At 72.9% G+C, this 57,121-nt stretch carries 51 protein-coding genes (2 of these 51 running past the window's edge); 17 read left to right on the forward strand and 34 right to left on the reverse strand.

The annotated features are described in order from the left end of the window. On the forward strand, positions 1–443 hold the 3' portion of the coding sequence (locus PYR91_RS02470; protein WP_279777366.1) for a neutral zinc metallopeptidase. Its footprint begins 352 nt before the window's first position; 443 of the gene's 795 nt are visible here — the last part of the coding sequence; its start codon lies beyond the left edge, outside the window; its stop codon occupies positions 441–443. Between the two features lie 51 nt (positions 444–494). Here PYR91_RS02470 and PYR91_RS02475 read toward each other — a convergent pair whose 3' ends face one another. The 10 genes from PYR91_RS02475 to PYR91_RS02520 all read right to left on the reverse strand — a co-directional run bounded on the left by PYR91_RS02475 (position 495) and on the right by PYR91_RS02520 (position 10,383). After that, a complete protein-coding gene (locus PYR91_RS02475) occupies positions 495–1,697 on the reverse strand; it encodes an ROK family transcriptional regulator (protein WP_279777389.1) in 1,203 nt (400 codons plus the stop codon). A 166-nt stretch (positions 1,698–1,863) separates the two neighbouring features. Beyond that, a complete protein-coding gene (locus tag PYR91_RS02480; protein ID WP_279777367.1) occupies positions 1,864–3,117 on the reverse strand; it encodes an ABC transporter permease in 1,254 nt (417 codons plus the stop codon). Continuing rightward, positions 3,114–3,890 (reverse strand): ATP-binding cassette domain-containing protein, encoded by a 777-nt coding sequence (locus PYR91_RS02485; RefSeq protein WP_279777098.1) that lies wholly within the window; start codon positions 3,888–3,890, stop codon positions 3,114–3,116. Before PYR91_RS02485 ends, PYR91_RS02480 begins: the two co-directional genes overlap by 4 nt. 93 nt (positions 3,891–3,983) lie before the next feature. Continuing rightward, entirely contained in the window at positions 3,984–5,102 is a 1,119-nt protein-coding gene (locus PYR91_RS02490; protein WP_279777099.1) for a substrate-binding domain-containing protein, read from the reverse strand. Positions 5,103–5,326: 224 nt separating this feature from the next. Further along, on the reverse strand, positions 5,327–5,995 hold the full coding sequence (locus PYR91_RS02495; RefSeq protein ID WP_347942812.1) for a TSUP family transporter: 669 nt from the start codon (positions 5,993–5,995) through the stop codon (positions 5,327–5,329). An 89-nt stretch (positions 5,996–6,084) separates the two neighbouring features. After that, entirely contained in the window at positions 6,085–6,285 is a 201-nt protein-coding gene (locus tag PYR91_RS02500) for a hypothetical protein (protein WP_279777101.1), read from the reverse strand. Between the two features lie 52 nt (positions 6,286–6,337). Beyond that, entirely contained in the window at positions 6,338–7,522 is a 1,185-nt protein-coding gene (locus PYR91_RS02505; protein ID WP_279777102.1) for a cytochrome P450, read from the reverse strand. 320 nt (positions 7,523–7,842) lie between these two features. After that, positions 7,843–8,652: a DNA-formamidopyrimidine glycosylase family protein gene (locus tag PYR91_RS02510; protein WP_279777103.1), complete on the reverse strand. Its 810-nt coding sequence runs from the start codon at positions 8,650–8,652 to the stop codon at positions 7,843–7,845. Between the two features lie 121 nt (positions 8,653–8,773). After that, complete coding sequence (locus PYR91_RS02515; RefSeq protein WP_279777104.1) at positions 8,774–9,436, reverse strand: response regulator transcription factor; 663 nt, start codon at positions 9,434–9,436, stop codon at positions 8,774–8,776. Then, positions 9,433–10,383, reverse strand: coding sequence for a HAMP domain-containing sensor histidine kinase (locus PYR91_RS02520; protein WP_279777390.1), 951 nt, complete (start codon positions 10,381–10,383; stop codon positions 9,433–9,435). The genes PYR91_RS02515 and PYR91_RS02520 overlap by 4 nt, the downstream gene beginning before the upstream one ends. Positions 10,384–10,919: 536 nt before the next feature. Here PYR91_RS02520 and PYR91_RS02525 point away from each other — a divergent pair. After that, on the forward strand, positions 10,920–12,164 hold the full coding sequence (locus tag PYR91_RS02525; RefSeq protein ID WP_279777105.1) for a cation:proton antiporter: 1,245 nt from the start codon (positions 10,920–10,922) through the stop codon (positions 12,162–12,164). A 9-nt stretch (positions 12,165–12,173) separates the two neighbouring features. On the opposite strand, the gene PYR91_RS02530 is transcribed toward PYR91_RS02525, so the two are convergent. Both PYR91_RS02530 and PYR91_RS02535 read right to left on the reverse strand, forming a co-directional pair. After that, the gene (locus tag PYR91_RS02530; RefSeq protein WP_279777106.1) at positions 12,174–14,981 is read right to left on the reverse strand and encodes an aconitate hydratase; all 2,808 of its coding nucleotides are present in this window, start codon (positions 14,979–14,981) and stop codon (positions 12,174–12,176) included. Positions 14,982–15,192: 211 nt separating this feature from the next. Then, entirely contained in the window at positions 15,193–15,921 is a 729-nt protein-coding gene (locus tag PYR91_RS02535; RefSeq protein WP_279777107.1) for a metal-dependent hydrolase, read from the reverse strand. Between the two features lie 398 nt (positions 15,922–16,319). Between PYR91_RS02535 and PYR91_RS02540 the strand changes: the two genes are divergently transcribed. The 3 genes from PYR91_RS02540 (at position 16,320) to PYR91_RS02550 (ending at position 18,550) form a co-directional block, all read left to right on the forward strand. Then, positions 16,320–17,054, forward strand: a complete 735-nt coding sequence (locus PYR91_RS02540; RefSeq protein ID WP_279777108.1) for a PadR family transcriptional regulator — start codon at positions 16,320–16,322, stop codon at positions 17,052–17,054. Positions 17,055–17,060: 6 nt separating this feature from the next. Beyond that, positions 17,061–17,642 carry a DUF1707 domain-containing protein gene (locus tag PYR91_RS02545; protein ID WP_279777109.1) on the forward strand — a complete coding sequence of 194 codons (582 nt, stop codon included), beginning with the start codon at positions 17,061–17,063 and terminating at the stop codon, positions 17,640–17,642. Positions 17,643–17,905: 263 nt separating this feature from the next. Further along, positions 17,906–18,550 (forward strand): DUF6879 family protein, encoded by a 645-nt coding sequence (locus tag PYR91_RS02550; RefSeq protein WP_279777110.1) that lies wholly within the window; start codon positions 17,906–17,908, stop codon positions 18,548–18,550. Between the two features lie 60 nt (positions 18,551–18,610). Here the strand turns inward: PYR91_RS02550 and PYR91_RS02555 are convergent, their stop codons facing one another. Then, positions 18,611–19,534: an LLM class F420-dependent oxidoreductase gene (locus tag PYR91_RS02555; protein ID WP_279777111.1), complete on the reverse strand. Its 924-nt coding sequence runs from the start codon at positions 19,532–19,534 to the stop codon at positions 18,611–18,613. A gap of 155 nt (positions 19,535–19,689) precedes the next feature. On the opposite strand from PYR91_RS02555, the gene ligD reads away from it, so the two are divergent. Beyond that, positions 19,690–20,685, forward strand: a complete 996-nt coding sequence (gene ligD / locus PYR91_RS02560; protein WP_279777112.1) for a non-homologous end-joining DNA ligase — start codon at positions 19,690–19,692, stop codon at positions 20,683–20,685. Here the strand turns inward: ligD and PYR91_RS02565 are convergent. Further along, entirely contained in the window at positions 20,645–20,836 is a 192-nt protein-coding gene (locus PYR91_RS02565; protein WP_279777113.1) for a transposase, read from the reverse strand. The two genes, ligD and PYR91_RS02565, sit on opposite strands and share 41 nt — an antisense overlap. Positions 20,837–20,950: 114 nt before the next feature. On the opposite strand from PYR91_RS02565, the gene PYR91_RS02570 reads away from it, so the two are divergent. Then, positions 20,951–21,532 (forward strand): putative glycolipid-binding domain-containing protein, encoded by a 582-nt coding sequence (locus tag PYR91_RS02570; RefSeq protein WP_279777114.1) that lies wholly within the window; start codon positions 20,951–20,953, stop codon positions 21,530–21,532. Between the two features lie 21 nt (positions 21,533–21,553). On the opposite strand, the gene PYR91_RS02575 is transcribed toward PYR91_RS02570, so the two are convergent. Both PYR91_RS02575 and PYR91_RS02580 read right to left on the reverse strand, forming a co-directional pair. Then, on the reverse strand, positions 21,554–22,828 hold the full coding sequence (locus PYR91_RS02575; protein WP_279777115.1) for a class I SAM-dependent RNA methyltransferase: 1,275 nt from the start codon (positions 22,826–22,828) through the stop codon (positions 21,554–21,556). A gap of 13 nt (positions 22,829–22,841) precedes the next feature. Beyond that, complete coding sequence (locus tag PYR91_RS02580; RefSeq protein WP_279777116.1) at positions 22,842–24,872, reverse strand: APC family permease; 2,031 nt, start codon at positions 24,870–24,872, stop codon at positions 22,842–22,844. A gap of 123 nt (positions 24,873–24,995) precedes the next feature. On the opposite strand from PYR91_RS02580, the gene PYR91_RS02585 reads away from it, so the two are divergent. Beyond that, positions 24,996–25,664: a TrkA family potassium uptake protein gene (locus PYR91_RS02585; RefSeq protein WP_279777117.1), complete on the forward strand. Its 669-nt coding sequence runs from the start codon at positions 24,996–24,998 to the stop codon at positions 25,662–25,664. Continuing rightward, positions 25,664–26,326 carry a TrkA family potassium uptake protein gene (locus PYR91_RS02590; protein WP_279777118.1) on the forward strand — a complete coding sequence of 221 codons (663 nt, stop codon included), beginning with the start codon at positions 25,664–25,666 and terminating at the stop codon, positions 26,324–26,326. The genes PYR91_RS02585 and PYR91_RS02590 overlap by 1 nt, the downstream gene beginning before the upstream one ends. Positions 26,327–26,627: 301 nt before the next feature. On the opposite strand, the gene PYR91_RS02595 is transcribed toward PYR91_RS02590, so the two are convergent. The 6 genes from PYR91_RS02595 to valS form a co-directional block, all read right to left on the reverse strand. Further along, positions 26,628–27,296 carry a DUF3159 domain-containing protein gene (locus tag PYR91_RS02595; RefSeq protein WP_279777391.1) on the reverse strand — a complete coding sequence of 223 codons (669 nt, stop codon included), beginning with the start codon at positions 27,294–27,296 and terminating at the stop codon, positions 26,628–26,630. A 164-nt stretch (positions 27,297–27,460) separates the two neighbouring features. Then, positions 27,461–27,850: an OB-fold nucleic acid binding domain-containing protein gene (locus PYR91_RS02600; protein WP_279777119.1), complete on the reverse strand. Its 390-nt coding sequence runs from the start codon at positions 27,848–27,850 to the stop codon at positions 27,461–27,463. Between the two features lie 49 nt (positions 27,851–27,899). Then, complete coding sequence (locus PYR91_RS02605; RefSeq protein WP_279777120.1) at positions 27,900–28,580, reverse strand: DUF3710 domain-containing protein; 681 nt, start codon at positions 28,578–28,580, stop codon at positions 27,900–27,902. Between the two features lie 11 nt (positions 28,581–28,591). Then, positions 28,592–29,026 (reverse strand): dUTP diphosphatase, encoded by a 435-nt coding sequence (dut, locus tag PYR91_RS02610; protein WP_279777121.1) that lies wholly within the window; start codon positions 29,024–29,026, stop codon positions 28,592–28,594. Between the two features lie 112 nt (positions 29,027–29,138). Next, the gene (locus tag PYR91_RS02615) at positions 29,139–30,389 is read right to left on the reverse strand and encodes an AI-2E family transporter (RefSeq protein ID WP_279777122.1); all 1,251 of its coding nucleotides are present in this window, start codon (positions 30,387–30,389) and stop codon (positions 29,139–29,141) included. Positions 30,390–30,547: 158 nt separating this feature from the next. After that, positions 30,548–33,085: a valine--tRNA ligase gene (gene valS, locus PYR91_RS02620; RefSeq protein WP_279777123.1), complete on the reverse strand. Its 2,538-nt coding sequence runs from the start codon at positions 33,083–33,085 to the stop codon at positions 30,548–30,550. A gap of 81 nt (positions 33,086–33,166) precedes the next feature. Between valS and PYR91_RS02625 the strand changes: the two genes are divergently transcribed. After that, positions 33,167–33,475, forward strand: a complete 309-nt coding sequence (locus PYR91_RS02625) for a DUF4235 domain-containing protein (protein WP_279777124.1) — start codon at positions 33,167–33,169, stop codon at positions 33,473–33,475. Between the two features lie 39 nt (positions 33,476–33,514). Here PYR91_RS02625 and PYR91_RS02630 read toward each other — a convergent pair whose 3' ends face one another. The 5 genes from PYR91_RS02630 to PYR91_RS02650 form a co-directional block, all read right to left on the reverse strand. Next, positions 33,515–34,894, reverse strand: coding sequence for a trehalose-6-phosphate synthase (locus PYR91_RS02630; protein ID WP_279777125.1), 1,380 nt, complete (start codon positions 34,892–34,894; stop codon positions 33,515–33,517). 241 nt (positions 34,895–35,135) lie between these two features. Continuing rightward, positions 35,136–35,945, reverse strand: a complete 810-nt coding sequence (locus PYR91_RS02635) for a hypothetical protein (protein WP_279777126.1) — start codon at positions 35,943–35,945, stop codon at positions 35,136–35,138. A 16-nt stretch (positions 35,946–35,961) separates the two neighbouring features. Continuing rightward, the gene (locus PYR91_RS02640; protein ID WP_279777127.1) at positions 35,962–36,261 is read right to left on the reverse strand and encodes a DUF4193 domain-containing protein; all 300 of its coding nucleotides are present in this window, start codon (positions 36,259–36,261) and stop codon (positions 35,962–35,964) included. Positions 36,262–36,537: 276 nt separating this feature from the next. Next, the gene (locus PYR91_RS02645) at positions 36,538–38,118 is read right to left on the reverse strand and encodes a HAMP domain-containing sensor histidine kinase (RefSeq protein WP_279777128.1); all 1,581 of its coding nucleotides are present in this window, start codon (positions 38,116–38,118) and stop codon (positions 36,538–36,540) included. Further along, complete coding sequence (locus tag PYR91_RS02650) at positions 38,115–38,768, reverse strand: response regulator transcription factor (RefSeq protein WP_279777129.1); 654 nt, start codon at positions 38,766–38,768, stop codon at positions 38,115–38,117. Before PYR91_RS02650 ends, PYR91_RS02645 begins: the two co-directional genes overlap by 4 nt. 364 nt (positions 38,769–39,132) lie before the next feature. On the opposite strand from PYR91_RS02650, the gene PYR91_RS02655 reads away from it, so the two are divergent. Further along, positions 39,133–39,297, forward strand: coding sequence for a hypothetical protein (locus PYR91_RS02655; RefSeq protein WP_279777130.1), 165 nt, complete (start codon positions 39,133–39,135; stop codon positions 39,295–39,297). A 72-nt stretch (positions 39,298–39,369) separates the two neighbouring features. Here the strand turns inward: PYR91_RS02655 and PYR91_RS02660 are convergent, their stop codons facing one another. Together PYR91_RS02660 and PYR91_RS02665 are read right to left on the reverse strand one after the other, a co-directional pair. Then, positions 39,370–40,170 carry an inositol monophosphatase family protein gene (locus tag PYR91_RS02660; RefSeq protein ID WP_279777131.1) on the reverse strand — a complete coding sequence of 267 codons (801 nt, stop codon included), beginning with the start codon at positions 40,168–40,170 and terminating at the stop codon, positions 39,370–39,372. Continuing rightward, positions 40,167–42,149: a S9 family peptidase gene (locus PYR91_RS02665; protein ID WP_279777132.1), complete on the reverse strand. Its 1,983-nt coding sequence runs from the start codon at positions 42,147–42,149 to the stop codon at positions 40,167–40,169. The genes PYR91_RS02660 and PYR91_RS02665 overlap by 4 nt, the downstream gene beginning before the upstream one ends. A gap of 73 nt (positions 42,150–42,222) precedes the next feature. Between PYR91_RS02665 and PYR91_RS02670 the strand changes: the two genes are divergently transcribed. Then, a complete protein-coding gene (locus PYR91_RS02670) occupies positions 42,223–43,185 on the forward strand; it encodes a ferrochelatase (RefSeq protein WP_279777133.1) in 963 nt (320 codons plus the stop codon). A 102-nt stretch (positions 43,186–43,287) separates the two neighbouring features. Here the strand turns inward: PYR91_RS02670 and PYR91_RS02675 are convergent, their stop codons facing one another. Then, positions 43,288–44,535 (reverse strand): lytic transglycosylase domain-containing protein, encoded by a 1,248-nt coding sequence (locus PYR91_RS02675; RefSeq protein WP_279777134.1) that lies wholly within the window; start codon positions 44,533–44,535, stop codon positions 43,288–43,290. Positions 44,536–44,738: 203 nt separating this feature from the next. Here PYR91_RS02675 and PYR91_RS02680 point away from each other — a divergent pair, with 203 nt between their 5' ends. Next, positions 44,739–45,911, forward strand: coding sequence for an MFS transporter (locus tag PYR91_RS02680; protein WP_279777135.1), 1,173 nt, complete (start codon positions 44,739–44,741; stop codon positions 45,909–45,911). A gap of 52 nt (positions 45,912–45,963) precedes the next feature. Continuing rightward, on the forward strand, positions 45,964–47,244 hold the full coding sequence (locus tag PYR91_RS02685; protein WP_279777136.1) for a D-arabinono-1,4-lactone oxidase: 1,281 nt from the start codon (positions 45,964–45,966) through the stop codon (positions 47,242–47,244). 101 nt (positions 47,245–47,345) lie between these two features. On the opposite strand, the gene PYR91_RS02690 is transcribed toward PYR91_RS02685, so the two are convergent. Further along, positions 47,346–48,158 (reverse strand): hypothetical protein, encoded by an 813-nt coding sequence (locus tag PYR91_RS02690; protein ID WP_279777137.1) that lies wholly within the window; start codon positions 48,156–48,158, stop codon positions 47,346–47,348. A 583-nt stretch (positions 48,159–48,741) separates the two neighbouring features. Between PYR91_RS02690 and sepH the strand changes: the two genes are divergently transcribed. Further along, entirely contained in the window at positions 48,742–51,345 is a 2,604-nt protein-coding gene (gene sepH / locus PYR91_RS02695) for a septation protein SepH (RefSeq protein WP_279777138.1), read from the forward strand. A 682-nt stretch (positions 51,346–52,027) separates the two neighbouring features. Here the strand turns inward: sepH and PYR91_RS02700 are convergent. Both PYR91_RS02700 and PYR91_RS02705 read right to left on the reverse strand, forming a co-directional pair. Next, complete coding sequence (locus PYR91_RS02700) at positions 52,028–53,560, reverse strand: PH domain-containing protein (RefSeq protein ID WP_279777139.1); 1,533 nt, start codon at positions 53,558–53,560, stop codon at positions 52,028–52,030. A gap of 578 nt (positions 53,561–54,138) precedes the next feature. Next, entirely contained in the window at positions 54,139–54,654 is a 516-nt protein-coding gene (locus PYR91_RS02705; protein WP_279777140.1) for a PH domain-containing protein, read from the reverse strand. A 414-nt stretch (positions 54,655–55,068) separates the two neighbouring features. Here PYR91_RS02705 and PYR91_RS02710 point away from each other — a divergent pair, with 414 nt between their 5' ends. Beyond that, positions 55,069–56,046: an ATP-binding cassette domain-containing protein gene (locus PYR91_RS02710; protein WP_279777141.1), complete on the forward strand. Its 978-nt coding sequence runs from the start codon at positions 55,069–55,071 to the stop codon at positions 56,044–56,046. After that, positions 56,043–56,867, forward strand: a complete 825-nt coding sequence (locus PYR91_RS02715; protein WP_279777142.1) for an ABC transporter permease — start codon at positions 56,043–56,045, stop codon at positions 56,865–56,867. Before PYR91_RS02710 ends, PYR91_RS02715 begins: the two co-directional genes overlap by 4 nt. Before the next feature lie 79 nt (positions 56,868–56,946). On the opposite strand, the gene PYR91_RS02720 is transcribed toward PYR91_RS02715, so the two are convergent. Beyond that, on the reverse strand, positions 56,947–57,121 hold the 3' portion of the coding sequence (locus PYR91_RS02720) for a BTAD domain-containing putative transcriptional regulator (RefSeq protein WP_279777143.1). Its footprint extends 3,101 nt past the window's final position; 175 of the gene's 3,276 nt are visible here — the last part of the coding sequence; the start codon falls outside the window, past its right edge; the stop codon is at positions 56,947–56,949.

Genomic DNA, 57,121 nt, shown 5'->3' on the forward strand with positions numbered 1-57,121 from the left:
AGGCGATCTACTGCAACACCGACCGGCGCATCGTGCTCATGCTCGACCGCGACGTGGTCGGCGATCCCGGCGACCTGTACCTGCTGGACGTGCTGGCCCACGAGTACGGCCACCACGTCCAGAACGTGGCGGGCATGTGGCGGGCGCTCGACAGGCTGCCCAGCCGGAACAAGGCGGAGTTCTACGAGCAGACGCGGCGCCACGAGCTGCAGGCCGAGTGCCTGGCCGGCGCCTTCATCGGCAGCGTCTGGCCCTCCCTGGACCGCGACGCCGGCGACTGGAAGGAACTGCTGGACGCCGACCGCCGCAGCGGCGACGAGTCGACGGGCGTCCGCGACCACGGCAAGGGCCGCAACATCGCCAACTGGCTGAACCGCGGCTTCAAGGCCGCCTCGCCCTCCGCCTGCAACACCTGGATCGCCGGCTCCTCGATGGTCGCCTGACCCCCGGCGGGCACCTCCCCACGACGGCGCGGGCCGCGGCGGGCGCCCCGGTCAGGCGCCGACCCGCGCCAGGGCGTCCAGCGGGTCGGCGAGCACCTGCGCGAAGGCCAGCTCGGCCGCGCCCACCAGGATGGTGTCGTCGCCGAGGGCGGGGGTGCGCAGGCGCAGCGACTCACGCGAGGCGCGCAGGACGTCCACGGCGATGCGGCTGCGCACCTGGGCCGCCGAGCCGAGGTAGATCTCGCGGAGGATCCCGCCGAAGATCACGACCTCGGGGTTGAAGACGTTGACCAGGTTGGCGACGCCGAGCCCCAGCCAGTCGCCCACCCGGTTGAGGGCCTGCTGGGCGAGGACGTCGCCGCGGTCTGCGGCGCCCACGACGGCGCGCACGGCGTCCCGCCCGGCCTGCGCGCTGAACCGGCCGGCGGCCTCCAGCAGCGCGCGCTCCCCCACCTCGGCCTCCAGGCACCCGCGTGACCCGCAGCCGCACGGCCGGCCCCCGGTGTTGACCACCATGTGGCCGATCTCACCGCCGTAGCCGCCGTGCCCGCCCAGCAACTGGCCGCCGGCGATGACGCCGCCGCCGATGCCGACGTCGCCGTGCAGGTAGATCAGGTCGCGGCAGCCGACCGCGACGCCCCGCGCCTGCTCGGCCAGCGCGCCCAGGTTGGCGTCGTTGCCGACGGCGACCGGCACGCCGAGCCCGAGCCGCTCCTTGAGCTCGGCGCCGAGCGGCACGTCGACGGCGCCCATGTTCGGGCTGTAGCGCACGACGCCGTCGGAGCTGCGCACGCCTCCGGCGATGGCCACCCCCACGCCGACGCACAGGGTGTCGGGCCGGGTCCTCGCCAGCATCCGGCGGGTGAAGGCGACCACCGCGCCCGCGACGTGGTCGAGGTCGAAGTCCTCACGCTCGCGGGTGGCCTCGTGGCGGTCCAGGACGACGCCGCCCAGGCCCACGCGGGCCGCGACCAGCCTGTCGACGCCGATGTCGAACGCCAGGACGTACACCCGCGCCGACTCCGGCCTGACCACCAGCGAGGGTCGGCCGACCCGGCCGGTCTCCCTGGGCAGCTCCTCGCGCACCAGGCCCGCCGCCGTCAAATCGGCGGTGAGCGCCATGATGGTGCTGCGGTTGAGCCCCATGCGGGTGGTCAGCTCGGCCCTGGACGTCGGCCCGCCCAAGTGCACGTGCCGCAGCAGGACTCCGAGGTTGTGGCGCCGGATCTCCTCCTGTGAGGGCCCCGCGCGCATCATGCTTGCTGCCTCTGCTTCCTCGTGCGGCCGGAAGGGGGGGTCTAGGGGCGAGGCAGGTGCCGCCGGCGCCGCCGGCGCGGCGCCGGTGCTCACGGGAACGTCGCCCACGTTCCCGGCGCGGAGCGTGCCGTCGCGTCCGGGCCGGTGCGGCCCGGACGCGCGGTCATCTCAACCCGGAGGCCGCCGCCCGCTTGCGGGACAGCGCGTCCACCCCCGCGGCCAGGAGCAGCACGCAGCCGGTGACGATGAACTTGACGCTGGCGCTGTAGCCCATCAGGCCCATGCCGTTGTTGATGACGGCGACCACGGCGCCGCCGAGCACGGCGTCGATCACCCGGCCCTTGCCGCCGAACAGGCTGGTGCCGCCGATGACGGCGGCGCCCACCGCGAAGAGCAGGACGTTGCTGCCACCGGTGTTGGGATCGACGGAGTTGTCGCGCGAGGCGGCGATGATGCCGCCGACCGCCGCCATGCTGGAGCAGATGACGAAGGCGCTGATGCGGATGCGGTCGACGCTGATGCCGGCGCGGCGCGCGGCCTCGGCGTTGCCGCCGACCGCGTAGATGTGCCGGCCGAAGGCCGTGCGGCGAAGGACGAACGTCCAGAACACCAGGAGCACCACGACGATCGGGACGACGATCGGGACGCCCGTCAGGGAGGCGAGCAGCGCGTTGCGGCTGCGCTCCAGGTTCAGGGCGTAGACCGCGAGCCCGGCGATGAGCGCGAGCGCGCCGACGCGGAAGGCGATGACCGCGGCGGGGTCGTAGGTGAGGCCGCGGCCCCTCCTGCGCTGCGCCCGGACGATCTGGATGGCCGCGTACACGGCCACGCCGACGGCGTAGAAGGCCCACCCGAGCGCCGGGGGAAGGTTCTTGTTCTCGATCGCCAGGATCGTCGCGTCGCGGATGGCGATGTTGGTGCCCTCGTTGACGAGGATCAGCACCAGGCCCTGGAAGCCGAGGAACGCCCCCAGGGTGACGACGAACGAGGGGATGCCGAGCTTGGCCACCAGGGTGCCGAGGACGGTGCCGATCACCGCGCCGGTGAGGATCGCGGCGAGCACGGCGACGTACCACGGCTGGCCCATGTTGGCGAGCGCGTTGGCGAGCACGGCCGCGCACACGCCGCTGGCGTAGCCGGCCGACAGGTCGATCTCACCGATCAGCAGCACGAACACCAGGCCCATGGCGATCACCGCGATGGCGGCGCCCTGGGTGAACAGGTTGGCGAAGTTGATCGAGGTGAGGAACGCGGGCCGCAGCGCCGCGAACACCGAGCACAGGACGACGAGCCCGAGCACCGCCGGGAGGGCGCCCATGTCACCGCCGCGCACCCGGTCCCAGTAGCCGCGGACGTTGCCGCCGATGCTGCTGGGGGCCGGCGCGGCGGGCTCCTTCTGGATCGTCGTGGTACTCATGCCGTGACTCCGTTGACGTTCTGGAGGCCGAGCTCCCCGCTGCGCCCCGAGGTGATGAGCTCGACGATCTGCGAGTGGGTGACGTCGGCCGTGCGCACCTGCGCGGCCATGCGTCCGAGGAAGAGCGCGGCGACGCGGTCGGAGACCGCGAAGACGTCGTTCATGTTGTGGGAGATGAGGACCACGGCGAGGCCGTTGTCGGCCAGGCGCCGCACCAGCTCCAGCACCTGGGCCGTCTGCGCGACGCCGAGCGCCGCGGTCGGCTCGTCCAGGATGACGACCTTGCTGTTCCACAGCACGGCCTTGGCGATGGCCACCGTCTGCCGCTGGCCGCCCGAGAGGCTGGACACCAGCTGGCGGATCGACTTGACGGTGCGGACCGACAGGCTGTCCAGCGTCTTGGCCGCCATCTCCTCCATCGTCGCCTCGTCCAGCACCAGGCCGCTGCGGCGCTCGCGCCCGAGGAACATGTTCTGGACGATGTCGAGGTTGTCGGCGAGGGCCAGGTCCTGATAGACGATCTCGATGCCCAGCGTGGCGGCCTCGCGAGGGCTGTTCACCGTCACGGGCTTGCCGTCGAACAGGTACTCGCCCCCGTCGATCGAGTAGATGCCGCCGAGACACTTGACCAGGGTGGACTTGCCTGCGCCGTTGTCACCGACGAGCGCGGTGACCTCCCCCGCGTGGGCGGAGAAGGCGACGTCGTGCAGAACCTGCACGGGACCGAAGCTCTTGTCGAGCCCGCGGACCTCCAGGACGGGTTGGGATGACACGTTGCTCCTCAGAGACTGACGGAACGGCCGCCGCGCCCCGCGGGGCGGGCCGTCGTGCGGGCCCGCCCCGGGGGCGGCTGCCGTTCCGGACCGCTACTGGACTCCGGCCTCGGTGCACTTCTCGGCGAAGTCGCCCTTGCACAGCTCATCCTTCGACACGTAACCGTCGGCGACGACGTCCTTCACGCTGTCGAAGAAGATCGCCTGCGGCTCCAGAAGGATGGAGGGGACGTCACGGCCGGTCTCGGTGTCCTTGACCGAACCGGTGGCCGCCGGCTTCTCCCCCTTCGACAGCGCGACCGCGAGCTCGGCGGCCGCGGTGGCCTCCTTCTTGACCGCCTTGTAGACCGTCATGCACTGGTCGCCGGCGAGGATGTTCTGCAGGCCCTGGACGCCGGCGTCCTGGCCGGTGACCGGCACCTTGCCGTTGAGGTTCTGCTTCTTCAGCACGGAGATCGCGGAGTTGCCGAGGGTGTCGTTGGCCGCGAGCACGCCGGCGATCTTCGCCTCGGAGGTCAGCATCTGCTCGAAGATGGTGCCCGCCTGCGCCGGGTCCCAGTCGGGGACGGCCTGCTCGGGGCCCTCGGAGTAGTCGCCGGCGTCGAACTTGGGCTTCAGGGCGCCCTGGTAGCCCTCCTTGAACTGTGTGGCGTTGTTGTCGGTCGGCGAGCCGTGAAGCTGGGCGATGATCGGCTTCTCGACCTTCTTGTCATCGAGGCACTTGATCAGGCCCTCACCCTGCAGGGCGCCGACCTTCACGTTGTCGAAGCTGACGTAGTACGAGGCGCTGCCGCCGAGCGTCAGGCGGTCGTAGTCGATGGTGGCCACACCCTGCGACTTGGCCTTGTCGAGGACGGCCTTGCCGGTGCCGCTGTCGAGGTTCACGATGACCAGCACCGTGGCGCCGTTCGTGATCATCTGGTCGGCGATGGTCTGGAAGGCGGTCTTGTCGTTCTGGGCGTTCTGGATGTCGTACTGCACGCCCGCGGCCTTGAAGGCCTCTTCGAGGTACTTGCGGTCCGCGGTCTCCCAGCGGGGCGACGACTTGCTGTCGGGAAGGATGACACCGATCTTGCCCGCCGCGGCGGCGGGGGCCGACGCCGAACCGCTGTTCTGGGGGGTGGCCGACTCGCCGGCGTCGCCCCCACAGGCGGTGAGTCCGAGAGAGAGCGCCGCAGCGGCGGCGGTCAGGCCGAGGATCCCCTTGCGCATGGATGCACCGGGTCCTTTCTACAGAGATGGCCACTGGAGGGTGGCGGTGGGGTCTGGGGGGTTACCGGCCGAGCTCTGACCGGCAGGAACGGCGGTCCACCGGGTCCACGGTTTGACCGTCACTTTGTATGTTGTTTGCGGCAACGTATTCCGTCCCGAGCCGGGACGGAAGACCTCAGGGGGTCAAAGTTTGTTGTCGCCGGTAACAATCGGGAAACGCGCCCTTAACCCTGCAGGCTCTGCCCTATCAGCACGAAGGCCGAGGCGGCGGCCACCACGAGGATCCCCGCCCGGACGCGGCCGCCGTCCAGAAAGCGGCGCAGCGGCCCCGAGACCGCGAAGCCGACGATCATGAACGGGACCAGCGCGGCGCCCGCGAGCAGCGCGCGGCCGGGCAGCTTGCCGACCAGGGCCAGAATCGCGAGCGACTGCCCGGCGGCCAGGAAGAAGTACAGGGCCAGGGTGGCGCGCACCTGCGGCCCCTTGGCGTGCTGGTAGACGATGCCCATGGGCGGCCCGCCGATGCCGGTCGCCGTCCCGGTGACGCCGGAGACGAACCCGGCCACCCCGAGGGTGGCGCCGTTGCGCGGCACGGCCACCGCCGACAGGGTGACCGCAACGGCCACCAGCACCATGACCCCGACCATGATTCCCAGCGTCTGGACGCTGACGTACACCACGACGACCGCCCCCACCGCGCTCCCGGGCAGCCTGCCCAGCAAAGCGAAGCCCAGCCCCCGCCAGTCGACCCCCCGCCACTCGGCGGCCAGCGTGAACAGCGGCAACGCGCAGTTGACCACCTGCACCGCCCCCGGCATCACCGTGGGGTCCACCATCGCGATCACCGGCGCCGCGACCAGCCCCAGCCCGAACCCCACCCCGCCCTGAACCACCGCCCCCACAAAAACCGCCAAACCCGCCACAAGCAACAGAAAAACCTCATTACCCATGCCAGGCACCGTAGAGGCCCCACCCAGGCGACTCAGCCCGGAGGGTCGGCGATCTCGATGATGTGCAGCGGGGCGTCCAGCATCTCGGAAGGCCGCCGCCACTCGGCGGGCTCGACCGTGAGGATGGGGCACACCGCGACGTCCGCTACGGCCGCGACATGCGCGTCCCACGGGTCGAGCCCCGTGCCGGCGACGACGCCGGCGAGAGCCACCGCCTGCGCGGCACCGCTCAACGGATGCCCCCGACTCGGCGAAGCGGAGGGGCACGGGTGTGCCCCGGGGTCGTCACCAGGCGACGGGGAGGTGGTGGACGCCGTAGATGGCCATGTTGGTGCGGGTCGGGATCTCTTGTGGAGGGACGGCCAGGCGGAGGGTCGGGAAGCGGGTGAGCAGGGCCGGGTAGGCCGTGCGCATCTCGGCGCGGGCGAGCTGCTGGCCCAGGCACTGGTGGATGCCGTGGCCGAAGGCCAGGTGGCCGGAGGTCTGGCGAGCCAGGTCGAGGGTCTCGGGCGACTCGAAGTGCTCGGGGTCGCGGTTGGCGGCGCCCAGGGAGATCGTCACCGACTCCCCCGCCTTCACCAGGTGGCCGGCCAGCTCGACGTCCTCGCGGGCGGCGCGCACCGGGCCCAGGTGGACGATGGTCAGGTAACGCAGCAGCTCCTCGACGGCGGCCGAGGCCAGGGACGGGTCGTCGCGCAGGGCGGCGAGCTGCCTGGGGTTGCGCAGCAGCGTGAAGGTGCCGAGGGCGAGCATGTTGGCGGTGGTCTCGTGCCCCGCGACCAGCAGGAGCATCGCCACGCCGGTGATCTCGTCCTTGGTGAGCTGGCGGGTCGCCACCAGCCCGCTGATCACGTCCTCGCCGGGCTCGGCCCGCTTGGCGACCACCAGCTCACCCAGGTAGCCCATCAGGTCGTCCATCGCCTCGCGCACCTGCGCGGGCGTCGAGTCCAGGTTGAGCATGACCGCCGAACGGCTCTGGAAGCGCTCGTGGCCGGAGTACGGGACGCCGAGCAGCTCGCAGATCACCAGCGAGGGCACCGGCAGCGCGAACTCCCGCACCAGGTCGGCCGGCGCCCCCGCGCGCTCCATCGCGTCCAGCCGGTCGAAGGTGATCCGCGCGATCCTCGGCTCCAGGCGCCTCATCCGGCGGACGGTGAACTGGCCGGTGAGCAGCTTGCGGAAGCGGGTGTGCTCGGGCGGGTCCTCCTGCAGGAAGAAGCCGGGCACCCTGGCCAGCACCTCCTGGGTGAGCCGCTGGCCGACCGGCGGGTGCAGCAGGTCGGGGTCGGTGCTGAAGCGGGGGTCGGCGAGCAGGGCCCGCGCGACGGTGTACCCGGTCACCAGCCAGCCGACGTGCCCGTCGGTGTAGAGCAACGGGCGGATGGGGCCTTCCTCACGCCACCGGCGCAGATCGTGCGGCGGATCGAACGGGGTCTCGCGATCGAGGGGAAGGGTAACGGGGCTTGACATCGCATGCGTCATCCTGCATTCCTCCCTTTCTTCACAAGACCCTACAAGCAGGGATAATTCGCTGAATTAAGAGAGTCATCGGGTGTCGTCAATTTTCGCCAATGCCCCGGAGACGGCTCGTCCGGCACCGGCCGGCGCCTCGGACCGTCGAAGGATTTCGTGCTCCGAGCAGGGACGGGACGGCGTGTAATGAATGGCTTGAGAGTTATCAGATGATTCGCTTACCCGCATCACGGGGCCGTGAGTCAGGCCGGGCGGTACGCGTACGACGAACGGCGTGAGGACCGGCCCGATATTCCGGCGCGGCCCCGCCGGGAGCGCTATTCAGGCTGGCATACCGGGCACCAGTAAAGGTTGCGGCCGACCAGCGGGGCCTGGCGGATCGCCGTCCCGCAGGCGTGGCAGGGCCGGTCGGCCCGGCGGTAGACGTAGACCTCGCCGCCGTGCCGGTCGACCCTGGGCGGGCGGCCCATCACCTCGGGCAGGTGCGGGGTGTGCACGGTGTCGATGCGGCCGGTCGCCGCCGCCGCGCGCATCAGCTCGACGAGGTCGGCCCAGAGCGCGTCCCAGCCCGGACGGCCGAGGCGCCGGCCGGGCGTACGGGGCCCCAGGCCGGCCCGGAACAGCGCCTCGGTCACGAAGATGAGCCCGGTGCCCGCCACCACCGACTGGTCGAGCAGCAGCGCGGCCAGCGGCGCCGAGCTGCGCCGGACGCGGGCGTACGCCGCCTCGGGGTCGGCGTCGTCGCGCAGCGGGTCGGGGCCCAGGCGGGCCCGCAGCGCGGCGGTCTCCTCCGGGGTGAGGATCTCGCAGGCGGCGGGGCCGCGCAGGTCGAGCCAGTGCGCCTCGCCGGTGAGACGCAGCCGGACCTGGCCCACCGGCGCCGGCGGCTCCCCCGCGCCGTCGGTGAACCTCCCGTAGAGGCCCAGGTGGACGTGCAGGGTGCGCTCACCCGCGTAGTGGTGCAGCAGGTGCTTGCCGTACGACTCGGTGCCCGAAAGGACGGACCCCGACAGCAGGGCCGCGCCCTCCGCGAAACGCCCCTGCGGGCTGGCCGCGATCACCTTGTCGCCGGCGAAGAGCTCCGCGTGCCGGGCGGCCAACCGGAAGATGACGTGTCCTTCGGGCATGGTGCCAACCTATCGGCAGCGCGACGGCGCCCACCCACGCCCGGACGGGGGCCGCCTCCTCGGCGGTGACGCGCCGCGACGCGTCCTCGCCCGGCCGCGCTCGGGCCGCGGGCCGGGGGCGTCAGGGCTCGATCAGGCCGACGCGGATCGCGTAGCGGGTGAGCTCCAGGCGGTCGCGCATGCCGAGCTTCTGCAACAGGTTGGCGCGGTGACGTTCGACCGTCTTGACGCTGATGAACAGCATGTCGGCGATCTCCTGGGAGCTGTGGCCCTCGGCGACGAGCTTGAGGATCTCCTCCTCGCGGTCGGTGATGGCCTTGACCGGCACGCCGCCCTCCCGGACTCGTTGGAGGTGGTCGCGGATGAGCGCGGTGACCGCGCCGGGGTACAGGAACGGCTCGCCGCGCATGGCCGCGCGGCAGGCCTCGACCAGGTCGCGGTCGGCCACGGACTTCAGGACGTACCCGGAGGCCCCGGCCGCCAGCGCCTCGAAGAAGTACTGCTCGTTGTCGTACATGGTCAGGATGAGGATGCGCAGGTCGGGCAGCAGGCGCGACAGCTCGCGCGCCGCCTGCAGGCCGGTGAGGCGCGGCATGGCGATGTCCAGGACGGCCAGGTCGGGCCGCTCGGCGCGGGCCATCTCGATGGCCTCGGCGCCGTCGCCGGCCTCGGCGACGACGGTCAGGTCGGGCTCGCCGTCCAGGATGAGGCGCACGCCCCGGCGCACCAGGGCGTGGTCGTCGGCCAGCAGGATGCGGGCGGGAGGCCCGCCTGGAACGGTCACCGGCTCCCGCCTCCCCCGGGGACGGCCAGCCTGACCTCGGTGCCGCCCTCCGGCGCAGGGCCGACGGTCAGCTCGGCTCCCACCAGCAGCGCGCGCTCGCGCATGCCGCTGATCCCGGCGCCTTCGGGAGCCCGGCCGATCCCCCGGCCGTCGTCGCGGACGCTCAGCTCCACCCCCGGGGGGCGGCGGCGCAGCGCCAGGTCCACCCGGCCCGCCTCCGCGTGCCGGGCGGCGTTGGTCAGGCTCTCCTGGGCTACCCGGTAGAGCACCAGCTCGGTCTCCTTGTCCAGCTGCGGCAGGTCGGCGTCCAGGTGGCGGCGGACGGCCAGGCCCGGGCGGGAGAACTCGGCGGTGAGCGCCTTGAGCGCGCTGCCCAGGCCGAGCTCCTCAAGGACGCCGGGGCGCAGGCGGCGCGCGATGCGGCGGATCTCGTCCAGGCTCGTCCGGGTGGTCTCCTGCACCTGGTGCAGCTCCTCTCGCACGCCGGGCGGGGCGTGGTCGGCCACCCGCTTGAGCTCTAGCAGGACGGCGGTCAGGGTCTGCCCGACCTCGTCGTGCAGTTCCTGGGCGACGCGGTGGCGCTCGCCCTCCTGCGCCGACAGCGCGCGTGCGCTGCTGGCGGCGCGCTCGGCCTCCAGGCGGTCGAGCATGGTGTTGAAGGTGGCGATCAGCTCGACCACCTCCCCGTGCCCGGCCGCCGTGGGGCGCCTGCCGGGCTTCAGCAGGTCGACGGTGGTCATCACGCGGGTGAGGCGCTGCAGGGGGGCCAGGCCCACCCGCAGCAGGGCGGCGTTGGCGGCGAGCATGGCGGCCAGCCCGGCCGCCAGCACCCCCGCCTCGGTGAGCAGGAGCGGGGTGGACACGGTCGCGGGCCCGAGCGCCAGCAGCGCGGCGGCGGCCACGAGCACGGCGGCGTTCAGCAGGAAGATCCGCCAGAACAGGGACACCGCGTACCGCCTCCTCAACGTGGCCTCCCCCCACTATCGCGCCTCGGTGTCGGATGGACGGCACCGGTCGCCCCACGGGTAGGGCCCGGCGACCGGTGCCGTGAGACCAGCCTGGACGGTGGGGGCCGGGCCGTCCATCGGTGCTGACACCCATTTCCCCGTGCGGCCTCCCCCGTCTACGGGGGTCGCCGCGGGCTCGAATGGGTGTCAGCACCGATGGCCCCCCGTGCGCGCCCCCGGACATCATTGATCGGGGACGGCGAGGCGACTGGTGACATCGGCGCGGGTCATGAGGGACGCGGGCCCGGCGGGAACGCCGGGCCGCGGACACCGCGACCGCGCGGGTCGTGCCCGGGCCGGGCCGCGCCGGGCGCGGCGGCGCGGAAAGCACGCCGGCCGCGGGCGGACGGCGCTCGCCGTCCCCCTGACAGCCCCCCCGTCACCGCTCACGCGGGCCCGGATCCGAAGATTGGACATGAGTCATCACCACACGTCTGAGCAGCCCAGCGTTCCGCGTCGGGGAGGGGTGGTGAGCCGTGGGGCACGCTGACACCCTGCTGGCCATGGGCGGGGCCTTCCTCGCCGCGGCCATTCTGGCCCGCCTCGGCAGCCGCATCGGGCTTCCGACGATTCCGCTGTTCATGCTCGCCGGCATCCTGCTGGGCCCGCACACGCCGGGGCTGGTCGTCGTCCGCGACCCGGCGGAGCTGGAGATGCTCTCCGCGCTCGGTCTCGTGCTCCTGCTGTTCTACCTGGGGCTGGAGTTCCATCTCGACGACCTGAAGAAGGGCGGCTCGCGCCTGCTGGCGGCGGGCGGGGTCTACCTCGTGCTCAACGTGGGCGCGGGGCTGGGCTTCGGGTTCGCCCTGGGGTGGGGGGTCCGGGAGGCGCTGGTGCTGGCCGGCGTGATCGGCATCTCCTCCTCCGCGATCGTCACCAAGATCCTCATCGACCTGGGCCGGCTGGCCCGGCCCGAGACCCGTCTCATCCTCGGCATCATCGTCGTGGAGGACATCTTCCTGGCCCTGTACCTGGCGGCGCTCCAGCCGGTCATCAGCGGCGCGCAGGGCACCATGGAGACCGTCCTGCAGGCCGGCAAGGCGTTCGCGTTCCTGCTGGCGCTGGCCGCCGCCGCCCGGTACGGCACCCGGGTCGTCGGCCGCCTGCTGGCCGTGCGCGACGACGAGCTGCTCGTGGTCAGCTTCCTGGGCCTGGCCGTGCTCGTCGCCGGCCTCTCGGAGCTGCTCGGCGTCGCCGACGCCATCGGCGCGTTCATGGCCGGCCTCATCGTGGGAGGCACGTCCTCCGGGCCGCGGGTCCGCGAGCTGGTCCACCCGCTGCGCGACGCCTTCGGGGCGATCTTCTTCTTCGCCTTCGGCCTGGCGATCGACCCCGGCGACGTCATTTCGGTCGCCGGGGCCGTGGCGGCCGCCGCCGCCCTGACCCTGGCCATGAACGTGGCCGCCGGGCTCGTCGCCGCCCGCCTGCACGGCTACGGCCCCGGGCGGGCCGCGAACATCGCGACCACGCTGCTGGCGCGCGGGGAGTTCGCGCTGATCCTGGCCGCCATGGCCGCCATGGCGGGCCTGGACGGGCGGCTCGCCCCGTTCATCACCGGCTATGTCCTGGTGCTGGCCGTGCTGGGCCCGGTCGTGGCCGGGCGGTCGCACTGGCTGGCCCGTGGCCTCTCGGCCGCGGGCGGCGTCCTCACGCGCCGGCGCGCGCGGGTGGACGCGCGGGCCGAGCCGCAGCGCCTCCCACCGGCCGGCGGGAGGCGCTGACGCCGGGCCTCAGGCCTTCGCGAGCAGCGAGCGCAGGACGTACTGCATGATGCCGCCGTGGCGGTAGTAGTCGGCCTCTCCGGGCGTGTCGATGCGGACGACCGCCTGGAACTCCTTGTCCCCGGCCCTGACGGTGACCGTCGCGGGGGTGGTGCCGGAGTTGAGCTCCTCCACGCCGGTGACGTCGAAGGTCTCCTCGCCGGTCAGGCCGAGCGACTCCGCGGTCTCCCCTTCGGGGAACTGCAGCGGCAGCACGCCCATGCCGATGAGGTTGGAGCGGTGGATGCGCTCGTAGGACTCGGCGATGACGGCGCGCACGCCGAGCAGCGCGGTGCCCTTGGCCGCCCAGTCGCGCGAGGAGCCGGAGCCGTACTCCTTGCCCGCGAGCACCACCAGCGGCACGCCGGCGGCCTGGTAGTTCACCGAGGCGTCGTAGATCGTGGAGACCGGGCCGCCGTCCTGGGTGAAGTCGCGGGTGAAGCCGCCCTCGGTGCCCGGCGCGATCTGGTTGCGCAGGCGGATGTTGGCGAAGGTGCCGCGGATCATCACCTCGTGGTTGCCCCGGCGCGAGCCGTAGGAGTTGAAGTCCTTCGGCTGGACCCCGTTCTCCTTCAGGTAGCGCCCGGCGGGCGAGTCGGCCTTGATGGAGCCGGCCGGGGAGATGTGGTCGGTGGTGACCGAGTCGCCGAGCAGCGCGAGGACGCGCGCGCCGGTGACGTCGGTGACCGGCTCGGGCTTCTCGGGCATGCCGTCGAAGTAGGGCGCCTTGCGCACGTACGTCGAGGACGGGTCCCACTCGAAGGTGTCGCCCGTCGGGATCGACAGCGAGCGCCAGGTGTCGTCGCCCTTGAACACGTCGGCGTAGTCGCGCCGGAACATGTCCTCGCCGATCGAGGAGCCGACGACCTCGGCGATCTCCTCGGCGGAGGGCCAGATGTCCTGGAGGAACACCGGCCGGCCGTCCGCCCCGGTGCCGAGCGGCTCGGTGCCGAGGTCGAGGTCCATCGTGCCGGCCAGGGCGTAGGCGACGACGAGCGGCGGCGAGGCCAGGTAGTTCATCTTGACGTCGGGGTTGATCCGGCCCTCGAAGTTGCGGTTGCCGGACAGCACGGCGGTGACGGCGAGGTCGTTGGCCTGGACGGCCTCGGAGATCTCCTCCGGCAGCGGCCCGGAGTTGCCGATGCAGGTGGTGCAGCCGTACCCGACCAGGTTGAACCCGAGCTTGTCGAGGTAGGGCGTGAGGCCTGAGCGCTCGAAGTAGCCGGTGACCACCTGCGAGCCGGGCGCCAGCGAGGTCTTCACCCACGGCTTGCGGGTGAGGCCGCGGTCGACGGCGTTCCTGGCCAGCAGCGCGGCGCCGATCATGACGTACGGGTTGGAGGTGTTGGTGCAGGAGGTGATCGCGGCGATCACCACGGCGCCGTGGTCGAGCTCGAAGGAGGTGCCGTCGGCGAGCGTCACCGGCACCGAGGCCCGCGGGCGTTCCTGGAGGGGGTCGCCGCCGGTCGCGGGGACGGCCGGGGCGGCCTGGCCGTCGGCGTGCCCGTTGGCCTGGGAGTTGGACGCGGGCGCGTCGGAGGCCGGGAAGGACTCCTTGCCCTCCTCGTCCACCTCGTCGGAGTCGGGGACGAAGACGCGCACGTCGCGGCGCCAGGTCTTCTTGGCGTCGGTCAGCGCGATGCGGTCCTGCGGGCGCTTGGGGCCGGCGATGGACGGGACGACCGTGGACAGGTCGAGCTCGATGTACTCGGAGAAGACCGGCTCGGCGGAGGGGTCGTGCCACAGGCCCTGGGCCTTGGCGTACGCCTCGACCAGCGCGACGCGCTCCTCGTCGCGGCCGGTCAGCCTGAGGTACTTCACGGTCTCGTCGTCGATCGGGAAGATCGCGCAGGTGGAGCCGAACTCGGGGCTCATGTTGCCGATCGTCGCCCGGTTGGCCAGCGGCACGGAGGAGACGCCGTCGCCGTAGAACTCCACGAACTTGCCGACGACGCCGTGCTTGCGCAGCATCTCGGTGATGCGCAGCACCAGGTCGGTGGCGGTCGCGCCGACGGGCAGCTCACCGGTGAGCTTGAAGCCGACGACGCGCGGGATGAGCATGGAGATCGGCTGGCCGAGCATCGCGGCCTCGGCCTCGATGCCGCCGACGCCCCAGCCGAGCACGCCGAGGCCGTTCTCCATCGTGGTGTGGGAGTCGGTGCCGACGCAGGTGTCGGGGTAGGCGACCGGGACGGCCCCCTCGGGGCCGCGGGTCATGACGACGCGGGCCAGGTGCTCGATGTTGACCTGGTGCACGATCCCGGTGCCGGGCGGGACGACCTTGAACTCGTCGAAGGCGGTCTGGCCCCAGCGCAGGAACTGGTAGCGCTCGCCGTTGCGCTCGTACTCGCGCTCGACGTTGCGGCGGAAGGAGTCGGGACCGCCGAAGAAGTCGACGATCACCGAGTGGTCGATGACCATCTCGGCGGGCGCGAGCGGGTTGATCCGCGCGGGGTCGCCGCCGAGGTCGCGCACGGCCTCGCGCATGGTGGCCAGGTCGACCACGCAGGGGACGCCGGTGAAGTCCTGCATGATCACGCGGGCGGGGGTGAACTGGATCTCCACGCTCGGGGCCGCCTGGGGGTCCCAGCCGCCCAGCGCCCGCACGTGGTCGGCGGTGACGTTGGCGCCGTCCTCCGTGCGCAGGAGGTTCTCCAGGAGGATCTTCAGGCTGTACGGGAGGCGCGCCGACCCCTCGACGGCGTCCAGCCGGTAGATCTCGTAAGCCGCGTCACCGACGCGGAGTGTGTCACGGCTGCCGAAGCTGTTCGCGGACACGGAGACTCGCCTCCCTCAATTCACGCTTTCGACCCTCACGATGGGTCGCACACTATGCCGGGTTCGCCCCTAGATCCTGCCGCACCGGTGGAGTGCCGACACCGGTTAGGTTCGCCTAACCGGCCGCTGCGACGACAGGTGTCTCGACATCAAGATATATGGTCGCATATCTCGACATCAAGTTACCTTCCGGTACACGGCCGGCGGACCGTCAGATGTACTCCGGCGCCAGGCGCAGCGCGAACAGGGCGACCACGACGATCGACAGCAGCGGCCCGACCACCTTCACCTCGACGGCCCGCCCCGTCTTCAGCCCGATGCGGTACGGCAGCACCCACCGGTGCCGGAGCGGCCACAGCACCGGGCACCCGCGCTCGGTCAGGCAGTCGCCGATCACGTGGGCCAGGCAGCCGACCGCGATCGCCACCCCCAGCCACAGGTACTGGACGCCCTGGGAGTACAGCACGATGAAGGCGCCGGCGGTGATGCCGATGTTGATGAACCCCGACGTCATCGCCTTGCCCGGCACGCCGATGCCGAGCGCCCGCAGCGCGAGGCCGATCATCAGGACGACCACGACGTCCCGGCCCACCGGGAGCCGATCGGCCAGCAGGTGGGCGCCGAACCCGGCGGCGACGGCGAAGAACAGGGAGTGCGTCGCGTGACGGTGGCCACCGCTGGCCCAGTTGACCGCCTTGCTCAGCACCCAGGTGGCCGGGCCGAAGGTCTGCGCGATGGTCGCGTGCGGGTGGTCCAGGTCGGGCAGCATCGCGGCGCCCGCGCAGACGAGCGTCCCTGCGATCAGCTCGGCGGGCGTCAGGACCCCGGCCACCATGGGCGCCACGTCGGCGGCGAAGCCGCCGGCCGAGGGCAGCGCGGCGAGCCCTGGAGCCACCAGGAGCCAGAGCGCCGCCCCGCTCAGCGCGTGTGTGTGGCCCATCATCCGATCATCACGATCGGGCACGTTACGGCAAAATCCATACAAGACGGCGGAAGCTCATCACCAAGCGCGCGGCGTGTCGCTTCCCCCGCGGGGGCCATGCCTGCCGCCTGGGAAAACAAGACCGGGACCGTTCCGCTCCAAGAGCACCCCCCAGCCCTCTCAAAGCAGAACGATCCCGTTCGATTGCTGATAACGCTCGAATCTCAGCCGGTGTTCCCCGTCCAGCGTGATCTGGGTCACTTTCCAGGTAAAACCTGCCGCCGCCCGCTCCCGGAGCGGTGACGAGCCGCTCCCGTCCGCGCGATTTCCGTCCTGAGGGTTGTTCTATGAACGGTCGCGATATATCGTTGAGCCATCACGTACGGTCGACAAGCGATCGTCACGAGAGGAGTGACATGACATACGCACACTCGATGGGCGGCGGGGCATCCTGGCCGCACCATCGCGACATCAGGGCGGCGCTGGGAGCGCTGGCGGCCTGGCACGAGGGGCACCACGGCCCGCCGCGCGGCCACCGGGGCCCGGCCGCGGAGGGCGAGCACCCCGAGCACCGTCACAGGGGACGCCGTGGCCCGGGGCCGTTCCCCTGGGACTTCGGACGGGGCGGCCCGTTCGGCCCGGGGTTCGGCGGCGGGTTCGGCGGGGGCCGCGGGCCGTTCGGCAGGGGCTCGCGCAAGGCCAAGCGGGGCGACGTCCGCGCCGCCATCCTCGCGCTGCTCGCCGAGGAGCCGCGCAACGGCTACCAGATCATCCAGGAGATCGCCCGGCGCAGCGAGGGCGGCTGGAAGCCCAGCCCCGGCGCCGTCTACCCGGCGCTGCAGCAGCTCACCGACGAGGGGCTCGTGCAGGCCGAGGAGACCGACGGCCGCAAGACCTTCATCCTCACCGAGGCCGGCCGGGCCTACGTCGGCGAGCACCCCGAGGAGGTACGCGCCCCCTGGGAGGACATGACCCCCGATCTCGACGAGGGCGTCTTCGAGCTCTTCGACCTGTCGCGCCAGGCCGCGGCGGCACTGTTCCAGGTCGCGCAGACCGGCAGCGACGCCCAGGTCAAGCAGGCCAAGCAGGTGCTCAACGAGACCCGCCGCAAGCTCTACCAGATCCTCGCCGACGGCGACGCCGAGGAGTGACCTTCCATGACCTCGCGGGACGACCTGCGGATCGGTGACGCCGAACGCGAAGAGGTGGCGTCGGCCCTGCGCGAGCACTTCGCGCAGGGGCGGCTCACCCACGACGAACTTGACGAACGGCTCGGCACCGTCCTGACCGCCCGGGTGCGGGGCGAGCTCGACCGGGTCATGGCCGACCTGCCCGAGCAGGCCGCCGCGCGGCCCTCGCACCACAGTGAACGCCACGGCGGCCGCCGTCACGGGCCCGGGCGGCCCGCGGGTCCCATGGACGGCGGATTCCCCGGCCGTTACCCGCCGATGCCGCCGCACGCCGACCTGGCGACCTGGGGCCACCACCTGGCCGCGCGCCGCGAAGGCCCCGGGCGGCGGCACCACCGCCACCGGCCGCCGGCGCCGCTCATGATCGCCGGAGTCGTCCTGGTGGCCATGCTCGTCACCGGCTCGTTCTGGCCGCTGTTCGCGGCCCTGAAGTTCGTGTTCCTCGCGTGGCTGGTGATCGGCGTGCTGACGTTCGCCCGCCATCGACACCGCCACCACGCGCCCCACCAGGGGTTCCCCCACCGATTCCCCCACGGGCGCCGCCCCTGACACGGCACCCGCGGCGCTCCGTCACGCCGGGCAGGCCCTCGCGGCCGCCCGGCGTCCGGCGTGTCAAGACGATCACCGAGCGACGTTTTGGGTCTTGACGCTCCCAGTCAGCCGTTTCATGATCTGCCTGTTTAACCGGCGCCGTCTCACCGGGTTTCGGTCCGCGCGGCTCCGGGCATGGTCGCGCACGCATCCGAGCACCTCGCGCCACCGGCCTGTGGCGGACGCCTGGGCCGCACCCCCCGACCAGGAGGAGTCGCCCCATGATCCCGATTACGGACAATCAATTAGATTGCCACGTTTTCGAGCGGGTCTGGGAGACGGACGGCGTCACGCTGCCCGTGGAGACGTACGGCCCGGAGTTCCGCGCGGCGTACGAGAACGCCCGCGGCGTGGTCTGGAAGCTCGAACGCGCGCAGTACTTCCACGAGCCCTACGAGCCGAGCTGGGTCGCCATGGCCGAGGGCGACTGGGAACGTTCCCTCCAGCTGATCGGCGAGCTGCGCGCGTCGCTGGCCGCCGACTACTCCGGGTACGCCGAGTTCCGTCGCGTGCGGGTCGTCGAGCCGCCGCTCACGCCGTACATGCAGTGGGAGCTGCACGTGCTGGCCGCCCGGGTGGAGGCGGGCGAGCGCATCCGGGTGGTGCCGGCCTCGGCGGTCGGGCGCTACGAACGCTCGCGGGCGCTGCCCGAGCTGCTGATCCTCGACCCCGGCCTGATGTACGAGGTGCTGTACGACGCCGACGGCCGGCATCTGGGCGGCCGCCGGGTCACCGACGCCGACGCCATAAAGGCGTGCACGTCCTCACTCGCCTCGATGTACGGCTGGGGGGAGGAACTGGCCTCCTACTACCGGCGCGAGGTCGTGCCGCTCCCCCCGCCCGCCGCGAGCCGGCGGCCGGCCTGAGCGCGCCGCGCCGGCCTCCTCGCGAGGGACCGGCCGGCGCGCGCGGGCCGGTCCCGCGGCTCAGACGTGCGGGAGCACCTCGGCGGCGATGAGCTCCAGGTGGTCCAGGTCCGACAGGTCGAGCACCTGCAGGTACATGCGCTCGGCGCCGGCCTTGGAGAACGTGCCGATCTTGTCCACGACCTCGTGCGGCGTGCCGGCCAGGCCGTTCTCCCGCAGCTCGCCGACCTCGCGGCCGATCGCCGCGGCGCGCCGGGCCAGCTCGGCCTCGTCCGCGCCGACGCACACGATCTGCGCGGCCGAGAGCAGCGTGGACTCGCGCCCGGCGTCCTCGCACGCCTGCCGCACCCGCCCGAACGCGGCCGCGGTGTCGTCCAGGCCCATGAACGGCACGTTGTACTCGTCGGCGAACCGCGCCGCCAGGCGGGGGGTGCGCTTGGCGCCGACGCCGCCGATGATCACCGGCGGGCGCGGCGACTGTGCCGGCTTGGGCAGCGCCGGGGAGTCGGCGAGCCGGTAGTAGGCGCCCTCGAAGGAGAAGGAGCCGCCCGGCTCGGTCGTCCAGAGGCCGGTCACGATCTCCAGCTGCTCCTCGAAGCGGGCGAACCGCTCGGCCGGCGGCGGGAACGGGATGCCGTACGCCTTGTGCTCGGCGTCGAACCAGCCGGTGCCGAAGCCGAACTCGACCCGGCCGCCGCTCATCCGGTCCACCTGGGCGACGCTGATCGCCAGCGGGCCGGGCAGGCGGAACGTCGCGCTCGTGACGAGCGTGCCGAGGCGGATGGTCGAGGTCTCGCGGGCGAGGGCGCCGAGCGTCACCCAGGAGTCGGTGGGGCCGGGGGCCGGGTCGCCGCCGTCCACGGGCAGGTAGTGGTCGGAGCGGAAGAACGCGTCGAAGCGGAGGCGTTCGGCGGCCTGCGCGACCCGCAACTGGTCCTCGTATGTGGCCCCCTGCTGGGGCTCGGTGAAGATCCTCAGTTTCATAGCACCATTATCCCGGCGATTCGGACACGCCTTCCGGGCGGGCGTACCCTCTCGGACGATCCAAACCTTCCGCGCCCCCGATAGGGGACCCCGGTTGTGAATCCATCTCGCATAACCCACCATGCGAACCGGCCGCGGTGGGTAAGTAAGCGCCCATGGGGGCACTACCCGCCTACACGCCCATGCTCGCCCAGGCCGGCCCGCTGCCGCCGCCCGGCGACGAGGACGCGTGGGGACACGAGATGAAGTGGGACGGCGTGCGCGTGCTCGCGTACGTGCAGGACTCCGCGCTGCGGCTGATCTCCCGCAACGGCAAGGAGGTGACCGCCGCCTATCCCGAGCTCTACCCCCTGGCGGGGTCGGTGGGCGGCCACGACGTGGTGCTCGACGGGGAGGTCGTCGCGTTCGACGAGGCGGGCCGCCCGAGCTTCTCGGTCCTGCAGCACCGCATGCACAAGCGGCGCGCCGACCAGGTCCAGCGGCTGGCCCAGGCCGTGCCGGTGACGCTCATGCTCTTCGACGTGCTGCACGTCGGCACCGAGCCGGTCGTCGCCCTGCCCTACGCCGAGCGGCGCGAGCTGCTGGAGAGCATCGTCACCCCCGGCGCGCGCTGGCAGGTGCCGGTCTGGTTCCGCGACGACGGCGCGCAGGCGCTGGAGCTGAGCCGCCGCCTCGGCATCGAGGGCATCGTGTCCAAGCGCCTCCGCTCGCCCTACCGCCCGGGCCGCAGGTCGCCCGACTGGACCAAGGTCAAGAACGTCCGCGCCCAGGAGGTGATCGTCGTCGGCTGGACCCCCGGCCAGGGCCGCCGCGCCTCCACGATCGGCGCGCTCCTGCTCGGGGTGCACGAGGGCGGCCGCCTGGTCTACGCGGGCAACGTCGGCACGGGCTTCACCGACGAGACGCTGCAGGACCTCGGCCGGCTGCTCGCGCCGCTGGCGCGCGCCACCGTCCCCGTCGACGGCCCGGTGCCGCGCGAGCAGACGAGGAACGCCCGCTGGGTGGAGCCGGTGGTGGTCGCCGAGGTGCAGTACGCCGAGTGGACCGTCGAGGGACGCCTGCGCCACGCCTCCTGGCGGGGCCTGCGTGACGACAAGGAGCCCGCCGACGTCATCCGCGAGGAGACCGAGCCCCCGCAGATGGCAGGATGAACAGCTCGACCAGCTCGTCCAGGCTCACGTAGCGCGCGACCTCCGCGAGCGAACGGCAGTAGGCCACCACGAACCCGTACTGCCGCACCCGCAGCCGCACCCGCCCGTCCAGCCTGATCGGCTCCACCTCGTATCCCGGCCCCCCACCCATCGTGACATGGCGCGAACTGTAGAAAACCGCACGTCAAGCGGGGGCAAAGCACTGTGCGCCCGGCGTCCCGGTCGCGTGCCAGTATGGGGGCGAGATCAGGGAAAGGACCGGAGCATGCCCTTCACGGCACCCCCGAGGACCGCTGCCTGGCGGCACCTCCACGCGCGCGACGGCTTCGAGGTCGTCTACTTCCGCCCCACCCCCGAGGGCCTCCACGTCGAGGGCTGCACGACGGCCTACGAGGACGGCCAGACCTGGATCGTCGACTACGCCGTCGAACTGGACACCGCCTGGCTCACCCGAAGCGCCCAGATCAGCGGCCGCTCCTCCGCCGGCTCACGCCAGGTCACCCTCAAGGCCGACGGCGCCGGCCACTGGTGGGTCGACGGCTCCCCCGCCCCCCATCTCGAAGGCTGCCTGGACGTCGACCTGGAGTCCTCGGCGATGACCAACACCTTCCCGATCCACAACCTCGCCCTGCGGGCCGGCGTCCGCACCCCCGCCCCCGCCGCCTACGTCAGAGCCGAGGACCTGACGGTGTCCCGCCTCGAACAGACCTACACCCGCCTCCCCGCCGACCCGCCCCACCACCGCTACGACTACACCTCCCCCGCCTTCGACTTCGCCTGCCGCCTCACCTACGACGACCACGGCCTCGTCCTCGACTACCCCGGCATCGCCACCCGCACGGCCTGACGACGACCCGCCTTCTCGGGGTCAGCGGGGAGCGGCGGCGGCGGAGGGCTGACGGGGCTCTCGGGTCAGTAGGGCGACGCATTCGACGTGGTGGGTCATGGGGAAGGCGTCGAAGGCGCGCAGGGCGGTGGTCTGGTAGCCGAGGGGGGCGAACCAGGCCAGGTCGCGGGCCAGGGTGGCGGGGTCGCAGGAGACGTAGACGATCCTGGCGGCCTCCAGGGCGGCCACTCTGGTGACGACGTCGCGGCCGAGGCCGGTGCGCGGGGGGTCGGCGACGACGATGTCGGCGCGTTCGACGCCCAGGCGGTCGAGGGCGTCCTCGACGCGGCCGCGCTCCACGCGGGCTTGGGGCAGGTCGCGCAGGTTGTGGCGGGCGTCCTGGACGGCGCGGGCCTCGGACTCGATGCCGAGGACGGCTCCCTCGGGACCGACGGCCTCGGCCAGGTCGGCGGCGAACAGGCCGACGCCGCAGTACAGGTCGAGGGCCCAGTCGCCGGGGCTCGGCGCGGCGTACTCGCGCACGGCGGCCAGCAGCGTCCGCGCGGCGCCGGGGTGGACCTGCCAGAAGCCGCTGCCGGTGACCTGGAAGTCACGGCCGCCGGCACGCTCGGTGAGCGTCGCCCGGCCCCGGACGGCGCGGACGTGCCCCCGCCCCTCGTCGACCAGCACGTGGGCGTCGGCCCCGAGGTCGGGCACGGCCACCGTGCGGTGGGGCTTCGGGGCGACCACGACGGCGCGGTCGGCGCCGGAGGTGGCGATCGCCTCCACGCTGGAGGCTCCCCGCCAGCCGCGGCGCTCGACGCCCAGGCGCTCCACCTCGGGGTGGGCGATCAGGCAGGCGTCGACGGGCTCGATCTCGTGCGAGCGGTGCCGGCGCAGGCCGGGCGTGCCGTCGGGCGCCACCGCGAACTGCACGCGCGTGCGCCAGCCCAGGTAGCCGGGCGCGCCGGGGACCTCCTCGACGTCGACCTTCATCTCGATGCCGGCGAGCCGCTGGAGCTGCTCGACGACCACCTCGCCCTTCAGCCGCCGCTGGGCCTCCGGCGTGGCGTGCTGCCAGTCGCAGCCGCCGCACTTGCCGGGCCCGGCGAACGGGCAGGGCGGCGTGACGCGGTCGGGCGACGGGTCGAGGATCTCCACGGCGTCCGCCCGCAGGAACCGGGCCGTCTCGTCGGTCACCTCGGCCAGTACCCGCTCGCCCGGCAGGGCGTGGCGGACGAAGACGACGCGGCCCTCATGGCGCGCGACGCACCACCCCCCGTTGGCGACACGCTCCACGTTGAGTTCGATGGTCACTCCGGTCCCCCGCTCACGTTTTGACGTGGTCATCCTTGCGCGTCTCAGCGTAGGGCCGCCGCACCGAGCCCGGCGCGAACGTCTCCGGGCGGCCCTTGAGCCTGTCGGAGGAGTGGAGCTGCCACGGCACGCTGGTGACCATCACCCCGGGCTGGAACAGCAGCCGCCCCTTGAGGCGCAGCGCGCTCTGGTTGTGCAGCAGATGTTCCCACCAGTGGCCGACCACATACTCGGGGATGAACACCGTCACGACGTCCCGGGGCGAGCGGCGGCGCAGGTGCTTGACGTACTCCAGCACCGGCCGGGTGATCTCGCGGTACGGCGAGTCGAGGATCTTCAGCGGCACGGGGATGCCGCGCTCCTCCCACGCGCGCTGGAGCTGCCTGGCCTCCTCGGTGTCCACCCCCACGCTGATCGCCTCCAGCGTCGAGGGCCGGGTGGCCCGGGCGTACGCCAGGGCGCGCAGCGTCGGCTTGTGGATCTTGGAGAGCAGGACGATGGCGTGGTTGCGCGCCGGGAGCATGGACTCGTCGACCTCGACGTCCTCGGGCACCACCAGCTCGGCGGCCACGTTGTCGTAGTGGCGCCGGATGCCGCGCATCATGACGAACAGCAACCCCATGGCGGCGCAGGCGATCCAGGCGCCGTGGGTGAACTTGGTCACCAGCACGACGACCAGCACCAGGCCGGTCACCGCCGCGCCGAACGCGTTGATCGCGCGGGCCCGCACCATGCGCGCGCGGGACCGATAGTCGCTCGTGGTGCGCAGCAGGCGGTTCCAGTGCCGCACCATGCCGGTCTGGCTGATGGTGAACGAGACGAACACCCCGACGATGTAGAGCTGGACCAGCCGGGTGGTCTCGGCGTTGAACGCGTAGATCAACAGCCCGGCCATCGCGCCGAGGATCAGGATGCCGTTGCTGAAGGCGAGACGGTCGCCGCGTGTGTGGAGCTGGCGCGGCAGGAAGCGGTTCTGCGCCAGCACCGACCCGAGCACCGGGAAGCCGTTGAACGCGGTGTTGGCGGCCAGCACCAGGATCAGGGCGGTCATCGCCGTGACGAGGTAGAAGGCGGGGCTGAAGTTGCTGAACACCGTCTGGGCGACCTGGGCGATCACCGGCGGCGGATGCTCGACCACGCGGCCGGCCTCGTCGAGCACCACGCTGCCCTGCGACGGGTCGCCGAACTTCGCGCCGGTGACGTAGGCCATGGCGGTGATGCCCGCGAACATCGAGGCCGCCAGCACGCCCAGCGCGAGCAGCGTGTTGGCGGCGTTCTTGCCCTTGGGCTTCTTGAAGGCGGGCACCCCGTTGCTGATCGCCTCGACGCCGGTCAGCGCGGCGCAGCCTGAGGAGAAGGCGCGCAGCAGCAGGAAGACCAGTGCCAGGCCGGTGAGCCCCACGCCCTCGCCGGTGACGGTGTAGCCGGCCGTGGCGGCCCTCAGCTCGGTGCCGGCCGACAGGCGCACGGCGCCCCAGATCATCATGCCGAACACGCTGATCATGAAGAGGTAGGTGGGGACGGCGAAGGCGAGCCCGGACTCCCGGATGCCGCGCAGGTTGGCGACCGAGAGCAGCGCGACGATCACCACCGCGCCGGCCACCTTGTGGTCGGCCAGGAACGGCACCGCGGCGGCGAGGTTCTCCACCCCCGCCGAGACCGACACCGCGACGGTGAGCACGTAGTCGACCATGAGCGCGCTGGCGACCACCAGGCCGGAGTTGGACCCGAGGTTGGTGGTGGCCACCTCGAAGTCACCCCCGCCGCTGGTGTACGCCTGCACGTTCTGCCGGTAGGACGCGACGACCGTCAGCAGGATCAGCACGACCGCGAGCGCCACCCACGGCGTGTAGTGGTAGGCGGCGATGCCGGCCACCCCCAGGGTGATCAGGATCTCCTGCGGGGCGTACGCGACCGAGGACAAGGCGTCACTGGCGAACACCGGTAGCGCGATGCGCTTGGGCAGCAGCTGCTCGTGGGCCTGGGCGCTTCTGAGCGCCCGGCCCAGGAGAAGCCGCTTGGCCAGATCTCCAACCTTCACCACGTCTGACGATGCTAGTCGTCAGTCGAGGTGCGACCCACACGGCTCCACCAGAACGGGCCATACTTGGGCTGGTAGCTGTATAACGTCCAGGAATGGCCGCCCAGGAGCCATCGGCGGGGGAGCATGCATATCGTCATCATGGGATGCGGCCGGGTCGGCTCGACACTGGCGCACATCCTCGAGGACAGCGGCCACTCGGTCGCCATCATCGACCGGGACCCGCAGGCGTTCCGGCGGCTGCGCGCGGGGTTCCGCGGACGGCGGGTCACCGGCGTCGGCTTCGACCGCGACGTCCTGGAGGAGGCCGGCATCGAGTCGGCCGCGGCCTACGTCGCGGTCAGCAGCGGCGACAACTCCAACATCATCTCGGCGCGCGTCGCCCGCGAGACGTTCGGCGTCGACAACGTGGTGGCCCGCATCTACGACCCCCGGCGCGCCGAGGTCTACCAGCGGCTGGGCATCCCGACGGTCGCCACCGTGCGCTGGACGGCCGACCAGATCCTCCGGCGTGTGCTTCCCGAGGGCGCCGAGCCGCTCTGGCGCGACCCCACGGGCACCGTCACGCTGGCGGAGGTCGCCTACCACGCCGGCTGGATCGGCGCCCGCACCGCCGTCATCGAGCGCGAGGCCGGCGCCCGGGTGGCGTTCCTCAACCGCATGGGAGAGGCCGTGCTGCCCAAGGGCGACACCGTGCTCCAGGAGGGCGACGTCCTGCACGTGATGGCCGCGGACAACGACATGGACCGGATCAACAAGGTGCTGTCCGCCGCACCCGAGGAGGAGTCGCACTGATGCGCGTCACGATCGCGGGCGCCGGGGCCGTCGGCCGTTCCATCGCGGCGGAGCTCCTGGAGAACGGGCACGAGGTCCTGCTCATCGACATCGACCCCAAGGCCATCAAGATCGACAGCGTGCCGCGGGCCGAGTGGCTGCTCGCCGACGCCTGCGAGATCTCCTCGCTGGACGAGGCTGGGCTGAACAACTGCCACGTGGTGATCGCCGCCAGCGGCGACGACAAGGTCAACCTGGTGGTGTCGCTGCTGGCCAAGACCGAGTACGGCGTGCCGCGCGTGGTGGCCCGCACCAACCATCCCAAGAACGAGTGGCTGTTCAACGAGTCGTGGGGCGTGGACGTGGCGGTCTCCACCCCGCGCCTGCTGTCGGCCCTGGTCGAGGAGGCCGTCAGCGTCGGCGACCTGGTGCGGCTGATGACGTTCCGGCAGGGGCAGGCCAACCTGGTGGAGCTCACGCTCCCCGAGGACGCCCCGGTGGTCGGCCAGCGGGCCGGCTCGGTGCCCTGGCCGCAGGACTCGGCGCTCGTGGCGATCCTGCGCGAGGGCCGGGTGCTGGTGCCCACCGACGACGACCCCCTGGAGGCCGGCGACGAGCTGCTGTTCGTGGCCAGCCAGGAGGTCGAGCAGGAGCTGGCCCACCTGCTGGCCCCCCACCACTAAGGGCCGGGAGACCACCCGCCCGAACACCGGCGTGACGCCGAGCGGGCCGGGGGCGGGAGACCACACCCGCCCGCATGCCGGCGTGCGCCGCACAGGCCCGGGAGCGGGAGACCGCCCCGGCCCCGATGCCGATGTGACGCCGAGCGGGCCGGGGGCGGGAGACCACACCCGCCCGCATGGCGGGGTGACGCCGGGCGGGCCGGGAGGGGGCGATCGCCCGCCGGAGGCGCCGGTGTCACGCCGGAGCGGCTTGACGACGCCCGGGTCGGCACGCGAGCCGGGAGCCGGTGGCCGGGCGGGGTCAGGACGTGGTGGGCGGGGGGGCCGGGGTGATCGGGGTTCGGCCCCGGGCGAGCACCCACACCATGGCGGCCAGGGCCGCCACCTGGAAGGGCCAGCCCAAGATGATCTTGGCGACGCCGAGGGCGGCGACGTGCTCGGCCCAGTAGAGCGGGAGCTGCACCACCACGCGCAGCAGGCACGGCAGGATCAGCAGCCAGGTCAGCCGCGAGCACAGCCGCACGATGCCGGGATCACGCCGCCAGCCGGTGGGGTCGCCGGTGACCGAGCCGATGATGAAGCCGACGACCGGCCACCGGAGCGCGACCGACAAGATCATGACGGCGGCGTAGCCGGCGTTGTAGTAGATGCCGGGCAGGAAGACGTCGCGCGCCTCGCCGGTGCGGCTGGCGAAGAACGCGCCGATGCCGATGCCGATGAGGCTGTTGAGCACGAACTGCGTGGTCGAGCGCTGGACCAGCCGCACGATCAGCAGCGCGACCGCCACCCCGATGCTGATGATCAGCGAGATCTTGAGCTGCTCGGTGACGATCCAGCTCACCGTGAAGGCCACCGTCGGCACCGCCGCCTCGACGATGCCGCGGACGCCGCCCAGCGCCTTGGCGAGCTGGGTGCGGATGGCGGCCTCGACGGTGTCGTGCGCCGCCGCCTCCTTGGCGGCGGTGCCCACCGCGCCCGCGGGCGCGGCTCCGGCGTCGCTCACGGCCGTGCCGCCGGCGTCACGCTCAGGCTCCCCCGCCGGGACGTCGTCCCGGCCGCGCCCCTCGTCGCCCAAGGGCTCGCGCCGTGTGGCGGGTTCACGCTCATGACTCTCCTCACCTGCGGAAAACGCGGTCACTCGCCGCTCGCCGGGCGCAGCTCGTAGCGGGGGTTGAACATCACCTTGCGGCCGTCCTGGACGCTGACCAGGCCCTCGGCGCGGACCGACCGGCCCGGCTCGATGCCGACGATCTTGCGGCGGCCCAGCCACACGAGGTCGATCACGTCGGAGCCGTCGTACAGCTCCGCCTCCAGCGACGGCGCGCCGCCCCTCGGGCGCAGCGTCACCGTGCGCAGGGTGCCGGCCACGCAGAACCTGCTGCGCCGGCCGCAGGAGGCGATCGGGGTCGCCCCGTGCCGGTCGAGGTCCTCCTGGAGCTCGGCGGCCTCCAGCTCGGCCTGGCTGGTGGTCAACCGCTGGAAGAACCCACGCAGCCCGCGTTTGACGGGCTCAGCCGTACTCATCTCTCGCTCACTCCTCGTGGAGCCGGTGCGATCCTGACCGCAGCTTACGTCAGCGGGTCTCGGTGATCTCGGGCCCGCGTTGGAAGGGGTTGAGGTCGGGCCCTTCCTCCTGCCCGGCCTGCTGCTCCACGGCCTGGCGCGCCTCGGCGGGCAGGCGCAGCTCGATGGGCTCCTTGGGCGCCATCGGCTGGTCGCCCCGCACCACGACGATGTCGCGGAGGACCTCCTCCAGGACCTTGGCGGCCTCGGCGTCGACGACGGCGCGGCCGGTGATCACCCCGCGCAGGAACCAGCGGGGGCCGTCGACGCCGATGAACCGGACCGGCTGGACGGTTCCGTCCTGGTTGATCCGCGCGGCCAGCTCGGGGCCGAAGGGGCCCTCGCTCTGCTCGCAGCTGCCGCCGGCGGCGGTCAGCTCGCGGGCCAGCTCGGCGCGGACCTCGTCCCAGATGCCGGTCTTCTTGGGCGCGGCGAACGCGTGGACCTGCAGGGCGCTCTCGTCGACCAGCACGACGGCGCCGACGATCTGGTCGCCCGCGACGTTGAGCTGCACCTCGAAGCCGGGGCCGATGGGCAGCTTCATGCCGCCGAGGTCGACCCGCTCGATGTCGGGGTGCGCCTCGTCGGCGTCCCACGGCCCCGACTCGCGCACGGGGACCGGCGCCTCCTCGACGCCCGGTGCGGTCTCCTCGGCTTCCGCGTTGCGGCGGCGTCGGAACACTTCGTTCACGCTCCTTCGATTCATCGGCCGGTGGAGCCGAAGCCGTCGGCGCCGCGCGCCGACCCGGGCAACCGCTCCACCTCGTAGAAAGCTGCTTTCTCCACCCGCTGGAACACGAGCTGGGCGACGCGGTCGCCGCGCTGGAGCCGTACGGCGTCCTTGGCGTCGGTGTTCAGCAGGGTGACCCTGATCTCGCCTCGGTAACCCGCGTCGACGGTGCCCGGCGCGTTGACGAGCGTGACGCCGAACCTGGCGGCGAGCCCGGAACGCGGGTGCACGAAGGCGGCGTAACCGTCGGGCAGCGCGATCGCCACCCCGGTGCGCACGACGGCGCGCTCGCCCGGGAGCAGCTCGACGTCCTCGGCGGCGTACAGGTCGGCGCCGGCGTCGCCCGGGTGGGCGTACGACGGCATCGGCAGGCCGGGGTCGAGCCGCTGGATCAGCACCTCGATCATGGGTTCACCTCGGATGCGGTCGGCGGGCGCGCCGCGACACCCCTCAACCACAAGCTACGCCCTCCGCGGGTACGGGGAGGAACGGGTTCGCGACGGGTCACGAACCGAGACCTTACCCGCTGCGCTGCGGCGACACGTCCTCTCCCGCGCCGGGCAGGCGCTCGCCCTCCGGCGCCCCGGGCTCGGGCGCCCCGGGCTCCGGCGCGGGGGTGCGCTCCGGCGCCGTGCGGGGCGCGGGCGGGTCGGCGCCCGGTTCGGGCGGCGGCGGAGGCTCGGGCCCGTGGGGAAGGGCCGGGGGAAGCTCGGGTGGCGACCTGCGCAGCTCGGGCAGCGCCCGGTACAGGACGGCGGCGATGGGCACGGCGATCGCCGCGCCCGCGATGCCGCCGAGGATGCCGCCGACCGCCAGCACCAGGATGATCGCCAGCGGGTGGAACTTCACGGCCCTGCCGACGATCAGCGGCTGCAGGACGTGGTTCTCCAACTGCTGCTCGATGAGGAGGATGCCGAGGAACACCAGGGCGTACACCAGGCCCTTGGCGCCGAGGGTGACCAGCGCGGCCAGGCCGCCGGCGAAGAAGATGCCGACGATGGGGATGAAGCTCGCCAGGAAGATCAGCACCGCGAGCGGCGCCCAGAGCGGCACCCCCATGGCGAACAGCACGATGCCGATGACCACGCCGTGGATGGCGGCCACGATCACCGTGCCGTGGATGTACTGCGAGAGCGTGTGCCAGGCGGCCCGGCCCGCCCGGTCGACCCGGGGCGAGGCGGAGCCGAAGCCGCGCAGGACCCACGACCAGATGCGCTCGCCGTCCTTCAGCAGGAAGAACGTGACGAACAGCAGCAGGACGATCGAGGCGAGCACCTCGACGAAGACGGCGGCCGTCGACAGCAGCGTGCTGGTGATCGCGCTGCGCTGCGTGTTGATCTGCCTGACGACCTCGTCGACCATCTGGGTGAGCTGGGCCTCCCGGAGCTGCAGGGGGCCGTGCAGCAGCCAGTCCTGGACGTCCCGGGTGGTCTTCTGCACCTGCTCGAACAGCCGGGGGAACTCCTCGTTCGCCCGGGTGCCGATGATGAAGCCCAGGCCGATGACCAGGACGAACGAGAGCAGCAGGGTGATCCACGTCGCCCAGATGGGACGCAGCCCCGCCTTGCGCAGCCGATCGGTCAGCGGGAACAGCAGGGCGGTGAGCAGAAGCGCGACCGCGATCGGCAGGGCGACGATGCTGAGGCGGACGACCGCCTGCACCGTGAAGTAGATCACCACGCCGATGACGATGAGCCGCCAGCTCCACGCGGCCATCACCGCCAGGACGGGCGGCACCTTCCGGTCGTCGGCTCCTCGTTGCGCGATCACCCCTCCAGACTGGCACGTCATGCCGCCGCATGCGCGCAGGTTACGCCCCCGATCGCCCCGCTCCCGCGCCCCTCGGCCCGCCCCCATGGGCGGAACGTCCTTACTCGCGAGAAACGTCGGAATCCCCGGCGTAACCGGCGCGTGTCAGCGGTGTCCGCTCACCCCGCCAGCGTGACCTCGACCCTCAGCTCGCCGTCGCGCGGCGACAGGACGAGCTCCCCGACCGAACCGGCCGCGCGCAGGTCGTCGCGTGCCGTCCGCACCAGCTCGACGGCCGCGCCGGTGACGTTGAGCAGCGCCACCTCCGCCCGCATCGACAGCCGGGCCGACGACTTGGCCCTGCGGACCTCGCGCAGCACCTCGGAGACGGCGGCGAGCACGGCGGGGTCGCCGGAGGAGGCCGGCTCCGAGGCCGCGGGCCAGGCGGCGCGGTGCACCGAGCCCGGCCGCCACCACGACCACACCTCCTCGGTGACGAACGGCAGGAACGGCGCGAACAGCCGCAACAGGACGTCCAGCGCCCGCCGCAGCGCGGCCCGCGCCGACGCGGCCCCCTCGTCGGACCCGTAGGCGCGGGCCTTCACCAGCTCCAGGTAGTCGTCGCAGAACTCCCAGAAGAACCGCTCGGCGCCTTCCAGGGCGCGGGTGTAGTCGTAGGACTCCAGCGCCGCGGTGGCGTCCCGCACGACCGCCGCCAGCCGGGCGAGCATCGACAGGTCGAGCGGCTCGGTGACCTCGTCGCCGGCCTCGCCGAAGCCCAGCACGAACCGGGAGGCGTTGAGGATCTTGATGGCCAGGCGGCGGCCCACCTTGATCTGCCCGGTGTCGAACGCGGTGTCGGTGCCGGGCCGCCCCCCGGCCGCCCAGTAGCGGACGGCGTCCGACCCGTACTCCTCCAGCAGGCCCATGGGCGTCACGACGTTGCCCTTGGACTTGGACATCTTCTTGCGGTCGGGGTCGAGGATCCAGCCGGAGATCGCCGCGTTGCGCCAGGGCAGCACGCCGTTCTCCAGGTGCGCCCGGACGACCGAGGCGAACAGCCACGTGCGGATGATCTCGTGCGCCTGGGGCCGCAGGTCCATGGGGAACACCCGCGCGAACAGGTCGTCGTCGCGCTCCCAGCCCGCCACCGTCTGCGGCGACAGCGACGACGTCGCCCAGGTGTCCATGACGTCGGGGTCGGCGGCGAAGCCGAACGGGCGCCCGCGCTGGCTCTCGGCGTACCCGGGCGGCACGTCGCTCGCGGGGTCGACCGGCAGGTCGTCCTCGCGGGCCGTGATGGGCGACTCGTAGATCGGCTCGCCCATCGAGTCGAGCGGGTACCACACCGGGATGGGCACGCCGAAGAAGCGCTGGCGGGAGATCAGCCAGTCGCCGGCCAGGCCACGCACCCAGTTCTCGTAGCGCACCCGCATGTGCGGCGGGTGCCACTCCAGCTCGCCTCCCCGCGCGAGCAGCGCCTCGCGCAGGTCGGCGTCGCGCCCGCCGTTGCGGATGTACCACTGGCGGGTGGAGACGATCTCCAGGGGACGGTCGCCCTTCTCGTAGAACTTCACCGGGCGGCGCACCTCGCGCGGCTCGCCCTCAAGCTCCCCTGAGGCCCGCAGCATGCCCACCATGCGCTCGCGTGCCGTGTGGACGGTGGCGCCCGCCAGTTCGGCGTACGGCCCCGGGGGGACCCCCTGGGGGGCGTCGGGGAGCAGCCGGCCGTCCCAGCCGACGACCGGGCGGGTGGGAAGATCTAGCTCGCGCCACCAGACGACGTCGGTGACGTCGCCGAAGGTGCAGACCATCGCGATGCCCGACCCCTTGTCGCGCTCGGCCATGCGGTGGGCCAGCACGGGCACCGGGACGCCGAACACGGGGGTGGTCACCGTGGCGCCGAACAGCGGCCGGTAGCGCTCGTCGTCGGGGTGGGCGACCAGGGCCACGCAGGCCGCGACCAGCTCGGGCCTGGTGGTCTCCACCGTCACCCCCCCGGCGAACTCCGTGCCGGGCACGCCGCCGAACCGGATGCGGTGAAACGCCCCCGGCCACTCGCGGTCCTCCAGCTCGGCCTGGGCGACGGCCGTGCGGAAGCTGACGTCCCACAGCGTGGGCCCTTCGGCGACGTAGGCCTCGCCCCTGGCCAGGTTGCGCAGGAACGCCCGCTGGGACGCGGCCCGCGACCGCGCGTCGATCGTCGCGTAGGTGAGCGACCAGTCGACCGAGAGGCCCAGGCGGCGCCAGAGCTCCTCGAACGCCTTCTCGTCCTCGGTGGTGAGGCGCTCGCACAGCTCGATGAAGTTGCGCCGCGAGACCGGCACCGGGCGGGAGGACCCGCCGGACGGCGCGACGGCGAGATCGGGATCGTAGGGAAGGGAGGGGTCGCAGCGCACGCCGAAGTGGTTCTGCACGCGGCGCTCGGTGGGCAGGCCGTTGTCGTCCCAGCCCATGGGGTAGAAGACCTCGCGCCCCCGCATGCGCTGGAAGCGGGCGATGGTGTCGGTGTGGGTGTAGGAGAAGACGTGCCCGACGTGCAGGGACCCGGAGACGGTGGGCGGCGGGGTGTCGATCGAGTAGACCTGCTCGCGGGTCTTGGCCCGGTCGAAGCGGTAGGTGCCCTGTACCTCCCAGCGGGCCGCCCATACCTGCTCCAGGCCGTCGAGGGAGGGCTTGTCAGGAACGGTGGAATGGCGCGGTAGCTGTTCGGTCATGCCGACTTATGGTAAGGCGTCACGCTGCCCCGCGCCGCGAAAGGGGGCTAGGGTTCTCCTAGATCGACGAGGGGAGACGGCATGGCCCGCAAATCAGACGAGGCCGAGAAGCAGGACATGGTCCTGCGGCTCATCGGCGCCCTGGTGGCGTTCGGCGTGGGGTTCGCCGCGCGCAAGGCGATCGAGCTGGGCTGGCAGAAGACCACGGGCAAGAAGCCCCCGGCCGACCCGAACTCGCTGGAGACGGGCCTGGCCGAGGCCGTCGGCTTCGCGGTGGTGCTCGGGGTGGGCATGGAGGTCGCCCGCATCGTCGCCACCCGCTCGGTGCACAAGCGCTACCGCGCGTGGAAGGCCGTCCCGGCGAAGGTCGAGCGGATCACCGGCTCCTAGGCCGGGCGCGCGGCGCCCGGCCCAGGCGAGGGCTCCCCCTCAGCGTTCCAGGGCGGTTAGGAACTCCCCCGCCCACCGGTCGACGTCGTAGGTCGCCACGCGCCGGCGCATCGCCCGCATGCGCCGCGACAGGTCGTGCGGGGTGGCCCGCATCCCCGCGACCATCTGCCGCTTGAGCCCGTCGACGTCGTAGGGGTTCACGAGGAAGGCGTGCTTCAGCTCGTCGGCCGCCCCGGCGAACTCGCTCAGCACCAGCGCGCCGCGCAGGTCGTGCCGGCAGGCGACGTACTCCTTGGCGACGAGGTTCATGCCGTCGCGCAGCGGCGTCACGACCATGACGTCGGCGGCGCAGTAGAGCGCGGCCAGCTCGTCGCGGTCGTACGACTGGTGGAAGTAGTTCACCGGCGGCACGCCCAGCACTCCGTACTGCCCGTTGATGCGCCCCACCTGCAGCTCGATGTCGTCGCGCAGGTTGCGGTACTCCTCGACGCGCTCGCGGCTCGGCGTGGCGATCTGCACGAAGACCGCCTCGCCGGGGCCGATGGTCTTGTCGGCCAGCAGCTCGCCGAACGCCTTGAGGCGCTGGCCGATGCCCTTGGTGTAGTCGAGGCGGTCGACGCCGAGCAGCACGTGGTCGGGCTCGCCCAGCTCGGAGCGGATCTCCTTGGCGCGGGCCAGGATGTGCGGCTCGCGCACGACGCCGTCCAGCTCGCTGAAGTCGACGGAGATGGGGAAGGCCTCCGCGCGCACCGTGCGGTCTCCGTAGGAGATCTCCTGGCGCTGGTTCTGCAGGCCGAGCTGGCGGCGGCACAGGCGGATGAAGTTGGAGGCGCCGCCGGGCCGCTGGAACCCCACGAGGTCGGCGCCGAGCAGCCCTTCGAGGATCTCGCGCCGCCAGGGAAGCTGCCAGAACAGCTCGGCGGGCGGGAAGGGGATGTGCAGGAAGAAGCCGATGCGGACGTCGGGGCGCAGAGCGCGCAGCATGGCGGGCACGAGCTGGAGCTGGTAGTCCTGGATCCACACCACGGCGTTCTGGGCGGCGGCGTCGGCCGCGGCGCGGGCGAAGCGCTCGTTGACCGCGCGGTAGGACTCCCAGAAGACGCGGGAGTAGACGGGGGTGGCGACCACGTCGTGGTAGAGCGGCCACAGGGTCGCGTTGGAGAAGCCCTCGTAGTACAGCTCCACCTCCGCCGACGACAGCGGCACCGGGATGAGGTTCATGCCCTCCTGCTCGAAGGGCTTGAGCTCCTCGTCGGCCGCCCCGTGCCAGCCCAGCCAGGCGCCGTCGCGACGTTGCATGACCGGTGCGATGGCCGTGACGAGGCCGCCTGGGCTGCGCCGCCAGGACGCCGCGCCATCCGCCCCGACGGTCCTGTCGACAGGCAACCGGTTCGCGACGATCAGGAATGAGCTGCGCACGCGTCCTCCCTTGTGATCGGTTTCACGACTACCTTACGGAATCGACCGCAGCTCTCCGTACGTGCCCTGGGGCGGGAGATTATGCGCGTTCGCGCGTGTGCCGCGACGCTTCTTCGCACGGAGGCCCGGCGAGGCCGAAGGAGGGACGGCCGCACGGGGTGCGAGGGGAAGTGGAGGGAGGACCGGGGTGGGGGTGCGGGGAAGGAGGGAGGAGGCGGCGATGCCGGTGGGGCGGGGATGACTAGGCGGGCGGGAGGGCGCGTTGCCGGCGCAGGTCCTTGCGGACGCTCTCGGCGAGGCGGTGGGTGGCGAGCCTGTTCAGGGCGCCTCCGGCGACGGCGCCGGTCAGGAACGGGCCCAGGGTGGTCAGGTGACGGCCCATCGTGCGCATCAGGCGCTTTCTCAGGTTGCTCTTGGCGGCGGCTCCGAGGGCCAGGGTCACCGACGCCGGGGACAGCGGGTCGACCCCGCGCTGCTTGGACCAGGCGACGGTGAACGCCAGGGCCCGCTGGCCGTTGGTGCCGGGCACCTGCACGCCGTACACCTCGTGCAGCTCGGCGATCAGCTTGACCTCGACGGCGGCGACCACGAGGGTCTCCGCCACGAGCTGGGCGGGGGCAGACAGCAGCAGCGGCGGCGCGGCGAACTGCGCCGCGGCGACCGCCCCGCCGATCGCGCCCACGGCCATCGTGCCCTTGGTCGCCGTGCGCACGAGGTCGTCGGCGAGCGCGTCGCCGGTCAGGCCCCCGTGGTGCTCGATCAGCGTCTCCAGATCTCTGATCTGAAGCCGCGGGGTGATCGACGTGAAGAGATCGGCGAGCCAGCGCCCGCGGCCCTCCCCGGTCTCACGTGCCTTCCTCGCCGCGCCGACCAGCGCGACGCTGAGGCGGCCGAGCAGCCTGCGCCGCTCGGCCCCGTCGACGACGTCGCCGCCGGAGAGCTTCCCGACGATCTCGGCGACCTCGGCGTCGGCCTCCGTCCCCGTCCCCGTCGCCGGGACCTCCGGCGTTCCGGGCTGATCCTGCGATGATCGATCCGCTTCTGATGTCACGGACGCTCCAAGAGTCTCAGGCGGCGCATTCGCGGCAGATCTGCTGCCCGTTCCTGTCGGAGGCCAGCTGGCTCCGGTGGTGGACCAGGAAGCATCGGGCGCAGGTGAACTCGTCGGCCTGGCGTGGGATCACCCGCAGCGAGAGCTCTTCGTTCGACAGGTCCGCACCCGGCAGCTCCAGGGACTCGGCGAGATCGGTCTCGTCGATGTCGATGCTTCCGGAGGACTTGTCGGTCCGCCGCGCCTGAAGCTCCTGAAGGCTGTCCTCGCTGAGATCGTCGTCAGTCTTGCGCGGGCTGTCGTAATCGGTGGCCATTTGCGTACTCCATCCCCCTCATCTATGGCTTGCGCGTCACGCGTCGCGGGCTTGTAACGTTTGGGCGGCTCATCTTGTGCCCGACTCCCTCGGGGAATTTTGCAATCGGTACCCCGTGGGAGCGGTGGACGAACCTTCTTCCACGTGAGTGCCTTGCCGCCTTCGCCCGCCGGTTAGCCAAATATGGCGAAAACCACAGCATCGGCCACAGGACCCATCGTGTTCGACGGCACATCCAACCACATGTCTGGCGTGAACGAGACGCCCCCCGCCGTATCAGCCCGGCGGAAGTCGCACGGTCATCACCAGGCCCCCGCCGTCGCGGGGGACCGCCTTGACGCCACCCCGGTGGGCGCGGACCACAGCACGCACGATGGACAGCCCGAGCCCCGCGCCGCGTGCGGACTCCACCCGGTCGGAGTGCAGCCGCCGGAACGGCTCGAACAGGTCGTCCACCTCGTACGCGGGAACGTGCGGTCCCGTGTTGGCCACCTGAACGACGGGGGCCCCGTCCACCATTCCCGTGCGCAGCCAGACCTGTCCCGCCGAGGAGAGGTTGTGCTTGATCGCGTTCTCGACGAGGTTGGCGACGAGGCGCTCCAGCAGCACCGGGTCGCCCATGGTGGGAGCGGTGCGAAGGTCGGTCCGCACGGTGACGTCGCACTCCTCGGCGAAGGAGGAGTGCTGCTCGACCACCGTGTGCCCGACGTCGCGCAGATCGACGGGTTTTCTGACGGCCAGCTCTCGTTCACTGCGGGCGAGCAGCAGCAGGCCCTCGATGAGGTGCTCGTTCCTGGCGTTGGTGCCGAGCAGGGTGCGGCCCAGCACGCGCAGGTCGTCTGACGCGTGCGGGTCGCCGAGCGCGACCTCCAGCACGGTGCGGTTGATCGCCAGCGGCGTCCGCAGCTCGTGTGAGGCGTTGTCGACGAAGCGCCGCTGGGCGTCGAAGGCCCGGTTCAGCCGGGTGAGCATGGCGTCGAAGGTGTCGGCGAGCTCCTTGAGCTCGTCGTGCGGGCCGTGCAGGTCGATGCGCTCGTGGGCAAGGGAGGTCTCCGACAGCCGCCGGGCCGTCGCGGTCATCTTCTGCACCGGCCGCAGCGCCCGGTCGGCGACGAAGTAGCCGGCGATCAGCGCGAGGATCCCCACGCCGGCGAGGGCCATCAGGGAGCGGGTGAGCACCCGGGCACGCGCCGCGGCGATCGTGTCGCCCCGGATGTATTCCCAATTGGTCTGGAGGTAGTTGGCGTGCTCGGGCTCCAGCTGATCCAGGCTGAAGGGCAGGCTCGGCCAGGAGTCGTAGATCGCCCTGCCGACGAAGGAATAGATCACGAACAGCAGGAGCGCCCCGGCGGCGAAGAACAGCCCGCCGTAGGTGAGCGTGAGGCGCATCCGGATGCTCATGCGCTTGGAGATGTGGCGCAGGCGTGCCAGCAGGTCGGGCGCCACCGGGTTGGGCCCCACGGGCGGCGGGCCGTCCCAGGCAGGCGGGCCGCTCGGCGGCGGCGGGGAGTTCTTCGACCGGAACGGCCTGCGCGTGGTCTCGACGGTGGGCTCGCCGGCCCACGGGCCGCCCGGCGCGCCCCACCCGCCGGCCGAGGCCGTCGCCGCGCCGGACGGGCGCGCCGTGCCGGCCGACGGGGAGGCCGGGAAGATCGCCGTCGTGGACGGGCCCGGCGAGCCCTTCGCGGGCGCGGCCGCCGAGGCGGAGGCGGCCGGGGCGCCGGCGGGCTCGCCGGAGTCCGCGGGGCGCTCGGCGCCCTCCCCCGGGGCGTCCGGCGGGACGATCGTCGGCTGGGGCGCGGCGAAGCTCGGGCGCCCGGCGTCGAGCGCCGAGTCCCGGTCGCGTTGCTCGCTCACAGCTTGTATCCCACTCCCGGCACGGTCTCGATCACCTGGGGGTCGCCGAGCTTCTTGCGCAGGGTCATCATCGTCACCCGGACGACGTTGGTGAACGGGTCGATGTTCTCGTCCCAGGCCTTGTCGAGCAGGTCCTCCTGGCTGACGACGGCGCCCTCGGCGCGCATCAGCTCCTCCAGGACCGCGAACTCCTTCTTGGTGAGCGCGACCTCGTGGTCGTCCCTGGTGACCAGGCGCTTGCCCGGGTCGAGGCGGATGCCCGCGCGCTCCAGCACGGGCGGCAGCGCGGGCGCCGAGCGGCGCCCGAGCGCCCGCACGCGCGCGACCAGCTCCATGAACGCGAACGGCTTGGACAGGTAGTCGTCGGCGCCCAGCTCCAGGCCCTCGACCTTGTCGTCCACCTCCCCCGAGGCGGTGAGCATGAGGATGCGCGTGGCCGTGCGCTGGGCCACCAGCTGGCGGCATACCTCGTCACCGTGGATCTTGGGCAGGTCGCGGTCGAGGACGACCACGTCGTAGTCGATGTAGCCGGTGCGCTCCAGGGCGCCCGCGCCGTCGTAGGCGACGTCCACGGCCATCGCCTCGCGGCGGAGCCCCGTCGCGATCGCGTCGGCGAGCACCCGCTCGTCCTCCACCACAAGCACCCGCACGGCCCCTGGCACCTCCTGTATTTGCCGGCCCCACCGGGCCGGCGAACTCTCCGGCCGCCCACCGGCCGGACCGCCGGCCGTGCCGGTCGCTCCCGCGGCGCGCGGACGCACCAGTGCCCATTGTCGCCACACTGGGCTTAAGCGCATGGTAAGCACGCCTCGCCCGTGCGTCGCACCGCGTGACATAAAGCACAGTGCGGACATCGGGCGTTCGGGTTTAAGCGCGTGACGAGGTTGGGTAAACCCGCAGAACCCCACCTCACGGCCGGGGAAGATCACCAACTCTCCCCAGGCGATGCCCTGCACCACTTCAGGCGATGCCCTGTACGACCGCCTCTTCGCCCCCATCGAGAAAGAAGGTGAGATGGGCGAGTTCACCACCACTATCGAACATCGGCTCGACCAGGCCTACAAGGGCCTGCAGGAGGCGCGCACCAGCGGCGACGACTTCCTCGCCGACACCCTCTCCGCCGAGATAGAGGACCTGCACAGGATCGCCGACGACAACGGCGTCCCGATCCAGCGCTGACACACCGGCGTCCGCCGTCACGGCCCGAGGGGCCCGCCCGTCGCTTCGGGCGGGCCCCTCGGGCCGTCGGGGTCAGGCGTCGCGTTCAGGGTCCAGCGGGAGCAGCAGGTCGTGCAGCTCCTCGAACAGGCCCGGGGCCGCGCACAAGGTGAGGTCGGAGTTGTACGGCCGGCCGCGCAGCCCGCCGATCGTGGCCCCGGCCTCGGCCGCGACCAGCCCCCCGGCGGCGTAGTCCCAGTACTGCGGCCCGCGCTCGTAGAAGCCGTCCACTCGGCCGGCCGCGACCGAGCACAGGTCGAGCGAGCAGGCTCCGGCCCGCCGGATGTCCCGCACCCGGGGCAGCACGTGCGCGAGCACCTCGGCCTGCACGGCCCGGCGGCCCGTCTGGTAGCCGAACCCGGTGGCGATGAGGGCCAGGGACAGCGGCACGCCGGTGTTGCAGGCCAGCCGCTCCGACGGCAGGCCGGGGCGCAGCAGCTCGGCGCCGTCTCCCTTCGCCGCGGCGAACAGCTCGCCGCGCGGCACCGCGTTCACCACCCCGGCGACGATCTCGCCGTCCACCTCGACGGCGATGCTGACCGCCCAGTCGGGCAGGCCGTACATGAAGTTGACCGTGCCGTCGATGGGGTCGACGATCCAGCGGACCCGCCCGGCGCCGGTCTCCCCGCCCTCCTCGCCCAGGATGGCGTCGCCCGGCCTGGCCGCCTTCACCCGCGCCCTGATCAGCTCCTCCGACGCCCGGTCGAGCGCGGTGACGACGTCGGTCGCGCTGGACTTGGTCTGCACCGCCCGGGGCCGGGCGGGGCGCTCGGCGAGCAGCATCTCGCCCGCCTCGCGGGCGATGCCGACCGCCAGCTCCAGCAGGTCGCTCATGCCAGCGACTCCGGGCGTTCCCATTCCTCTCCCAGCACGTGCTGCGCCAGGAAGGCCAGGACCGTCTCGTACCAGGCGACCGTGTTGCCGGGCTTGAGGATCCAGTGGTTCTCGTCGGGGAAGTACAGGAACTTCGACTCCACCGACGACCGCCGCAGGTCCCACCACAGCCGCAGCGCCTCGCCGATCGGCACGCGGTAGTCCTTGTCGCCGTGGATGACGAGCATCGGCGTCCTGATCTCGTCGAGCCAGTGGTGCGGCGACAGCTCCCGGTACAGCTTGGAGCCGGGCGCGCCGAACTCCCGCTGCCAGTACATCGACCAGTCGGTTGTGCCGGCGAACTGGTCGAGGTTCCACAGCGAGGCGTGGGTGACGATCGCCCGGAACCTGTCGGTGTGCCCGGCGACCCAGTTGGCCATGTAACCGCCGAAGGAGCCGCCCATGGCGGCGGTGCGCGCCTCGTCGACGTCGGGCCGGGCCACACACGCGTCGGTGATCGCCATCAGGTCGGCGTGCGTGCGCGGACCCCAGGCGGCCCAGCCGCGCTGGATCATGGCCTGGCCGTACCCCGTGGACAGCACCGGGTCGGGCAGCAGGACGGCGTAGCCGTGCTCGGCCATGATCCACGGGTTCCAGCGCCACGACCAGTCGTTCCAGCTCGACAGCGGCCCGCCGTGGATCCAGACCAGCAGCGGGGCCGGGCTGGCGGCCGAGGCGCCCGCGGGCAGCACGAGCCAGGCCCTGACCTGGACGCCGTCGTCGGCGACCGCGGTGACCTCGGTCAGCGTGCCGGGGATCTCCAGCGCCGGCGTCGGCGAGGGCAGCTCGGTGACCTCACCGCCGTCCAGGGCGACGCGCACCGGGGTGGCCGGGCCGGCGACCGAGCTGCGCAGCGCGTACAGGTGGCGGCCGTCGGGCGACGGGCACACCTCGGAGAACGCCTGGTCGCCCGGCGTGACGCGCACCGGGTCGCCCTCGGAGCGGCCGACGCGGAAGACGGGGCGGCGGCCGTGGTCGTCGCAGGCGGCGAAGAGCGACTCGGAGTCATGCGCCCACACGATGGAGCCCGGCGCGAGGTCGGCGCTGCGCGCGGCCCCCTCGCCGGTGGCGATCTCGGTGATCCACAGCGCGAAGTCGACGGCCGTCTCCTGGTCGGCGCGGCGCTCCCGCCAGCAGGCGGCGAACCGCCCGTCGGGGGAGATCTTGATCGGGCCGGAGAAGTCGTGCTCCGGCGACGTCGCCAGCACGCGGCGTTCGCCGGTCGCGACGTCGATCGCCACCAGGTCGGTGCTCGACTGGCCGGCGTCCCCCGGCACCCGCCAGGTGGCGACGACGGTCGCCCCGTCGGGGGTCACGGCGAACGAGGCGTCGACCAGGGCCCCGCCGGGGTCGGGCGTCAGGTCGCGGGGCTCGGCCAGGCCGGGAAGCGAGGCGGCGAACAGGCGCGGCATGCCCGGCCCGAGGTCGTGGTCCCAGCTGCGGATCGGGTACCCCTCGTGCAGGATCGCGCTGACGCCGGCGTCCTTGCGCGCCTTGCGCCGGTCGGCCTCGGTGCCGGGGTCGCCGGGCAGCACGTCGGCGCCGAAGACCACCGTGGAGCCGCCGACCTGGAGCCCGGCGACGCCGCCCGGCCGCTCGGCGACCCGGCGGGCCTCCCCGCCCCGGGCCGGCAGCAGCCACAGCGCGGGGACCTCCTCGCCGGGCTGGTCCTTCACGGTCGGGTCGGGGCGGCCGGACACGAACAGCAGGTCGCCGTCGGGGGTGAACTCGGCGCCGGTCTCGCCCTTGGCCGAGCGGGTCAGCCGGTGCGGCTCGCCGTCGGGGCCGGTCGGCACCTCCCAGAGCGCGGTGCCGTAGGACTTGCCGTCGGGGTTGAGCGACTGGACGACGCAGGCGAGACGTGTGCCGTCCGGTGACAGGCGGAGCGACAGCACACGCGGCACGGCGACATATTGGCGGATGTCCTTGAAGTGACTCACTTCTCCGAACCTACCCGGCCCGGCTGCCACTCCCATAGCTAGCGCACCCTCGCGCATGCGGTTGGATGGGGGCATGGGACGTTACGACGCGTTGCTGGTCGTCTCCTTCGGGGGGCCCGAGAAGCCCGATGACGTGATGCCTTTCCTGGAGAACGTCGTCCGGGGTCGCGGCGTGCCGCGCGAACGCCTTCTGGAGGTCGAGCACCACTACCAGGGCGTCGGCGGCGTCAGCCCGATCAACCAGCAGTGCCGCGACCTCATCGAGGCGCTGCGGCCCGAGGTCGGCCTCCCGATCTACTGGGGCAACCGCAACTGGCATCCCTTCCTCACCGACACCATGCGCGAGATGGCGGCCGACGGCGTCACCCGCGCGGCGGCGTTCATCACCGCGGCCTACAGCTCCTACTCCAGCTGCCGTCAGTACCTCGACGACATCGCCAGGGCCAGGGCCGAGGTGCCCGGGGCGCCGGAGGTCGTCAGGCTGCGCCACTACTACGGCCACCCGGGCTTCATCGCCGCCATGGCCGACCACACCCGCGAGGCCGTCGACCGGCTCCCCGAGGAGCACCGGGAGACCGCCCGCCTGGTGTTCACCGCCCACAGCATCCCGGTCTCGATGGCGGCCTCCGCCGGGCCCGCGGGGGGCGCGTACGAGGCCCAGCTGCGCGCCGCCGCCGCGATGGTGGCGGGCGACCGGCCGTTCGACCTGGTGTGGCAGAGCCGCAGCGGGCCGCCGCACGTGCCGTGGCTGGAGCCCGACGTCTGCGACCACCTCAGGGCGCTGCGCGCGGCGGGCACCGAGGCCGTGGTGCTGGTGCCGATCGGCTTCGTCTCCGACCACATGGAGGTCGTCTACGACCTCGACACCGAGGCGGCCGACGTGGCGCGCGAGGTCGGGCTGCACCTCACCCGCGCCGCGACGGCGGGCACCCACCCGAGGTTCGTGTCCATGGTGCGCGAGCTGCTCGACGAGCCCGAGCCCGCGGCGTGCCCGGCCCTGTGCTGCCCCGCCCCGGCCCGCCGCCCCGCCCCGTAAGGTCGCCCCGCCCCGTAAGGTCGCCCGGCCCCGTAGATCAGCGCGCCCCCGCAGATCAGCGCGCTTCGTATGCCGGCGCGCCCCGTATGCCGGCGCGCCCCGTCAGGGGTAGCCGCGCGCGTACGCGGTGGCCAGGCCGAGCACCTTGTTCACGTAGGCCCACGAGTGGTTGTAGCGGTAGACCGCCGAACGGAGCCGCTGGCCCCCCTGGCCGCCGCCGTTGGCGCACAGGTAGCGCGCCGCCGACGGCACCGCGTCGTAGGCGCTCCAGATGTCGGCCTTGCCGTCGCCGTCGCCGTCCACGCCGTACGCCTTCCAGGTGGCGGGCATGAACTGCATCGGGCCGAGCGCGCCCGCGGAGGAGGGGCCGTTGTTGCGGCCGTGCCCGCTCTCCACCTGGCCGATCGCGGCCAGGACCGACCACGACAGGCCGGGGCACACCCCCGCGGCCACGCGGTAGAGGTCGAGATAGCTGCCGGGCCGCCCCACGTGGTAGGCGCCGCGCCCCGCGGGCCTGGTGTCCTCGGGGTCGGCCGCCGGGACCGATACCGGCGCCTTGGCACGTCCGGCGCCGATCGTCACCACCTGCGCGCCCGCGCCCAGCAGCCGCTTGACCCCGGTGGCGACGGCCGGGGCCGCCGCCTTGGCGGCGTGCACCAGGACGGCCACACCCGGCACCAGGCCGAGCGCGCGGCCCGTCTCCCTGCCGACCACTCCGTCCACGCCGGGCAGGCCGAACGGCGCCGACGCGGCGACCCGCAGCCGCGAGCTGCCCTGCGCCTGGTACTCCCCGCCGAGCTGGAGACGGTAGAGCGCGGCGGTGCGGGAGTCGGCGACGAACTCGCCGCGGGCCAGCGCCTCCCACACGCGCGGCTCGTCGGCCACGGCCTTGGGCGCCCAGGAGCGGAACTCGGCGGGGTCGACGGCGAGCAGGTTGAGCGTCGCGGTCGAGAAGCGGACGGCGCCGCCGTCGGCGACCGCGACCCGTCCCACGTTCCTCAGTTTGGCGATCTTCCCCAGGACCTCCTCGCCCACCGTCCCGCGCCCGACGGCGATGAGGCGCGGCGGCGTGGAGGCGGCCTTCGGCGGCTCGGCGACCGGCCCGGTGCCCGCGGTGGCGTACACGCCCGACGGCCGCGCCGGGCCGGGTGACGGCGACGAGGGGGAGGCCTGATCGGGGGACGCGGGCGGGGTGAGGGCGGGAAAGCCCGACACCGGGGCCGTCAGGGCGCGGGCGTCGGCGAGCGGGGTACCGGCGGCTTCCGGCCGGGTATCTCCAGGACCGCGGGTGAGGAGGAACGCCCCGCCCGTCGCGACTCCGAGCACGATGAGGAGGGCCAGTCCCACCACGACGGCAGGCGAAAGAGCGAGCCCGGGACGAGGGGACACTTGACCCACGTTAGACCTACGCGTCCTGATTCGTGTACGTTGCCCGAAAATCACTTGTCGCGTCGTTCGGGCGTGCAAAAGAGGCGAAGAGGACGCTTCGCCGCACACAAGGGCCAGGCGAGAGGGGCGCAAGAGTGGTCGGGCCGTATCGAGAGCTGTTCAGCGTGCCCGGTGCCAAAGGCTTCGTCGTCGCGGGGTTCTTCGGGCGGATGCCGATGTCGATGCTCGGCATCGGGATCGTGCTGCTCATCTCGGCCCTCACCAACTCCTGGGCCACGGCCGGGGCCGTCTCGGCCACCGTCTCCATCGCCTATGCGGTCGCCGCCCCGCTCACGGGGCGACTGGTGGACAGGTACGGCCAGGCCAGAATACTGGTCCCCTTCGTCCTGCTGCACGGCGCCGCGCTGACCGCCCTCATGGTGTGCGCGCACAACGACGCCCCGCTGTGGACGCTGTTCGCCTCCGGCGTGATCGCCGGCGGCGCGGCCACCTCGCTCGGCTCGATGGTCAGGGCCCGGTGGTCGCACCTGCTCGGCGGCTCGGCCCGCCTGCACACGGCGTTCTCGTTCGAGTCGGTCGCCGACGAGGTCATCTTCGTGACCGGCCCCGCCCTGGTCACCTTCCTCACCACCATGGTCAACCTGTACGCGGGGCTGATCCTCGCCATCGCGTTCACCGTCGCCGGCACGATCGCCTTCGCGCTGCAGCGCAGGACCGAACCGCCCGTGCGCACCGTCACCGTCGCCTCCGGCAGCCCGATCACCATCCCCGGGGTGGCGCTGCTGTCGTGCGTGTTCCTCGCGATGGGCGCGGTGTTCGGCTCGGTCGACCTGATCACCGTCGCCTTCGCCGAGGCCCACGGCGCCAAGGCCGCGGCCGGGCTGCTGCTGGCCTCCTTCGCGGGCGGCAGCATGGTGTCCGGGCTCTGGTTCGGCTTCCGCCAGTGGCGCATCTCGCTGCGCCACCGGTTCATCAGGGGCCTGGTGGTGTTCGCGGCCGGCCTCACCCCGATCGTGCTGATCGCCGACACCAAGGTGATGGCCGTCGCGCTGTTCTTCGCCGGCCTGGCGATCTCCCCGACGATCATCACCGGCTACGCGCTCATCGAGCGGCTGGTCCCCGGTCACCTGCTCACCGAGGGGATGGCGTGGATCTCCACCGCCGTGGGCTTCGGCGTGGCGATCGGCGCGTGGGCCGGCGGGCGGCTGACCGACTCCTTCGGCCCCTCCAACGCCTACGCGTTCTCCCTCATCTGCGCGACGCTGGCCGTGATGATCGGCGTCGGCGGCAACACCTGGCTGCGCACCCCCGAGACCGAGGCCGCCGCCGCGTCCTGAGCGCGGCGGCATCCCTGGCCAACCGCCGGGTTGCTGTTTATCGTGCTCCACCATGGAACGCGTCTTCCGCAACTGGGCGGGCAACCAGTCGATCACCCCGGCCGAGGTCCGCGCTCCCGCCTCGGCCGAGCAGGTGGCGGCGGCCGTCCGCGACGCCGCCGCGCGCGGCACCCGGGTGCGGATGACCGGCACGGGGCACTCGTTCACCGGCGTCGCGCTCACCGACGGCATCCTGCTGCGGCCCGAAGCGCTGACCGGCGTCCAGCGCGTCGGCGACGGCCTGGTGCGCGCCGCGGCCGGCACGCCGCTGAGCGTCCTGAACCGGGAGCTCGACCGGCTCGGGCTGGCGCTCGCCAACATGGGCGACGTGTCCGAGCAGACCGTGGCCGGCGCCATCCAGACCGGCACCCACGGCACCGGGCGGGACGTCGGCGGGCTGGCCGACCAGGTGGCCGAGCTGGAGATGGTGCTGGCCGACGGGTCGGCCGTCACGGTCTCCGACGGCGAGCTGTTCGACGCCGCCAGGGTCGGCCTCGGAGCCCTCGGCATCCTCACGGCCGTCACCTTCAGGGTGGAGCCGGCGTTCCTGCTGCGCGGCGTCCGGCGGCCGGCGGTGTTCTCGGACATGCTGTTCCGCCTGGAGGAGGTGCTCGGCGCCGAGGAGCACCTCGACTTCTTCTGGCTGCCGCACACCGACGCCTGCCTGGTCAAGAGCGGCAACCGCTCCCCCGGGCCCGCCGCGCCCGACAGCGCGGCCAGGCACTGGCTGGAGGCCGTGTTCCTGGAGAACACGCTGTTCGGCGCGCTGTGCGCGGCCGGGCGGCGCTTCCCGTCCGCCGTCCCGGCCCTCAACGGGCTCTCCGCCCGCGCGCTGGGGTCCTCCACTCGCACCGACAAGGCCTACAAGATCTTCACCAGCGTGCGCACCGTGCGCTTCCTGGAGATGGAGTACGCCATCCCGCGCGAGCGGCTGGCGCAGGCGCTGCGGGAGGTCCGCGACCTGGTGGAGATGGGCGGCTGGCCGATCACCTTCCCGGTCGAGGTGCGCGTCACCCCGCCGAGCGACGCCTGGCTGTCCACCGCCCACGGCAGGGACACGGCCTACGTCGCCTGCCACGTCTACCGGCCGAGCCCCAGCCCCGCCTACTTCGCGGGGGTGGAGGAGATCATGACCCGCCTGTCGGGCCGGCCGCACTGGGGGAAGCTGCACACCCGCGACGCGGCGTACCTGTCGACGGTGTACCCCCGGTTCGGGGACTTCACGGCCCTGCGCGACAAGCTCGACCCGCAGCGGCTGTTCGCCAACGACTACCTGGACACCGTCCTCGGTTGACCCGCGCCCACCGGCTCGACGCCGCGCGGGGCCGCCCCGGTGGGGCGGCCCCGCGGGCTCGCGACCATGCGGCCTACGACCCGGCCGGGACGCCTGGGCGGCTACCGGCCCGAGGTCCCGTCCTGCGGCCCTTCGATCTGGCCGTCCTGCGGCCCGTCCTGGCCGCCTTCCGGATCGGCGGGCGGCGCCTCGCCCGTACCGGTCGGCTCGGGGGCCGAGGACTCGGACGGGACGGCGGGCGCCTCGGAGTCGGCCGGGGCGGGCGAGGCGCCGGTGGACGGATCCACCGAGGGCTCGGAGCTGGACGCCGGGCTCGCCTCGCCGGTGGGCGAGTTCGGGGTCGCGGGCTCGGTCGCCGGCGCCTCGTCGACCGTGCCGCCCCAGCTCGTCCCCGAGCCCCCCTGGCCGTGCACCGTCGCCGCCAGCGGCTTGCCGCTGAGCAGCTCGAACGCCAGGATGCCGCCCATGCTCAGCGCGAACGTCGCCGCCGCCGCGACGAGCAGCCTCACCCAGAGCGGGCCCGAGGGCGCCCGTCGCAGCCTGGGGGTCTCCGCCGTCGCGGGGTTGAGCGGGACGGCGTCGTCGACCGTCCGCGGCAGGTCGGACGGGCCGTGGTCGCGCACCGTGGCGTGGGCCGCCATGGCCAGGCCCTCCTCCCCCTGGCGGCCGACGGGCGCGTCCTCCTCCCGCCGCTCCTGCTCCTCCCGCACCCCGGCGAGCAGCCCCTGCGCCTGCTTCAGCCGGCTGTGGCCCCGCTTGATGTAGTGGGTGTAGACGGCGTTGCCCACGGTCGTGGCCGCGCTCGCCAGCGCCGCGCCGATGATCGTGCCCGTGACCCCCAGGTACGAGGCGGCCACGGCCGCGGTGGCCGCCGCCAGCGCGCCTCCCATCACCTGCGGGGCGCTCAGGTCCATCCGCTCCTTGCCGCCCATTTCCTGTGATCAATCCCTTCCCGCCGTGGCGGTGGTCCGGCACGTGAGTGCGTCCCACGCGCGCCCGCCGGGCGCGCGACAGTTGATCAGGACGCCGCGGCGTCACCCCTATCCACCGCGCGCCCTCCCGAACCTGTTTCCCCGTTCCAGTCCCATCGCGCATACCCTCTTCCGCCGTGTTCCGCTTCGCGATTCACGGCGCACCGGGGCCCGCGATCGGATGGCCGGGCATATCTCCACCTGGGCGCCCCCGCTCGCGCGCGCCCGCGCGGCCGGACGACCCGCCCCGCCGCGGCGTTCCGCATTTCTCGGTGTCTTCACTGAAGTGCGGGCGGCGACGGGCCTGATTGGCGAGAATCCGTCCAGAGGCCTCGACCCGTTTGCTGCATATCGAGCACCCGGTGGATAGGGTGAATGCGACGTATATGACCACCTCTCATCGCTTGCCGTTCCTCTGAGGAAGGCGATGTTCGGACATGCCGGGTACGGTGCTGGCAGGCAACCGGCTCACGCGAGAGACTCAAGGGTCCGGGGGAAGATTGAGCACGACGACGAAGGGACTCGCATGCAGGAGCTCCGACTCGTCGCGGTGAGCGAAGACGGAACGTACCTCGTGCTGGCTACGGCCGGCCGGGGCACTCGGTTCACGCTCCCCGTCGACGAACGGCTCCGCGCGGCGGTCCGCGGCAACTTCTCCCGTCTCGGCCAGTACGAGATCGAAGTGGAGAGTCCGTTGCGCCCCAAGGAGATCCAGGCCCGCATTCGTGCCGGCGAGACCGCGGAGGAGATCGCCGCCACCGCGGGTATCCCGGTGGAGCGTGTCCGCTGGTTCGAGGGACCCGTCCTGCAGGAACGCGAGTACACCGCGCAGCAGGCCCAGCGTGTCGCCGTCCGCCTGCCGGGCGAGTCCACCCCCGGGCCGACGCTGGGCGAGCTGGTGACCGAGCGGCTGAGCCGCCGGGGCGTGCCCGCCGACGAGATCGACTGGGACTCCTGCAAGCGTGACGACGGCCTGTGGCGCATCAAGCTCGGCTTCGTGTGGAACGGTCACACGCGCAACGCCGAGTGGCTCTTCGACCTGCGGCGCCGTCACGTCACCCCGTACGACGACGAGGCGCTGCGCCTGTCCGCAACCGAGTACGTGGAGCCGTCAGAGGAGGCGACGGTGACGCCGTTCGTCCCCCGGCTCGCCGCCAAGCTCACCCCCGTCCCGGCGATGCCCGCGGAGTCCCCCGCCTCGCGCCCGGCCTCCCTGCGGTACGACTCCGCGCCCTCCAGGAACCACCCCGACATCGGCTACCCCGACGTCGACCACTCCCGCCGTCTCGACCACCACGGCCCTCCCGACACCGCCGGCGAGCCCTCCCGCCCAGCCGCCCTCCACCAGGACCCACCCCAGCAGCCCGCCGCCTACCGGCAGGACTCCTCGCAGCGCACCGCCCACCGCCAGGACACCGCCGACTCCGGCTCCTTCCGCCGCCACGACACCGACGAGCCCGCCTACCGCGACGGCTCTCCCCAGCGTGCCGGCCAGCGCCAGGAGACGGCATCCCGGGCCGCCTTCCAGGACCCGCCCCGTCCGGTGTTCCACCCCGACATGTCCGCGCCGGGCGCACCCGGCCGCGAGGGCCACGCGTCCTTCGGCGAGCACGCGTCCCAGGCCGTCCCCGCCCGCCCGGAGCCGTCGCGCCCCGCCGCCCGCCAGGACGTCGCGCCGCACACCCCGTTCCCCACGGGCCCGGCCCAGCCGGCCGCCCTCCACCACGAGCAGCCGCGCCCCGCCGCCCCGCCGCAGCCCGACTTCGAGCGCGCCGCCGCGCACGACGCGCAGACGCCCGTCGCCCAGCCCCAGCGCCACGCGGAGCCGACCGCCACCCGCGAGCCGGCGTCTCAGCGAACCGAAGCCGCCCCCCACGAGGCCCGGCCCACCGGGAACGGCACGCACGAGCCCACCGAGATCGCCGCGCGCGAGGCCGCCGGGAACGGCGCGCGCGAGGCCGCCGCGACGTCCACCGGCGACGCGTCCCGCGAAGGCGAAGCCGCGGCCCTGGCCCGCGAGGCCGCCGTCGCCGCCCGGGAGGCCGCCGTCACAGCGCGCGAGGCCGAGGCCGCCGCCCAGACCGCCGCCACCATCACGGCACGGTCCCCCGAGGCCACCGTCGCCGCTCGCGAGACCGAAGCCGCCGCCACTGCGGCTCGCGAGACCGAAGCCACCACTACACGGGCTGCCGAGGCCGGCGCCGCGACTCGCGACACCTCGCCCACCGTCGACGCGCCGGAGCCCCACGCCACGGCCCGCGACACCGCGACCGCCACCACCGCGCGGGACTCCGAAGCCACCGCGGCGGCTCGCGAGGCTGCGGCCACCGTTACGGCTCGGGACTCCGAGGCCACCGCAGCGGCTCACGACACCGAGGGCACCGGCACGGCGCGGGACGCGACCAGCGCGCCGGAGCGCGAGGCCGCCGTCGAACGGCCGGCGCGCGAGCGCGAGACGACCGGCCCCGCCTCCACGCCCGCCGAGGGGCCCGCCCTCCCGGCGGCGCGCCGGCCGGCCGTCCCCGCCGCCCACGACACGACCGTCGCGCCGTCCGCCGATGAGGCGTCCCCGGCCTCGACCACCGGCGACGTGGCCGCCGCACCCCGTGTCGAGCAGGCCCCCTCCGCTGGATCCGCCCCCGCCCCTGAGCGGGTACCCGCCGCCCGTGTCGACCAGGCCGCGGCCTCCCGTGCCGACCAGGCCCCCGCCGCCCCGGCCGAGCAGCCGGGCGCGCCCGCGGGCAAGCCCGCCCGCCCGGCTCCCGCCGCCGCGCAGCAGGCTCCGGCCGCCGCCAGGCAGGCCGCGCACCCGCCGAAGAAGGCTCCGGTCCCGCGCAAGCGGCAGGAGTCCGAGGACGGCGCGGTGGCCGTGCCCGCCGCCAGGGTCAGCGACGACACGGCGGAACAGGCCGCAGCCGCGGCCGCCGAGCCGGAGAAGACCGACAAGGCGAGCAGGACGGGCAAGCCGGAGAAGGTGGAACGGCAGGAGAAGGACGCCAAGCCCGGCGAGCCCACCGTCCCGCCGCAGGCCCCCAAGCCCGCCCGCCCCGCCCGCAAGGGCTCCCGCGGCCGACGCGCGTCCGTCCCCACCTGGGACGAGATCATGTTCGGCGCCCGCCGCCCCGACTAGTGGTCACCGTCCACGAACGTCCGCCGGGTCGCGCGCCGCACAATGGCGCCGACCCCGCCGTACCACCCACCACCGACCCGGCGCCGGAATGAAGCACCACCGACGGATGAGCGCCCGGCAAGCCTGACCGGTGGCACCCCGTACGGCGAGTTGCCCGCGGGACGGCGGGGGTGGGCTGAGTGAGGGCGCTTTCGACAAGGCGCTCTGAAGGCACCGTTACGGGCAGGGTGCCGGTCAAGCAGTGGGGTCCGGAGCCGGCGGGGTGTCGGTGGTCGCGAGGTCTTGAGCCCGAGGTCCTGAGCGCGAGCTCTTGAGCGCGAGCTCTTGAGCCCGAAGTCCTGAACGCGAGGTCCTGAGCGCGAGCTCTTGAGCCCGAAGTCCTGAACGCGAGGTCCTGAGCCCGAGCTCTTGAGCCCGAAGTCCTGAACGCGAGGTCCTGAACGCGAGGTCCTGAGCCCGAAGTCCTGAGCCCGAAGTCCTGAACGCGAGGTCCTGAACGCGAGGTCCTGAACGCGAGGTCCTGAACGCGAGGTCCTGAACGCGAGAGCGGGGCGGGACTCGTCCCGCCGCGCCGGCGACACGACCGTCGAGCGGTCGAAGCGGCGTTGGACGCCCTGCTGACCCCTGTTCACCGCCTGACCCGCGCGGTCGTCGCCTCAAGGACGAAGGCCCGGCGGGGTCGTCACGGCTCCGTGAGGAAGGGCCTCATCCAGTCGGGGGTCACCTCGGCGGCGAAGGCGATGCCCTGGTCCTCGCCGGTGTCGATCGCGGCGTAGCCGCCGCTGCCCGCGCCCACGCCGGCGATGACGGTCAGAACCCGCGAGCGGCGCTGGAACCAGGTCTGGCGGATCGTCCACCCGACCAGGGCGCGGCGCTCCACCACGGCCTGGGTACGGGGCAGCGAGCCCGACCTGACCGACAGGCGGGTGCCGTCGTAGGCGTGACCCAGGGAGCGGTAGCGGTCGAGGCCCAGCGCCACGCCCAGCGCCGCCGCGACCAGCGCCACCGTCCCGGCCACCGCCCAGCCCAGCGCGAAGGCCGCCAGGGCGACGACCAGCCACGGCGCCACGGCGCGGAACAGCCGTCTGCGCCGCGCCTGCGGAGGGTGGCGACGAAGCCGCGCCTCGAAGGGGCCGATCGCCTCGGCGGCCGTCTTCAGGGCGAAGTCGCGCGGGGCGACGGGCAGCAGCTGGCCTCGCGTCTGGGAGTCGCCGAGACCGGTGACGATGGCCCAGAGCCGCCCGACCCTCGCCCGGCGCTCCAGCAACCCCTCGGCGATCTGGTACCCGCGGATCCTCGCGTGCTCCAGCGCGACGCTGCGCCGGGTGATCAGCCCTCGCTCGGCGACCAGGGAGGAGCCCCTGCGGCGCAGGGTGAAGTTCCAGTTGAGGACGGCGTACATGACGGTCCCGACCACGGGCATGGCCAGCACCAGCAGGACCGCGACCAGGACGAGCAGCAGGGGGTGCTGCCAGAGCCACTGCCCCGCGCTCCACGCCGCCCGCTCGTTGATGCCGAACTCGCGCCCCCACTGGAAGATCAGGCCGATGGCGCCGCTCACCAGCGCGAACGGCGTCAGGAGGAACGCCCCCGAGAGCGGCCCGTACAGGAACCAGCGCGACGGCACGCGCACGTAGACGTGCTCGTGCTCCGCCTCCGCTTCCTTGGCCCCCTCCGGGCGACCGGGCGCGGCCTCGCCCGTGACGCCGGCGTGCCCGGGCTCGCGGCGGGCGACCGGGCTGCGCCGCAGCAGCGTCTCGCGCAAGCGCCCCGCCTCGGCGAGCGTGATGCCGTCGATCTCGCCTTCCTGCTTGTCGCCGCCGCCCGCGCCGGTGTCCACGCGCACGACGGCGAGGCCGAGCAGGCGGTGGAGCGGCGGGGTCGTGACGTCCACGCCGCGGACGCGGTCGAGCGGGATGCTCCGGGTGGAACGGCTGATCAGCGAGCGCCGCAGCTCCAGGCGGTCGGCGGACACCTGGTAGGTGAAGGTGGCCCACCTGACGGCGGCGTACCCGATCGAGCCCAGGACGGCGACGAGCGCCCAGAGGAACGACGTCGGGGAGAAGCCGCCGACGAACAGCACGCCCGCCAGCGGCAGGAACAGCGAGGGCAGCATGCGCACCGGGTCGATCAGAAGTATCAGCGGGCTGAGCCGCGACGGCGGCACCACCGGCGGCCCCGCGTAGGGCTCCCCGGGCGGCCCCCCGTACCCCATGTCGGGAGGCGGCACGGGGCCGCCGGGGGGCACCGGACCCCCGTAGGGCGCCGGCCCTCCCCAAGGCGCCGGCGCGCCAGGGGGCCCGGCCGGTGGCACGGGCCCTCCGTGGGGCGCCATCCCTCCGTGGGGCGCCATCGGCTGCACGGGCCCTCCGTGGGGCGTCGTCGGCCGCACAGGCCCCCCGTGAGGAGTCACCGGCGGCACGGGCCCTCGGTGCGGCGCCACCTGGCCGGGTGGAGCCGTCTGACCCGGGGGCGCGACCGGGCCGCCCGCGGGGCGGGCGGCGGGGCCCTGGGGCCACGGCGCGGCATCCGGACGTGTCTGTGGCCCGGGCGGCACCCACGGGGCGGGCGCCGGGCGTCCGGCGGGAGGCGCGACCGGCTCCTCGGAAGACGCCGGCGGTTCAGGCGAAGGCGGAGGCCGCTCGCCGGAAGGCTCGGGCCGGTCCCCGGAAGACGCCGGCCGCTCCCCGGAAGACGCCGGCCGCTCCCCGGAAGACGCCGGCCGCTCCCCGGAAGACGCCGGCCGCTCCCCGGGAGGGGTGTGGCGTTCGCCGGGGGGCTCGGAGGCGCCGGTCATGTGGCGTCGTCTCTGAGCTCGTGGGCGCGGTGGGCGAGATCCTCGGCAAGGCGGGCGGCGATGTTCACGTCGAGGCCCTTGATGGACGAGGAGCCGGCGTAGGAGGCGGTGCGGATCTCCAGGGTGGCCAGGCCGAGCATGCGCTCGAACCAGCCCTGCTCCTTGTCGACGGTCTGGATGCGGCTGACGGGCACGAAGACCCACTGCCGGCTCAGCCATCCGGAGCGCGCGTAGACCACGTCCCCGGAGAGCTCCCAGCGGTGGACCGCGTAGCGCCACAGCGGCTCGATGACCACGAAGGGGAGCTCGATGACGGCGAGGGCCACCGGCAGCCACCAGACGCGCTCGGCGATCCAGGGGGGCACCCACTCCCACCCGGCGCCGTCGACGATGGACGCCGCCAGCGCCGCTCCCCCGACGAGCAGGACGAAACCGATCAGGGCCTCCACCACCCACAACGTGATCGCACGGCGTGAGACCCGGTGGACGGGGTCTCGCAGGGGAGCTGTCACGGCACCAGCCTAGCTAGATCGTCACATCGCGTGTCGGGGAGCCCGTCACCCTACCCCTCCCCTACCACCCCGGCACGGCCCGGGCCTCACCCGTCATCCCCGTCCGCGCGGACGCGGACGACGGCCCGCGGGTGGCAGCATCGGGTTCCGTGGACCCACGTGGCACCGCGCTGACAGGAGCTGACAGGAGCTGCCAGGGCTGCCAGGGGCTGACGGGGCCGCGGACGGCCCCACCGGGGTCCGTCGCGCGCCGTGCGCGCGGGGGGAGATGTCCCGGTATCAGCGTCATGTCAGCCGCGGACGGTCCAAGGGCTGGTCGTCTCAGGGTTTTGTCGGTGGGGTGCAGGAGACTTCAGGCAGTCGTTTATCTCAAGATCACGCGTGATCTCCCGCTTGCCGCCAGAAGGAGCACTCATGACCTATGCCATTGAAGCCGAGGGTCTGGTCAAACGTTATGGCGAGACCCGTGCGCTCGACGGAGTCGACCTTGTCGTCCCCGAGGGGAAGCTTCTCGGCGTCCTCGGGCCGAACGGCGCCGGCAAGACGACCGCCGTGCGCATCCTCGCCACCTTGCTCCGCGCCGACGCCGGCCACGCCACGGTCGCCGGCTTCGACGTCCGCAGGGACGCCCACCGTGTGCGCTCGTTGATCGGCCTGACCGGGCAGTACGCCGCGGTCGACGAGACGCTGACCGGTGTGGAGAACCTCGTGATGATCGGCCGGCTGCTCGACATGCCGCGCGCGGAGGCCAAGGCGCGGGCCGCCGAGCTGCTGGCCCGGTTCGACCTCTCCGACGCCGGCGGCCGGGCCGCCAAGACCTACTCCGGCGGCATGCGCCGCCGCCTCGACCTCGCGGCGAGCCTGGTGGGCCGGCCGCACGTGCTGTTCCTCGACGAGCCGACCACCGGGCTCGACCCGCGCAGCCGCACCGAGCTGTGGGGGGTGGTGCGCGGCCTGATGGCCGAGGGCGTCACCGTGCTGCTCACCACCCAGTACCTCCAGGAGGCCGACGAGCTGGCCGACGACATCGTGGTGTTCGACCACGGGCGCGTCATCGCCTCGGGCACCTCCGACGAGCTGAAGGCCACCACCGGCGCCCAGGTGCTCCAGGTGCGCCCCACCGAGCCGGGTCACCTCGGCATGGTCGCCGACGTCATCGCCGACGTCGTGGGCGAGCGGCCGGTCGTGGCCGGGGGCGAGGCCACGGTCAACGTCAACAATCCGGCGCTGGTCCCGTCGATCGTGCGCCGCCTGGACGACCTCGGCGTCGTCGCGAGCGAGCTGAGCCTGCGCAAGTCCAGCCTCGACGAGGTTTTCCTGGCCCTCACCGGCCACCGCGCCGAAGAGCCCTCCGCCGAGGAGCCGAACGTGAAGCAGGAGGTGCCGGCATGACCGTCATCACCCAGACCGCCCCCGAGACCACCCCCGTGGCGGTCATGCCCGGCCGGGTCAGCCCCCTGGCCTCGCTGCGGCACACCATGACGCTGGCCTGGCGCAGCCTGGTGCAGATCAAGCACAACCCGCTTGAGCTGCTCGACCTGTCGGTCCAGCCCATCATGTTCCTGCTGCTGTTCACCTACGTGTTCGGCGGTGCCATCGCGGGCTCCACCACCGAGTACCTGCAGTTCTCGCTGCCGGGCCTGGTCGTGCAGAACATGCTGTTCGCCACGCTCACCACGGCGATCGGCCTTAGCACCGACATCACCAAGGGCGTGTTCGACCGCCTGCGCAGCCTGCCGATCGCCCGGTCGGCGCCGCTGGCCGGCCGCATCGTCGCCGACACCCTCAAGCAGGTGTGGGCGTTCGCGCTGTTCCTCGGCCTCGGCATCGTGCTGGGGTTCCGCGTGCACCAGGGCGTCTTCGGCGTGGTGGGCGCGCTCGCGCTGCTGCTCGGCTTCGCCCTGGCCATGTCGTGGCTGTCGGTCCTCATCGGCCTGCTCGCCGCCGATCCCGAGAAGGTGCAGATCATGGCCTTCTCGGTCATGATGCCGCTCACCTTCACCTCCAACGCCTTCGTGCCGACCGACACGCTGCCCGAGTGGCTGCAGCGGTGGGTCGAGGTCAACCCCGTCACCCACCTGGCCGACGCCGTCCGCGGCCTGCTCACCGGTGGCCCGGTCGCGACCCACGCGACGATCTCGCTCCTGTGGGCCGTCGGCATCGCGGTCGTCTTCGCCCCGCTCTCCCTGCGCGCCCTGCGCCGCCGCACCTGACCCGCCGCACCTGACCCGCCGCACGTGGCCCGTCGCCCCGCCCCCGCCGTGCCCGGCCCGCCTGGTGCGGCGGGGGCGGTCAGCTCGTGACCAGCCGCAGGACGTCCTCGGCGGGCATGGCGCGGCCACGGGCGAAGGCCCGGGCGAAGTCCTCGTCCCCGAGGGCCCGCCGCACGGCTTCGGTGATCCGCACCTGGTCGAAGCCGGTGACCTCCTCGACGCCCCGCACCCGCGCCGACGCGCCCAGCAGCGCC

This window comes from Sphaerisporangium sp. TRM90804, assembly GCF_029846175.1.
GTDB lineage: Bacteria > Actinomycetota > Actinomycetes > Streptosporangiales > Streptosporangiaceae > Sphaerisporangium.

Bases quoted from the DNA above. Each gene is read 5' to 3' on its own strand.
- PYR91_RS02475 (WP_279777389.1), bottom strand. From the start codon at position 1,697: ATGCGCGCGGGGCCCTCACAGGAGGAGATCCGGCGCCACAACCTCGGA.
- PYR91_RS02480 (WP_279777367.1), bottom strand. From the start codon at position 3,117: ATGAGTACCACGACGATCCAGAAGGAGCCCGCCGCGCCGGCCCCCAGC.
- PYR91_RS02490 (WP_279777099.1), bottom strand. From the start codon at position 5,102: ATGCGCAAGGGGATCCTCGGCCTGACCGCCGCCGCTGCGGCGCTCTCT.
- PYR91_RS02505 (WP_279777102.1), bottom strand. From the start codon at position 7,522: ATGTCAAGCCCCGTTACCCTTCCCCTCGATCGCGAGACCCCGTTCGAT.
- PYR91_RS02510 (WP_279777103.1), bottom strand. From the start codon at position 8,652: ATGCCCGAAGGACACGTCATCTTCCGGTTGGCCGCCCGGCACGCGGAG.
- PYR91_RS02535 (WP_279777107.1), bottom strand. From the start codon at position 15,921: ATGGGCCACACACACGCGCTGAGCGGGGCGGCGCTCTGGCTCCTGGTG.
- PYR91_RS02540 (WP_279777108.1), top strand. From the start codon at position 16,320: ATGACATACGCACACTCGATGGGCGGCGGGGCATCCTGGCCGCACCAT.
- PYR91_RS02545 (WP_279777109.1), top strand. From the start codon at position 17,061: ATGACCTCGCGGGACGACCTGCGGATCGGTGACGCCGAACGCGAAGAG.
- PYR91_RS02550 (WP_279777110.1), top strand. From the start codon at position 17,906: ATGATCCCGATTACGGACAATCAATTAGATTGCCACGTTTTCGAGCGG.
- PYR91_RS02555 (WP_279777111.1), bottom strand. From the start codon at position 19,534: ATGAAACTGAGGATCTTCACCGAGCCCCAGCAGGGGGCCACATACGAG.
- ligD (WP_279777112.1), top strand. From the start codon at position 19,690: ATGGGGGCACTACCCGCCTACACGCCCATGCTCGCCCAGGCCGGCCCG.
- PYR91_RS02565 (WP_279777113.1), bottom strand. From the start codon at position 20,836: ATGGGTGGGGGGCCGGGATACGAGGTGGAGCCGATCAGGCTGGACGGG.
- PYR91_RS02570 (WP_279777114.1), top strand. From the start codon at position 20,951: ATGCCCTTCACGGCACCCCCGAGGACCGCTGCCTGGCGGCACCTCCAC.
- PYR91_RS02585 (WP_279777117.1), top strand. From the start codon at position 24,996: ATGCATATCGTCATCATGGGATGCGGCCGGGTCGGCTCGACACTGGCG.
- PYR91_RS02590 (WP_279777118.1), top strand. From the start codon at position 25,664: ATGCGCGTCACGATCGCGGGCGCCGGGGCCGTCGGCCGTTCCATCGCG.
- PYR91_RS02600 (WP_279777119.1), bottom strand. From the start codon at position 27,850: ATGAGTACGGCTGAGCCCGTCAAACGCGGGCTGCGTGGGTTCTTCCAG.
- dut (WP_279777121.1), bottom strand. From the start codon at position 29,026: ATGATCGAGGTGCTGATCCAGCGGCTCGACCCCGGCCTGCCGATGCCG.
- valS (WP_279777123.1), bottom strand. From the start codon at position 33,085: ATGACCGAACAGCTACCGCGCCATTCCACCGTTCCTGACAAGCCCTCC.
- PYR91_RS02625 (WP_279777124.1), top strand. From the start codon at position 33,167: ATGGCCCGCAAATCAGACGAGGCCGAGAAGCAGGACATGGTCCTGCGG.
- PYR91_RS02640 (WP_279777127.1), bottom strand. From the start codon at position 36,261: ATGGCCACCGATTACGACAGCCCGCGCAAGACTGACGACGATCTCAGC.
- PYR91_RS02655 (WP_279777130.1), top strand. From the start codon at position 39,133: ATGGGCGAGTTCACCACCACTATCGAACATCGGCTCGACCAGGCCTAC.
- PYR91_RS02660 (WP_279777131.1), bottom strand. From the start codon at position 40,170: ATGAGCGACCTGCTGGAGCTGGCGGTCGGCATCGCCCGCGAGGCGGGC.
- PYR91_RS02670 (WP_279777133.1), top strand. From the start codon at position 42,223: ATGGGACGTTACGACGCGTTGCTGGTCGTCTCCTTCGGGGGGCCCGAG.
- PYR91_RS02685 (WP_279777136.1), top strand. From the start codon at position 45,964: ATGGAACGCGTCTTCCGCAACTGGGCGGGCAACCAGTCGATCACCCCG.
- PYR91_RS02690 (WP_279777137.1), bottom strand. From the start codon at position 48,158: ATGGACCTGAGCGCCCCGCAGGTGATGGGAGGCGCGCTGGCGGCGGCC.
- sepH (WP_279777138.1), top strand. From the start codon at position 48,742: ATGCAGGAGCTCCGACTCGTCGCGGTGAGCGAAGACGGAACGTACCTC.
- PYR91_RS02700 (WP_279777139.1), bottom strand. From the start codon at position 53,560: ATGGGGTACGGGGGGCCGCCCGGGGAGCCCTACGCGGGGCCGCCGGTG.
- PYR91_RS02710 (WP_279777141.1), top strand. From the start codon at position 55,069: ATGACCTATGCCATTGAAGCCGAGGGTCTGGTCAAACGTTATGGCGAG.
- PYR91_RS02715 (WP_279777142.1), top strand. From the start codon at position 56,043: ATGACCGTCATCACCCAGACCGCCCCCGAGACCACCCCCGTGGCGGTC.